The organism is Hymenobacter sp. BT18 (assembly GCF_012273015.1).
GTDB lineage: Bacteria > Bacteroidota > Bacteroidia > Cytophagales > Hymenobacteraceae > Hymenobacter > Hymenobacter lutimineralis.
In genome coordinates, this window is record NZ_CP050954.1 from 2,380,853 (window position 1) to 2,437,262 (window position 56,410).

56 protein-coding genes and 1 tRNA gene (2 of these 57 cut by a window edge) are annotated in these 56,410 nt (G+C 58.2%); 20 read left to right on the top strand and 37 right to left on the bottom strand.

All coding sequences use genetic code 11. The features are described 5' to 3' along the window. From HER32_RS10000 to HER32_RS10020, 5 genes are all read right to left on the bottom strand, one after another. Nucleotides 1-387 carry the start of a DUF4476 domain-containing protein gene (locus tag HER32_RS10000; protein WP_168681770.1) on the bottom strand. The gene continues 804 nt to the left of window position 1, outside the view, so only the first 387 of its 1,191 coding nucleotides appear in the window; the start codon lies at nt 385-387; its stop codon lies beyond the left edge, outside the window. A 173-nt stretch (nt 388-560) separates the two neighbouring features. Further along, complete coding sequence (locus HER32_RS10005; protein ID WP_232066222.1) at nt 561-2,504, bottom strand: OmpA family protein; 1,944 nt, start codon at nt 2,502-2,504, stop codon at nt 561-563. 100 nt (nt 2,505-2,604) lie between these two features. Beyond that, nucleotides 2,605-3,111, bottom strand: a complete 507-nt coding sequence (locus tag HER32_RS10010; protein ID WP_149070345.1) for a hypothetical protein — start codon at nt 3,109-3,111, stop codon at nt 2,605-2,607. 196 nt (nt 3,112-3,307) lie between these two features. Further along, the gene (locus HER32_RS10015; RefSeq protein ID WP_149070374.1) at nt 3,308-4,162 is read right to left on the bottom strand and encodes a (Fe-S)-binding protein; all 855 of its coding nucleotides are present in this window, start codon (nt 4,160-4,162) and stop codon (nt 3,308-3,310) included. Between the two features lie 115 nt (nt 4,163-4,277). Beyond that, nucleotides 4,278-5,666, bottom strand: a complete 1,389-nt coding sequence (locus tag HER32_RS10020; protein ID WP_168681771.1) for a (Fe-S)-binding protein — start codon at nt 5,664-5,666, stop codon at nt 4,278-4,280. A gap of 166 nt (nt 5,667-5,832) precedes the next feature. Between HER32_RS10020 and HER32_RS10025 the strand changes: the two genes are divergently transcribed. From HER32_RS10025 to HER32_RS10035, 3 genes are all read left to right on the top strand, one after another. Then, a tRNA-Phe gene (locus HER32_RS10025) sits at nt 5,833-5,905 on the top strand. Nucleotides 5,906-6,147: 242 nt separating this feature from the next. Further along, nucleotides 6,148-7,263 carry a fatty acid desaturase family protein gene (locus tag HER32_RS10030; protein WP_168681772.1) on the top strand — a complete coding sequence of 372 codons (1,116 nt, stop codon included), beginning with the start codon at nt 6,148-6,150 and terminating at the stop codon, nt 7,261-7,263. A gap of 86 nt (nt 7,264-7,349) precedes the next feature. Then, entirely contained in the window at nt 7,350-8,909 is a 1,560-nt protein-coding gene (locus HER32_RS10035; protein ID WP_168681773.1) for an FAD-dependent oxidoreductase, read from the top strand. A gap of 20 nt (nt 8,910-8,929) precedes the next feature. On the opposite strand, the gene HER32_RS10040 is transcribed toward HER32_RS10035, so the two are convergent. After that, nucleotides 8,930-10,078, bottom strand: coding sequence for a J domain-containing protein (locus HER32_RS10040; RefSeq protein WP_168681774.1), 1,149 nt, complete (start codon nt 10,076-10,078; stop codon nt 8,930-8,932). Nucleotides 10,079-10,235: 157 nt separating this feature from the next. Here HER32_RS10040 and HER32_RS10045 point away from each other — a divergent pair, with 157 nt between their 5' ends. The 3 genes from HER32_RS10045 to HER32_RS10055 are packed head-to-tail and all read left to right on the top strand — an operon-like array spanning nt 10,236 to nt 12,111. Then, nucleotides 10,236-10,613, top strand: coding sequence for a phage holin family protein (locus HER32_RS10045; RefSeq protein ID WP_149070340.1), 378 nt, complete (start codon nt 10,236-10,238; stop codon nt 10,611-10,613). 9 nt (nt 10,614-10,622) lie between these two features. Continuing rightward, on the top strand, nt 10,623-11,372 hold the full coding sequence (locus HER32_RS10050) for a hypothetical protein (protein ID WP_149070339.1): 750 nt from the start codon (nt 10,623-10,625) through the stop codon (nt 11,370-11,372). After that, nucleotides 11,350-12,111, top strand: a complete 762-nt coding sequence (locus HER32_RS10055; protein WP_168681775.1) for a geranylgeranylglyceryl/heptaprenylglyceryl phosphate synthase — start codon at nt 11,350-11,352, stop codon at nt 12,109-12,111. Before HER32_RS10050 ends, HER32_RS10055 begins: the two co-directional genes overlap by 23 nt. Nucleotides 12,112-12,409: 298 nt before the next feature. On the opposite strand, the gene HER32_RS10060 is transcribed toward HER32_RS10055, so the two are convergent. The 7 genes from HER32_RS10060 to panC all read right to left on the bottom strand — a co-directional run bounded on the left by HER32_RS10060 (nt 12,410) and on the right by panC (nt 18,622). Next, nucleotides 12,410-13,336 (bottom strand): helix-turn-helix domain-containing protein, encoded by a 927-nt coding sequence (locus HER32_RS10060; protein WP_149070337.1) that lies wholly within the window; start codon nt 13,334-13,336, stop codon nt 12,410-12,412. Nucleotides 13,337-13,493: 157 nt separating this feature from the next. Further along, entirely contained in the window at nt 13,494-14,633 is a 1,140-nt protein-coding gene (locus HER32_RS10065) for an acyl-CoA dehydrogenase (protein ID WP_168681776.1), read from the bottom strand. Between the two features lie 264 nt (nt 14,634-14,897). Next, complete coding sequence (locus HER32_RS10070) at nt 14,898-15,593, bottom strand: zinc metallopeptidase (RefSeq protein ID WP_168681777.1); 696 nt, start codon at nt 15,591-15,593, stop codon at nt 14,898-14,900. Nucleotides 15,594-15,667: 74 nt separating this feature from the next. Continuing rightward, the gene (gene rfaE2, locus HER32_RS10075; RefSeq protein ID WP_232066479.1) at nt 15,668-16,150 is read right to left on the bottom strand and encodes a D-glycero-beta-D-manno-heptose 1-phosphate adenylyltransferase; all 483 of its coding nucleotides are present in this window, start codon (nt 16,148-16,150) and stop codon (nt 15,668-15,670) included. A gap of 83 nt (nt 16,151-16,233) precedes the next feature. Then, a complete protein-coding gene (locus HER32_RS10080; protein WP_168681779.1) occupies nt 16,234-17,256 on the bottom strand; it encodes a lysylphosphatidylglycerol synthase transmembrane domain-containing protein in 1,023 nt (340 codons plus the stop codon). A gap of 82 nt (nt 17,257-17,338) precedes the next feature. Further along, on the bottom strand, nt 17,339-17,686 hold the full coding sequence (gene panD, locus HER32_RS10085) for an aspartate 1-decarboxylase (protein WP_168681780.1): 348 nt from the start codon (nt 17,684-17,686) through the stop codon (nt 17,339-17,341). Between the two features lie 84 nt (nt 17,687-17,770). Continuing rightward, nucleotides 17,771-18,622 carry a pantoate--beta-alanine ligase gene (gene panC, locus HER32_RS10090; RefSeq protein ID WP_168681781.1) on the bottom strand — a complete coding sequence of 284 codons (852 nt, stop codon included), beginning with the start codon at nt 18,620-18,622 and terminating at the stop codon, nt 17,771-17,773. 128 nt (nt 18,623-18,750) lie between these two features. Here panC and HER32_RS10095 point away from each other — a divergent pair, with 128 nt between their 5' ends. The 3 genes from HER32_RS10095 to glmS all read left to right on the top strand — a co-directional run bounded on the left by HER32_RS10095 (nt 18,751) and on the right by glmS (nt 23,009). Continuing rightward, nucleotides 18,751-19,563, top strand: coding sequence for a glycogen/starch synthase (locus HER32_RS10095; protein ID WP_168681782.1), 813 nt, complete (start codon nt 18,751-18,753; stop codon nt 19,561-19,563). Between the two features lie 40 nt (nt 19,564-19,603). Next, on the top strand, nt 19,604-21,070 hold the full coding sequence (locus HER32_RS10100) for a DUF4270 family protein (RefSeq protein ID WP_168681783.1): 1,467 nt from the start codon (nt 19,604-19,606) through the stop codon (nt 21,068-21,070). Between the two features lie 103 nt (nt 21,071-21,173). Then, entirely contained in the window at nt 21,174-23,009 is a 1,836-nt protein-coding gene (glmS, locus tag HER32_RS10105) for a glutamine--fructose-6-phosphate transaminase (isomerizing) (protein WP_149070328.1), read from the top strand. 73 nt (nt 23,010-23,082) lie between these two features. On the opposite strand, the gene HER32_RS10110 is transcribed toward glmS, so the two are convergent. Continuing rightward, a complete protein-coding gene (locus tag HER32_RS10110; protein WP_168681784.1) occupies nt 23,083-23,751 on the bottom strand; it encodes a 3-hydroxyacyl-CoA dehydrogenase family protein in 669 nt (222 codons plus the stop codon). 63 nt (nt 23,752-23,814) lie between these two features. On the opposite strand from HER32_RS10110, the gene HER32_RS10115 reads away from it, so the two are divergent. The 6 genes from HER32_RS10115 to HER32_RS10140 all read left to right on the top strand — a co-directional run bounded on the left by HER32_RS10115 (nt 23,815) and on the right by HER32_RS10140 (nt 28,286). Next, nucleotides 23,815-24,204, top strand: a complete 390-nt coding sequence (locus HER32_RS10115) for a Rid family detoxifying hydrolase (protein ID WP_168681785.1) — start codon at nt 23,815-23,817, stop codon at nt 24,202-24,204. A gap of 118 nt (nt 24,205-24,322) precedes the next feature. Beyond that, nucleotides 24,323-24,508 (top strand): hypothetical protein, encoded by a 186-nt coding sequence (locus HER32_RS10120; RefSeq protein ID WP_149070325.1) that lies wholly within the window; start codon nt 24,323-24,325, stop codon nt 24,506-24,508. Beyond that, on the top strand, nt 24,508-25,122 hold the full coding sequence (locus HER32_RS10125) for a pentapeptide repeat-containing protein (RefSeq protein ID WP_168681786.1): 615 nt from the start codon (nt 24,508-24,510) through the stop codon (nt 25,120-25,122). Before HER32_RS10120 ends, HER32_RS10125 begins: the two co-directional genes overlap by 1 nt. Nucleotides 25,123-25,224: 102 nt before the next feature. Further along, on the top strand, nt 25,225-26,766 hold the full coding sequence (gene gltX / locus HER32_RS10130; RefSeq protein WP_149070323.1) for a glutamate--tRNA ligase: 1,542 nt from the start codon (nt 25,225-25,227) through the stop codon (nt 26,764-26,766). A 179-nt stretch (nt 26,767-26,945) separates the two neighbouring features. Continuing rightward, the gene (locus HER32_RS20165) at nt 26,946-27,311 is read left to right on the top strand and encodes a hypothetical protein (RefSeq protein ID WP_197748831.1); all 366 of its coding nucleotides are present in this window, start codon (nt 26,946-26,948) and stop codon (nt 27,309-27,311) included. 192 nt (nt 27,312-27,503) lie between these two features. After that, nucleotides 27,504-28,286 carry a TIGR00266 family protein gene (locus HER32_RS10140; RefSeq protein ID WP_197748903.1) on the top strand — a complete coding sequence of 261 codons (783 nt, stop codon included), beginning with the start codon at nt 27,504-27,506 and terminating at the stop codon, nt 28,284-28,286. Nucleotides 28,287-28,685: 399 nt separating this feature from the next. Here the strand turns inward: HER32_RS10140 and HER32_RS10145 are convergent, their stop codons facing one another. The 4 genes from HER32_RS10145 to HER32_RS10160 all read right to left on the bottom strand — a co-directional run bounded on the left by HER32_RS10145 (nt 28,686) and on the right by HER32_RS10160 (nt 33,518). Next, a complete protein-coding gene (locus tag HER32_RS10145; protein ID WP_168681788.1) occupies nt 28,686-29,195 on the bottom strand; it encodes a toxin-antitoxin system YwqK family antitoxin in 510 nt (169 codons plus the stop codon). Between the two features lie 27 nt (nt 29,196-29,222). Then, on the bottom strand, nt 29,223-30,752 hold the full coding sequence (locus tag HER32_RS10150) for a GH3 auxin-responsive promoter family protein (RefSeq protein WP_168681789.1): 1,530 nt from the start codon (nt 30,750-30,752) through the stop codon (nt 29,223-29,225). 118 nt (nt 30,753-30,870) lie between these two features. Next, nucleotides 30,871-31,602, bottom strand: a complete 732-nt coding sequence (gene lptB, locus HER32_RS10155; protein WP_149070319.1) for an LPS export ABC transporter ATP-binding protein — start codon at nt 31,600-31,602, stop codon at nt 30,871-30,873. A gap of 77 nt (nt 31,603-31,679) precedes the next feature. Beyond that, a complete protein-coding gene (locus HER32_RS10160) occupies nt 31,680-33,518 on the bottom strand; it encodes a peptidase M61 (RefSeq protein ID WP_168681790.1) in 1,839 nt (612 codons plus the stop codon). Between the two features lie 142 nt (nt 33,519-33,660). On the opposite strand from HER32_RS10160, the gene HER32_RS10165 reads away from it, so the two are divergent. Then, a complete protein-coding gene (locus tag HER32_RS10165) occupies nt 33,661-34,026 on the top strand; it encodes a DoxX family membrane protein (protein WP_168681791.1) in 366 nt (121 codons plus the stop codon). Nucleotides 34,027-34,041: 15 nt separating this feature from the next. Here the strand turns inward: HER32_RS10165 and recJ are convergent, their stop codons facing one another. The 12 genes from recJ to pdhA form a co-directional block, all read right to left on the bottom strand. Continuing rightward, nucleotides 34,042-35,763, bottom strand: coding sequence for a single-stranded-DNA-specific exonuclease RecJ (recJ, locus tag HER32_RS10170; protein WP_168681792.1), 1,722 nt, complete (start codon nt 35,761-35,763; stop codon nt 34,042-34,044). Between the two features lie 240 nt (nt 35,764-36,003). Next, the gene (locus HER32_RS10175) at nt 36,004-37,845 is read right to left on the bottom strand and encodes a tetratricopeptide repeat protein (RefSeq protein WP_232066223.1); all 1,842 of its coding nucleotides are present in this window, start codon (nt 37,843-37,845) and stop codon (nt 36,004-36,006) included. A 174-nt stretch (nt 37,846-38,019) separates the two neighbouring features. Continuing rightward, on the bottom strand, nt 38,020-40,146 hold the full coding sequence (locus tag HER32_RS10180) for a peptidylprolyl isomerase (protein ID WP_168681793.1): 2,127 nt from the start codon (nt 40,144-40,146) through the stop codon (nt 38,020-38,022). 132 nt (nt 40,147-40,278) lie between these two features. Next, nucleotides 40,279-40,548, bottom strand: a complete 270-nt coding sequence (locus HER32_RS10185) for a hypothetical protein (RefSeq protein ID WP_149070314.1) — start codon at nt 40,546-40,548, stop codon at nt 40,279-40,281. A 3-nt stretch (nt 40,549-40,551) separates the two neighbouring features. Continuing rightward, entirely contained in the window at nt 40,552-41,079 is a 528-nt protein-coding gene (gene lptC / locus HER32_RS10190) for an LPS export ABC transporter periplasmic protein LptC (RefSeq protein WP_168681794.1), read from the bottom strand. A gap of 47 nt (nt 41,080-41,126) precedes the next feature. After that, nucleotides 41,127-42,455 (bottom strand): hypothetical protein, encoded by a 1,329-nt coding sequence (locus HER32_RS10195; RefSeq protein WP_168681795.1) that lies wholly within the window; start codon nt 42,453-42,455, stop codon nt 41,127-41,129. Then, nucleotides 42,445-43,206, bottom strand: coding sequence for a type III pantothenate kinase (locus tag HER32_RS10200; RefSeq protein WP_168681796.1), 762 nt, complete (start codon nt 43,204-43,206; stop codon nt 42,445-42,447). Before HER32_RS10200 ends, HER32_RS10195 begins: the two co-directional genes overlap by 11 nt. A gap of 31 nt (nt 43,207-43,237) precedes the next feature. Then, nucleotides 43,238-45,001, bottom strand: coding sequence for a pseudouridine synthase (locus tag HER32_RS10205; protein ID WP_168681797.1), 1,764 nt, complete (start codon nt 44,999-45,001; stop codon nt 43,238-43,240). 162 nt (nt 45,002-45,163) lie between these two features. Beyond that, nucleotides 45,164-45,547, bottom strand: a complete 384-nt coding sequence (locus HER32_RS10210) for a TraR/DksA family transcriptional regulator (protein ID WP_149070309.1) — start codon at nt 45,545-45,547, stop codon at nt 45,164-45,166. Between the two features lie 212 nt (nt 45,548-45,759). Beyond that, a complete protein-coding gene (ribH, locus tag HER32_RS10215) occupies nt 45,760-46,236 on the bottom strand; it encodes a 6,7-dimethyl-8-ribityllumazine synthase (RefSeq protein ID WP_149070308.1) in 477 nt (158 codons plus the stop codon). Between the two features lie 143 nt (nt 46,237-46,379). After that, nucleotides 46,380-47,156: a tetratricopeptide repeat protein gene (locus HER32_RS10220; protein WP_149070307.1), complete on the bottom strand. Its 777-nt coding sequence runs from the start codon at nt 47,154-47,156 to the stop codon at nt 46,380-46,382. A 48-nt stretch (nt 47,157-47,204) separates the two neighbouring features. After that, complete coding sequence (gene pdhA / locus HER32_RS10225) at nt 47,205-48,377, bottom strand: pyruvate dehydrogenase (acetyl-transferring) E1 component subunit alpha (protein ID WP_149070306.1); 1,173 nt, start codon at nt 48,375-48,377, stop codon at nt 47,205-47,207. A gap of 150 nt (nt 48,378-48,527) precedes the next feature. Between pdhA and recF the strand changes: the two genes are divergently transcribed. Beyond that, nucleotides 48,528-49,553, top strand: a complete 1,026-nt coding sequence (recF, locus tag HER32_RS10230) for a DNA replication/repair protein RecF (protein ID WP_232066224.1) — start codon at nt 48,528-48,530, stop codon at nt 49,551-49,553. A gap of 64 nt (nt 49,554-49,617) precedes the next feature. Further along, on the top strand, nt 49,618-49,941 hold the full coding sequence (locus HER32_RS10235; RefSeq protein WP_149070304.1) for a DUF721 domain-containing protein: 324 nt from the start codon (nt 49,618-49,620) through the stop codon (nt 49,939-49,941). 251 nt (nt 49,942-50,192) lie between these two features. Here HER32_RS10235 and HER32_RS10240 read toward each other — a convergent pair whose 3' ends face one another. The 3 genes from HER32_RS10240 to HER32_RS10250 form a co-directional block, all read right to left on the bottom strand. Further along, nucleotides 50,193-50,774 (bottom strand): acyl-CoA thioesterase, encoded by a 582-nt coding sequence (locus HER32_RS10240; RefSeq protein WP_168681798.1) that lies wholly within the window; start codon nt 50,772-50,774, stop codon nt 50,193-50,195. Between the two features lie 172 nt (nt 50,775-50,946). Next, complete coding sequence (locus HER32_RS10245) at nt 50,947-51,345, bottom strand: helix-turn-helix domain-containing protein (protein WP_149070303.1); 399 nt, start codon at nt 51,343-51,345, stop codon at nt 50,947-50,949. Nucleotides 51,346-51,626: 281 nt separating this feature from the next. Beyond that, nucleotides 51,627-52,463 (bottom strand): glycerophosphodiester phosphodiesterase family protein, encoded by an 837-nt coding sequence (locus HER32_RS10250; protein WP_168681799.1) that lies wholly within the window; start codon nt 52,461-52,463, stop codon nt 51,627-51,629. 107 nt (nt 52,464-52,570) lie between these two features. On the opposite strand from HER32_RS10250, the gene HER32_RS10255 reads away from it, so the two are divergent. Continuing rightward, nucleotides 52,571-53,182, top strand: a complete 612-nt coding sequence (locus HER32_RS10255; protein ID WP_149070301.1) for a DUF2939 domain-containing protein — start codon at nt 52,571-52,573, stop codon at nt 53,180-53,182. Between the two features lie 78 nt (nt 53,183-53,260). Here HER32_RS10255 and HER32_RS20425 read toward each other — a convergent pair whose 3' ends face one another. From HER32_RS20425 to HER32_RS10270, 3 genes are all read right to left on the bottom strand, one after another. Next, a complete protein-coding gene (locus HER32_RS20425) occupies nt 53,261-53,536 on the bottom strand; it encodes a PLD nuclease N-terminal domain-containing protein (protein ID WP_149070300.1) in 276 nt (91 codons plus the stop codon). Nucleotides 53,537-53,629: 93 nt separating this feature from the next. Beyond that, nucleotides 53,630-54,283, bottom strand: a complete 654-nt coding sequence (locus HER32_RS10265) for a rhomboid family intramembrane serine protease (protein ID WP_149070299.1) — start codon at nt 54,281-54,283, stop codon at nt 53,630-53,632. 44 nt (nt 54,284-54,327) lie between these two features. Continuing rightward, the gene (locus tag HER32_RS10270) at nt 54,328-55,299 is read right to left on the bottom strand and encodes a polyprenyl synthetase family protein (protein ID WP_168681800.1); all 972 of its coding nucleotides are present in this window, start codon (nt 55,297-55,299) and stop codon (nt 54,328-54,330) included. Between the two features lie 139 nt (nt 55,300-55,438). Between HER32_RS10270 and HER32_RS10275 the strand changes: the two genes are divergently transcribed. Then, a complete protein-coding gene (locus tag HER32_RS10275; RefSeq protein WP_168681801.1) occupies nt 55,439-55,936 on the top strand; it encodes an energy transducer TonB in 498 nt (165 codons plus the stop codon). Nucleotides 55,937-56,058: 122 nt separating this feature from the next. On the opposite strand, the gene rnr is transcribed toward HER32_RS10275, so the two are convergent. After that, nucleotides 56,059-56,410, bottom strand: partial view of a ribonuclease R gene (gene rnr / locus HER32_RS10280; protein ID WP_168681802.1) — the final stretch only. The gene runs 2,156 nt beyond the window's last position; the window shows 352 of its 2,508 coding nt (coding positions 2,157-2,508); its start codon lies off the right edge, out of view — the gene reads right to left on this strand; its stop codon occupies nt 56,059-56,061.

A 56,410-nucleotide genomic window follows, 5' to 3' on the forward strand; every position in this document is an offset into this window, starting at 1 on the left:
GCCGTAGGGGCCGGGGTAGTCGTCGTAACGGGGGTTGCGGCGCCACTCCCCCCGCATCGGCACCGCAGAGGCTTTGCGCAGCACCGGGGCGTAACCCTGCCGGGTTACCAGCACGTAGTTCGTCTCGTAGCCGGCATCCAGGAATACTTTGGTGCGGTAGTTTACGTAGCCCCGGCCGGCCGGAATCCGAAACTCTGCCCAGTGGGTGCCGGGCCGCACCCGGTCGAGGTACACCTCGCGGGCTACGCGGCGGGTCAGCATGCGGCCGTCGAAAATCAGCTTGAACGGGATGCCTCGCTCGGAAATAAAGTTAACGTTGGCCGGAGCAGCCAAGAGTTGCGCAGCCCATAGCAGGAAGCTGCAGCAAAGAAGTAGTGCCTTTTTCATGGCAGAGCGCGTAAACCGGGCCGTGTAGCTGACCCTTGACAGGACATTTTCAAGGATTGTGCCAATCCGGAACTTTATCCGGACAAGGGCTGTTGCGGCCTCCTTTTCAGCCAGTATACTTCACAAAAAAAGCCTGTACAATGCGTACAGGCCTTTTTTAGTCATAAACAAACTTATTGAGCAATGCGCGTGACCTTAAACTCGGTGCGGCGGTTGCGCTGGTGCTCATCCTCGGTGCGGGCATTCTTCAGCACCGGCCGGGTTTCACCGTAGCCTTTGGCCGTAATCCGGTTTTTGGCAATGCCCTTGGAAATGATGTAGTCGACAGCCGATTGTGCCCGTTTCTGCGAAAGGCTCAGGTTATAGGCGTCTTTACCGCGGGAGTCGGTGTGGGAGCTTAGCTCAATGGTGATTTTCGGATTATCCACCAAAGTTTGCACCAGCTTGTCCAGCTCCAGGGCAGCATCCGGCCGGATGTTCCACTTATCGTAGTCGTAGAAGATATTCTCGACCACAATGGCCTTGTTTACCACAATTTTGCCCAAGGTGAGTGTCACGGGCAGCTTAATGTCGTTCTGCTCAGCGGGCAGCTGGTCCTGGGCGGGCACTTTGCCCACCGTCGTCAGGCTCTGCCGGGCGGTGAAGTAGCCGGATCGGTCGGCGACGAGCGAGTAGGCGCTGGCCGTATCGAGCTTGAAGCTGAATTTCCCGTCGGGACCCGACTTGGTTTCTTGAAGGCGCTGGCCGTTAGAACTGAGCAGCACCACGTCTTCGCCGGCTACCGGCTTGGTTTCGCCGGTTTTCGCGTCACTCTCCAGCAAGGTGCCATCGGCGTAGAGCGTAACCAGCTTCAGCGGCTTTTTGCGGAACAGGTACAAATCGTCGGAGCCCTTGCCTCCACTCCGGTTGGAGGAAAATACGCCGGCATCCTTGCCGGTGAAAAATGGGGCAAAGTCGTCGCCGGAGCTATTGATGGGGGCGCCTACGTTCTTCACTTGCCCTTTTTCTACCCGGAATATGTCGAGCTTTCCTAAGCCAGGATACCCATCAGAGGAGAAATACAGCGTGCCATCGGGCGCCACGGCGGGAAAGTTCTCGTTGCCGGGCGTGTTGATTTTCTCCCCCAGGTTCTCGGGCGCAGAGAAACGGTTGCCCTCTTCCAGGGTGGCTTTGTAGAGGTCGTTGCCGCCGCTGCCGCCGGTCCGGCTGGAGGCAAAGTAGAGGGTCCGGCCATCGGGCGAAAACGCCGGTGAGAAGTCATCCGCGGTTTTGCTGTTCAGGCCGCGCACCAGTTCGGGCGCCGTCCACTCATTGCCCCGGAAGTAGGACACAAACAGGTCTACGCTCTGGTAGCCTTCCTTGGCCTGCTTCTTAGTCCCGTTGTTGGAGCGCGCAAACACCATCATCTTGCCATCCGACGAGTAGGTGGCGCTGGCCTCGTGCTTGTCCTCGGAGTTGAACACCGGCTCCAACCGGCGGATGCTCCGCCCCCCCGTGAGCTTAGGCTCCGCGGCCAGGGTTACGGCGTAGAGGTCATTGAACCCTTCCCCGTTGCCCAGGTACTTCTTGCCGCCCCGCCCGGAGGCAAATACCAGTTCTTTGGTGGTGGGTAGCATGGTCGCCCCAAAGTCGGCCGAGGGGGAGTTGACGGAGTCCAGGGCCTGCACTTCGTTGTTGGTGCGCATGGCCAGCAATTCCGGCACCAGCTTGGTGTTTTTGGCTTCCAGCTCGGCCCGGCCCGTCAGCTTGGCATTGGCCCCATTCTGGGCATAGGCCTCAAACTGCGTGGTGGCTTCCTCGTACTTGCCGTTGGCTTTCAGGGCCTCGGCGTAATAAAACTTGGCATCGTTGGATTTCACGCCGCCGCCAATGGCCGCGTTGTAGTATTCCTCGGCCTGCTCAATGCGGTTGGATAGGCGGTACGACTCGGCAATGCGGTAGTTGGAAAACGCGGTGCGCTTTCCCTTTTTCACGTCGTCTTTGTAGAGGGGAATGGCGGCCTCATACTCACCCCGCATAAAGCGGCGGTCCGCTTTGGTGAGCTGGTCTGAGGCACTGCAGCCGCCAAGCAACCCCGAGGTGCCGGCCGCCGCGCATATCATTAGAAATTTCCGCATAGGAATAGGGAGGGAAGGGTCAGGCTAAGGCGTACGAGGTGAAGTAAACGCTGGCTGCCGCGAAACAAGTATAAGCAGTTTGGCTAGGATTGTACCGCCCTCAGGCCAGCGGAGTTGCCGCCGCCGCGAAATACCGGGCCAGCCAGGTCGTGTGCGCCGGTGCAGGCCACTTCTGCTGCAGTTCTCCCACCGTGGAAATGGTGTTGTCGAAGTAGGGCGTTGTGGGTTGCACCTGGCCCTCCGCTACGGCCTTGCGCACACTCAAGCGGTCCAATAGCTGCACTTGGTCACCCAGCAAAAAAGCCAGTTGGGCCTTATCCAGCAGCTGAATATCCAGCCCTTCCTCCAGCCCACGCACGAAGCGCACGGAGGCGTCGATGGAGCAGCCACTGGCGTCGGCTACGGCCTCGTCCAGCCCAATTACCAGAAACTGCCCGTGCAGAATTTCCGCCGAAGCGGCCAGGGTGCGGCCGTGGCTGGTCCACTCCTGGGCAAACTGCTGTAAGGCCGGCTGCACCGCCGCTATTTCGGCCGCCGTAAAAGGCCGGTTGGCCTGGTAAATCCACACACGGGCCGAAGCGGGCAATTGGTTGAAGGGAACGTACACGGACCTCAGATTTTACGAATGAGAAACGGATGTGACGGATAAGCGGCCTGAAAGCCACCTGCCAAATCATCTATCTTACTACAAATAAACAGCCCCGCCCGGAAGTTCCGGCGCGGGGCTGTTATTCGGTTGCCCGTTTCCAGTTGCTTGTTGCCAGAGCTCTATCAATTGGCAGCTCGCAACTGGAAACAGGTAACTAGGCGTTAAGGCCTTCAGCGGAGGCAATGAGCTCGGCCAGGTCGAATACCTGCACGTCCGATTCCCGCTCTTTGTTTTTCACGCCGTCGGCCATCATGGTCATGCAGAACGGGCAGGCTACAGCAATTACGCTACCGCCGCGGTTGGAGCCGGCGGGCAGCACCGGGGCGGTGCTTTCCACGCCCTGCAGGTTCAGCAGCACGTCGGCGTCGCCGTCGAGGGTGGCCAGGGCTTCCTCGGCCCGCTCGATGTTAACATCCTTTTTGCCGGGCTCGGGCTCCTTCCACATCTGGGCCCCGCCGGCCCCGCAGCAGAGGCCGTTGGTTTTGCAGCGCTTCATTTCCAGCAGGTCGGCGTCCAGCACTTCCAGCACGGCGCGGGGCGCCTCGTAGATGTTGTTGGCGCGGCCCAGGTAGCAGGAGTCGTGGAAGGTGATGCGGCGGCCCTTGAACGACTCGCCGCCCTCGGCCTTCACCTTACCTTCGTTGATGAGCTGCTGCAGGAAGGTGCTGTGGTGAATCACCTCGTACTCGCCGCCCAGGGCCGGGTACTCGTTTTTGATGGTGTTGAAGCAGTGCGGACAGGCCGTTACTACCTTCTTGATGCCGTAGCCATTGAGGGTGGTAATGTTCTGCATGGCCTGCATCTGAAACAGGAACTCGTTGCCGGCACGCTTGGCCGGGTCGCCGGTGCAGCTTTCTTCCATGCCCAGCACCGCGTAGTTCACGCCTACGTGCTCCAGAATGCGCACAAAGGCGCGCGTCACGCGCTTGTACCGGTCGTCGAAGGCCCCGGCGCAACCTACCCAAAACAGAATTTCCGGCGTTTCGCCCCGCGCAGCCAGATCAGCCATCATCGGAACACTTACTTGGCGCTTGGCAGTTAACTCAGCCATTATTGTTGGTTGACGCTAGTCAGTTTGATGTTGAGGAAGGCGTCATGCGCACGTGCATGCAGCCGCTAAGTTGCTAGGCCACCGGGGCCGTTTTCTCGTTCAGAAACAGGTCGTCGGCCCAGTTAAAGCGGTCCGAGGGCGAAAAGGCCCAGGGTGCCCCATTGTTCTCGATATTGGAGAACATGACGTTAAGAGAGTTAGGCGCGGCCGATTCTTCCAGTACCAGGAAGCGGCGCATTTCCACTATGCTTTCCAGGGGGTTGATGTTTACCGGGCAGGCTTCCACGCAGGCGTTGCAAGTAGTGCAGGCCCACAGCTCCTCGGGGGTCACGTAGCCGCGCAGCAGGGTGTGGTTTTCGCGGTCCAGCTGTTCTTGTGGGTCGTGCTTGGCTTCCTTGCCGTAGAGGTTGGGGTTGAAGATCAGCGGGGCGTTGTACTTCTCTTCCATCCGGTCGCGCGTGTCCATGATGATCTTGCGCGGGGAAAGCAGCTTGCCCGTCAGGTTGGCGGGGCACACCGAGGTGCAGCGGCCGCACTCGGTGCAGGAGTAGGCATTCAACAGATTGGTCCAGGCCAGGTCGTTCACGTCCTTGGCCCCAAAGGGCGTGGGCGCAGCGGCCGAGCCATCGGGCTCGGTAGCCGGCGCGGGCACTTGGTAAGTGGGGTCCATCATGGCCTTCACCTCGTGGGTGATGCTGTCCACGTTCGAGAACTGCCCCTGCGGTACCAGCCGGGAGTAGTACACGTTCGGGAAAGCCATGATGATGTGAAAGTGCTTGGAAGAAGGCAGGTAATTCAGAAACAGCAGAATACCCACAATGTGCGCCCACCAGCCCACGCGCTCCAGCACATGCAGGGCCGTGGGGCTATCCGGCAGCAGGCCCGTGAGGAACTGGCTGATGGGGAAAGCGCCGGGGAGGTCGGCCCCGTGCAGCTTCAGGTCGGCGGCATTCATGGTGAACAACGCCATCATCAGCACCACTTCGATGTAGAGAATGACGTTGGCATCAAGCCGGGGCCAAGCCCGCATTTCCGGGCCGGTAAACCGGCGTACGCCTTTTACATTGCGGCGCCACCATAGCGCCACCACAGCCAGCACCACCAGCGCGCCCAAGATTTCGTTGGTACCCGTGAGCAGCGAGTACAGCGGCCCCAGAAACTGTAGCACCCGGTGCGTGCCGAAGATGCCGTCAATCAAAATCTCGATGACTTCAATGTTAATGACAATGAAGCCTACGTAAACGATGAGGTGCAGAAAGGCGGGTGTTAGGCGCTTAAACATTTTCTGCTGCCCAAAGGCTACTAGCAGCGTTTTCCACAGCCGTTCGCTCACATGGCCGCTCATGTCCCGGTCGCGTCCAACGAGAATGTTGGCCCGGATCTTCCGCGTTTGCCAGGCAAACAGGCCAAAGCCTGCCACTGCTACCAGCAGAAAGAGGATGTTTTGGATAGAAAAGTGCACGGAGAAATGGGTAGGTTTGGGGTTTAGGCCGAAATATACTCGTTATGCATAACAAATCCGTTTTTTTCCGGCCGGGAAGTTTTTTTTGCTCTACGCCTTGTAGGTTACGTTTGGTTTACTACTTTTGTGCTCCCCAACGGCCATAAGGGCTTATTTACGGGACGATGGTAATGTAGCTCAGTTGGTAGAGCACAGCACTGAAAATGCTGGTGTCGTTGGTTCGATTCCAACCATTACCACTAGAAGCCCTCTTTGCAGACTGCGAAGAGGGCTTTTTTGTTTTCCGGGGCGCTGGGCTGAATCGTCTTTTTAGGCTGCCTAAAACCTTGGGGCGGCGGGCTGACTTTACAAGAAAAGCCCAGCACTGGTACTTTTTCCACCAAGTTTCGGTTTAGGAAGTCTAAGTTGCTGCTTAGATAAAAGTAATTCCTTGATTTGTGGAAGAGTAGCCCTTGCTGCTGTACTGCACCTAACTCTTCCCATGTCGAAACCCGTCCGTTTTACCAACACTACCCAGTCTGCCTTTTTCGCCACGGTACGCCAGCGCGTCGATGCTTACTTTCAGCAGCAAGGTGTTTCCAAGTATGCCAATGGGGCCATGTGGGGCAAAACAGTCTTTTATCTCACCGGATTCGTGGTGGCGTATGCGCTGTTAATCTCCAACCAGTTTGGCCTGGGTGTGATGGCGCTGCTGGCCGGCACCCTCGGGGCCCTTTGTGCTTTTATCGGCTTTAATGTTTGCCACGACGCTATTCATAGCTCTTTTTCGGCCAACAAGCGCGTCAACAAGGTATTTAGCCTGCTGTTTAACCTGATTGGGGCTAATCCTTACATGTGGAGCATTACGCACAACGTGGTGCACCACACGTACACCAACATTCCGGGCCACGACGAAGACATTGAAGTAGCCCCAGGCTTGGTGCGCTTATCAGCAGAAGAGCCGGTAAAAAAGGTGCAGCGCTACCAGCACTTTTATGCCTTCCCGCTGTACGGACTGGCCTCATTGTCTTGGGTGCTGCGCAAAGACTACATCAAGTTCTTCAAGGACAAGATCGGGCAGCACGATAACCGCAAGCACCCGCGCAAGGAGTACTTCAACCTGTTTTTTTACAAGGCCCTCTACTACGTTCTGTTCATCGTGCTGCCGCTGGTGTTGCTCGATATCACTTGGTGGCAGTTTGTGCTGGGCTTCCTGCTGATGCACTTCGTGGAAGGCTTGGTGCTGGGTTTGGTGTTTCAATTGGCCCACGTAGTAGAAGGCACGGCGTTTCCCCTGCCCGACGAAACCGGCGACATGCGCGAAGCCTGGGCAGCCCACCAGATGCGGACTACCGCCAACTTCTCTACCAACAGCAAGCTGGCGCATTTCTTATGTGGTGGTCTCAACCAACAGATTGAGCACCACCTCTTTCCGAAGATCTGCCATATTCACTACCCGGCCATTGCCGGCATCGTGAAGCAGACGGCCCACGAATTCTCTCTACCCTACCTGGAGAACCGCACATTTTTCTCGGCCCTCCGGTCTCACTACCGCGTTTTACGCAAAATGGGTAAGGAAGCCTACACTGCACAAGTGCTTGTTCCAGCCGCAGCTTAGGCGCCCGAAATTCCCTGGCCGAGCTGAACAGTAGAAACCAACCCCGGGGCGGGGCGTACGCACAGGAAACCATTTTCCTGCTTGCTATGTCCACTCCCGTTTCCACTGCGCGCACTTCCGGCGCTACGCAATCCGTCTGGTTTCCTACGGCCGATGCCGTGTCTTCCTTCAAGGCTCTTGGGCAAAATATCACGGCCGATGTGGTGGTGGTGGGGGCTGGCATAGCCGGGCTTACCACGGCCTACTTGCTGGGGAAGGAAGGTAAGAAAGTAGTCATCCTGGAAGATGGGGAAATTGCCAGCGGGGAAAGCGGCCGAACTACCGCGCACTTATCCAACGCCCTCGACGACCGATATTCCACCCTGGAGCAGCTTTTTGGACAGGAAGGCGCCCGGCTGGCGGCCGAAAGCCACGGGGCCGCCATTGATGAAATCGAGAAAATCGTGCTGGCCGAGCAGATAGCCTGTGATTTTACCCGGCTCAATGGGTACTTATTTCTACCGGCCAATGGCAAGGAGCAGGAGCTCACCGATGAGTTGGAAGCGGCCCACCGGGCTGGCTTGAAAAGCGTGAAGAAGCTGGCCGACTCCGGTACCCAGGGCTTTCATACGGGCCCCTGCCTGCGCTTTCCCGACCAGGGCCAGTTCCATATTCTGAAGTATCTGAACGGGCTGGTTGCGGCTATTACGCGGCAGGGCGGCCGCATCTTCACGCACACGCACGTGGCCACGGTAGAAGGCGGCCACGCCGCCCGCGTGGTAACGGACAGCGGACACGAAGTGAAGGCGGACGCGCTGGTTATTGCCACGAACACGCCTTTCAACGACCGGGTAGTGATGCACACAAAACAGGCTCCCTACCGCACGTACGTCGTAACGGCCCGCGTTCCGAAAGGGTCCGTTACCCAGGCGCTGTACTGGGATACTGCTGACCCCTACCACTACATCCGGTTGCAGGAAGCTCCTGGTGAGGAATACGACTACCTGATTGTAGGCGGCGAAGACCACAAAACCGGCCAGGAGGCCAACCCGGAGGAACGCCTGCGCTGCCTGGAAGAATGGACCCGGAAGCATTTCCGCCAAATCACCAGCATTGATTTTCGCTGGTCGGGCCAAGTGATGGAGCCCACCGACGGGCTGGCCTACGCGGGCCGCAACCCCTTAGACAACGACAATGTGTACCTGATTACCGGCGACTCGGGCCACGGCATGACGCACGCCACGTTGGGCGCCATAATCATTCGGGACTTGATTTTGGAGCGCCCCAATGCCTGGGCCAAGCTGTATGACCCGGGCCGCATTACGCTCAAGCCGGAGTCTATCAAGGAATTTGTGCGCGAGAACGTGAACGTAGCCGCCGAATATACCGAGCTCCTTACCGGCGGCGACGTTTCCACCCCCGAGGAAATTGCCGCTGGGTCGGGCGCAGTATTGCGGCGGGGCCTCACCAAGGTGGCGGTGTACAAAGACAAAGCTGGCAAGACGCACGAGTGTTCGGCCATTTGCCCTCACCTGGGCTGCGTAGTGCATTGGAATGGGCTGGAAAGCAGCTGGGACTGCCCCTGCCACGGCTCCCGCTTCGATGCCTACGGTAAACTGCTGATGGGCCCGGCCAATAGCAACCTGGCATCTGCTGAAACGGAGTAAACTATAACCTTCCTCAGCGGCTACGGACAGCGGGCTTTCAACCGGGCGTCCTCGGCGTAGATGTAACCAAGGCGGGCCGAGCGCAAAAAGAACTCGCAGGCAGCCGGACGGTTCTGTTGTGCTTCCGCCAGCCGGCCCAGCAGAAAGTAAATCTGCCCACTACGCGGAGAGTTGATGAGCACCTGCTGGTAATCGGCGCGGGCAGCTTCGTACTCGCCCAGCTTAAACCAGGCCAGCCCGCGGTACGTGAGGTAGCGTCCAGAGGGGCTTTTGCCCTGGGCCACGCGCTGTCGTAAGCCCGTAGTCAGGTCCTGAATGGCGGGCCGGAAACGGCGTTGTTCGAAAAGGCGCAGCTCGCCGCGCTCCAGCCAGGCGCCGCTTTGGGTTGAGTCCAGGGCCAGGGCGCGGTCGAAGCTCTGCAGGGCCTGCTGCGTTTGGCCAATGGCGGCATGACACTGGCCCATGCGCCACCAGAGCCGCGCACTCTGCGCCGGCGGGTCGTTGGCGTGCTGCAGAGCCACCGCATAATCTTCCAGGGCCGCCTCGTAGTCGTGGTAAGCCAGCTGCTCAATTTCGCCCCGGCGCCGGTGGGCCTCGGGGTAGTTGGGCTTGAAGTGAATGGCCGCCGACAAGTAGCCGTGCGCGGTGCTCCACTGCTGAGCAGCGTAGGCCTGCAGCCCATCTTCGTAGTTGCTACGCGCCGTTACGTGGTCCATGGTGAGCTTCACGGAAAGCATAAAGGCCGCCAGCAGCAGGATGAACAGGAACGTCAGCAGGTAGTCGCGCCGGGTGAACTGCGTTTTCTGCCGCGGGATAGGCCGGTAGTGCCGCTCCGAGGAAGAGGCCGGGCGGCGGGTACGCAGCGGCCCCGCCATGGGCGGCGGTGCCCCATAAATGTGCTGGTGCTGGTTGCGGAACTGCTGCTGGCGGCGCGCCTGCTCTAGCTGCTGAGCCTCACGCCAGAGTTGCTGGTCGTAAGCGGCTCGGCGGGCGGGGTCTGACAGCACCCCGTGGGCAATGCTCACCTGCTTAAACAACTCCTCGTACCGGGTATCCCCCTGATGCCGGTCAGGGTGATACCGCAAGGCAAGCTGCTTGTAGGCTTGCTTGATTTCCAGCCGGGTTGCGGTTGGCGAAACGCCCAGGATTTGGTAATGATTCTGGCTCAAGGGGCAGGACTTGGGGCAACAAGTACGCCATTTTTTGAGGCGAACCTAGACGTTGAACAGGGTTTTCCGTATGAAGTTCCATTCCAGTTTGGCTACTATAGGTATTGCCGAGCTGGATTTTCTATCATCTGATGTTCTACTAACTCTTCGCTGCCGCATGGCTTACGACGACGACGCTTCCAAAACGCCCCGCAACGACAGCCTGATGGGGAACCTGATGGGCTACCTCGACACACGCATCGACCTGATTCGCCTGGAAACCCAGGAAAAGGTGAAGGTAGCTTTTGTGGGCACCGCCCACGGCGTTACCATGGCCCTGATAGGGCTCCTATTTCTGGTTTTTCTCAGCATCTTCGCGGGCTTGGCGCTCAACGATGCACTTGACAGTTCTTTCTGGGGCTTTGGTATTGTGGCCGGCTTTTACCTCCTGCTGCTCATTATCTTTATCGTAGGCGTCGATAAAAAGCTGTTCCAGGGCCTGGCCGATAAGATGCTGAGCAATACTATCTACAAATCCGACAAACGTCAAGCGTAATTTGCGGCTATGGCTGACCTGCACAACCCCCTGTTCGAAGACGAGAAAGAGTTTCTGGAGCGCCAGAAGCTAGAGTACGAGCGTGCCTTGCTGGGTGACGTGGAGAATATCAAAGAGCAAAGCCAGCGTGTGGGCAAGTATGCCCTGATTGGGGCGGGCCTAGCTGGCAGCATCTGGCTTATCGCCAAAGCGCTGCGCTCTAAGCCGAAATATTCCGATGAGGATGACGAGGAGGCCGAGTATGCCAAGCACCTGCACCAAAATAGCCGCCCCCACCGGCCGGCACCCGTCCCCCGCTCGGCGGTAGACGAAGCCGTAGCCGACGACCTGGGCTTTGGCGTAGGTCACCACCAGTACGACCGGGGCACGCAGGCCGGTACCCACGCAGCCCACCACGACCGTGCTGATTTGGCTCCCGATGTGTACCACACCGATGCTGACCCTTTTCAGCCGACGACAAGCTACGCTCCCGCCAAGGCACCCGCCCGGCGCCGCGTTGCCGCCGAAGCACCAACCACGGATGCTTCGTCCATTGTAGCGGATGCCTTCCATGTTTTTCTGCAATCAGATACCGGGAAGATGCTCATAGCCCAGATTTCGGCCGTTTTGATGGCATACGTGGCGAAAAAAATCGGGGAATATCTGCCTTCGGACAAAAATCCCGACCTTGCAACTTCTCCCGCTCATGAAGCGGCGACGCAGGATATCGACTTCACGTATCACCACGACGACGCGAATGCGCCACAACAGCCTGTATGACACGCTTAGCACCCGCCGCGCGCACGGCCATAAGTCGCTAGCCGTCCTGCTCGACCCGGATAACCTAGACGAAGCCGGCTGCCAGCATCTACTGGAGCTTTGCGCGCAGCATCCTGTTGAATACTTTTTTGTGGGGGGTAGCCTGGTGATGAACTCACGCCAGGCTACCCTTATTCAATTGCTTAAGAGCCGGTCTTCCGTGCCCGTGGTGCTGTTTCCCAGCCACAGCCTGCACTTGGAAGGCCCCGCCGACGGCATACTGCTGCTTTCCCTGATTTCGGGCCGCAACCCGGAGTTTCTAATTGGCCAGCACGTAATAGCGGCCCCGCTGTTGCGGGCCAGCAACCTGCAGATTCTGCCTACGGGTTATATGCTTGTTGATACCGGGCGCCAGACCACGGCCAGCTACATCAGCGGCACGACTCCCCTGCCCTACGACAAGCCCGGCATAGCCGCTTGCACCGCTATGGCGGGTGAGCAGTTGGGCCTGCGGCTGATGTACCTGGACGGGGGTAGTGGGGCCATGTACCCTGTTTCGGCTGCTATGATTGAGGCCGTGCGGCAGGCAGTAGATGTTCCCCTGGTTGTAGGCGGCGGCATTAACACCGTTGAGAAGGCGCAGGCCGCGCTGAACGCCGGAGCCGATGTAATCGTCGTTGGCAATCAAATCGAAAAGGACCCTTCCTTCCTGGGCGAAGTATCAAGAGCCGTGCACGCCTACAACCAGGTAGCCGTCTGAACCACGGATTCGCGCGGATTTTTCGGATTGAACGGATTTTGTAGTCGGCGCGGATGTTAGGCTCGCATAGTTGATTTGTCCTGCTCATCATCTGTCATCCGGAGCAAAGCGAAGGACCTTCTCCCGTTGCAGCAAGTCGTGCGGGCGCGAGAAGGTCCTTCGCTTTGCTCCGGATGACAGTGCTATAAACCAAAAAGCCTCGCAGTGTGCGAGGCTTTTTGGTTTGTTGATCGGCCGATTGCGCCGTCCACAAAATCCGGGCAATCCGAAAAATCCGCGCGAATCCGTGGTTTTGGTGCTAGATGTTCATGGCCGACTCGCGGCGGCGCATTTTACCCGCCGGAATACCAAACATCATTTTAAAGCGGCGGCAGAAATAGGCGGTGTCTTTGTAGCCCACTTCTTTGCCGATGTCGCGGATGCTTTTCTTGGTGGTGCGCAGCAGGAATACGGCGCGCTCCATGCGCTGGTACTCGATGTAGTCCTGGGGGTTGATACCCGTGAGCATCTTGAAGTACTGTCCTACATAGTCTTCCGACACGTTGGCTACGCCAGAAAGCACTTTGTTCGACAGGTCGCCGCCCAGGTTCTCCTTGATGTAGTTAAACAGATCGATGAGGCGCGGGTCCTTGAAGTAGGTGCTGTTGGTAGCTAGCTGCTCCACAAACATCTTGTTTTTCAAGATGTAGCGCACAATTTCCACCACAATGTTCTCGGTGTAAATCGTGATGAGCCGCTCCCGGCCGGGCAGCTCCTGCAGGCTTTCTTCCACTACCTTGATGACCAGATTCGCCAGCTTGGAGTTGCCGGTAATCAGGAAAGCCGGCACGTCCAGGGAGGCAAAGAAGTTGACCGAGTCAAACACTTTGGCCTCAAAGCTTACGAAAGAGTGGCTTTCCTCGGCGTCGCCAATCAGGTCCAGGTCGGAGTTGGAATGGAAAAACTTATCCTTGTTGCTGATCAGGTCGTCGTTGGTAATCACCTTACCAGCGGCGTCCCCATACGTCACTTTCGTAGCCCGGCCACCGGGGATAAAGAGCATTTCGCCTTCTTCCACCAGTTGCTGCTCATCGTCGCCAAAGGAGATGCGGCCTTTGTGCAGCAGAATCAGGTTGTTACCGACATCGTAAGAATTGCGCACGGTGAAAGGCTGCTGGAGTACCAGGTTTTTTGCCTTGATATAGCGGACACCGAGCGACTCAATCACTTTATTGTAATCTTCCATAAACCTCTAAAGGGTTGGGTGGCTTGTAGGGAAACGGGCAATAGGGGCCCGGATGTATACAATACAAAACAAGATATAAAAATTCACAAAAACTAAACCCAGCCAAAAAAATGACTGGGTTTAGTGCAATGAATCTGACTTTTAGGCAATTCGAGCCTTATTTCAGGATTTCCCGCGAGATTACAATTTTTTGAATCTCCGAAGTACCCTCGTAAATCTGGGTGATTTTTGCGTCGCGCATCATGCGTTCTACGTGGTACTCCTTCACAAAACCGTAACCACCGTGGACCTGAACGGCCTCAACAGCAGTGTCCATGGCAACTTTGGAAGCAAACAGCTTGGCCATGGCGCCCGATTTGGCGTAGTCCTGGTGCGCGTCCTTGTCGTGGGCGGCTTGCAGGCAGAGCAAACGGGCAGCATCAATGTTGGTAGCCATATCGGCCAGCTTAAACTGAATGGCCTGGTGCTGGGCAATGGGCACGCCGAACGCCTTGCGCTCCTTCGAGTACTTCACCGACAGCTCGTAGGCCCCAGAGGCAATGCCCAGCGCCTGCGCCGCAATACCAATGCGGCCACCGGCCAGCACCTGCATGGCGAACTTGAAGCCGAAGCCGTCTTCGCCAATGCGGTTTTCCTTGGGCACTTTCACGTCGTTGAACATGAGCGAGCAGGTGTCGGAGCCCCGGATGCCCAGCTTGTTTTCCTTAGGCCCCGTCTGGAAGCCTTCCATGCCCTTTTCTACGATAAGCACGTTGATGCCGCGGTGCTTCAGCTCGGGGTTGGTTTGGGCAATAACCAAGTAAACCGAGGCCGTGGTGCCGTTAGTAATCCAGTTCTTGGTGCCGTTCAGCAAGTAGTAGTCGCCTTTATCTTCGGCGGTGGTGCGCTGGCTGGTAGCGTCGGAGCCGGCCTCGGGCTCCGACAGGGCAAAGGCCCCAATTATTTCACCGGTGGTCAGCTTGGTCAGGTATTTCTGCTTTTGCTCTTCGGTGCCATACTGTTCCAGGCCCCAGCACACCAGCGAGTTATTCACCGACATGATAACCGAGCAGGAAGCATCAACCTTGGAAATTTCTTCCATGGCCAGCACGTAGCTTACCGTGTCCATGCCGCCGCCGCCGTATTCGGGGCTCACCATCATGCCCATGAAACCTAGCTCGCCCATTTTCTTTACCTGCTCGGCAGGAAACTTCTGGTGCTCGTCGCGTTCGATAACGCCGGCCCACAGTTCGTTCTGGGCAAATTCGCGGGCTGCGGCCTGTACGGCCAATTGTTCTTCGGTGAGCTGAAAATTCATTCTGATGGGTACTTGGGTGGGAATTGGAAAAAGCAAAAGGGTGGTTTGAAAGCTCAACTGGAAAGCCGCGCTATCTGCAATCAAAATTACGCCAAAGTTGCAGATTGCGCAGGCACCGTCGAATTTTTAGGTTACAGGCGCGCTTGGCCGGCCCGTGCACTTCTAGCGCGTGAAAAGCTGCCCTGGCCGACAGCATAAACACAAAAACGGCCGCCCCGTTGTTTTGGGACGGCCGTTTTCTCTGTCTTATTTTTCTAGTACCATCTAGCGCCGGTCGCGGCTACCCATGAAGATGCTCACGTAGTAGAGCAGTGTGGCCAGGGAGCTGAGCGCCGCCACCACGTACGTCATGGCCGCCCACCAGAGGGCATCCTTAGCCATGGCGTGCTCCTGCGTGGTAACGATGCCCCGCTTGTCGATCCAGGCCAGGGCGCGCTTGGAGGCGTCAAACTCCACGGGCAAGGTAACGAAGGCGAACAGCGTAGTGAGCGAGAACAGCACAATGCCCACGCCTAGCGGTATGGGTGTGGTGCGCAGCAGCAGGACGCCCGCCAGCAGTACCAGGGGCATAAACTTGGATACGGCGCTGAGGGTGGGCACCATAGCCGAGCGGAACTGCAGGGCGCTGTAGGCCGTGGCGTGCTGCACGGCGTGGCCACACTCGTGAGCCGCTACGGCGGCGGCGGCGGCACTACGCGCCGCGTACACTTCCTCGCTCAGGTTTACGGTTTTATCGGCGGGGTTATAGTGGTCGGTCAGGCGACCCTCCGTGCTGATAACCCGCACGTCGGTGATGCCATGATCGGCCAGCATCAGCTCGGCAATCTGCTTGCCCGAGAGGCCCGACTGCAGGCCGATCTGCGAGTACTGGCTGAACTTGCTGCGCAAGCGCCACTGAATGATCATGCCGGCGACGGCAGCCAGGATGAGGATAAGGTAGATGGGACCGGTGGAGTACATGGTTCAGAAAAGAAGAAAGTGAACGGGCCTGAACCAAAGTTGCCTCGTGCCGGTGTGCAAGGCAGATCTTCAGCTCAGCTACCCAGCTGACGGATTCGCTCGACGATACGCGTAGTGCTGTAGCCCGCTACGAGCGGCACGGTGAGTACCTGCCCGCCATTCGCTAACACCACCTCGTGGCCCACAATTCCACTGATAGCGTAGTCGTCGCCTTTTACCAGGATATCGGGCAAAACGGTTTCAATCAGGGACAGCGGGGTTTGCTCGTCAAACAACACCACGGCATCCACAAACAAAAGCGACGCCAGAATGCGCGCCCGTGACATTTCGTCCTGCAAAGGGCGCCCCGGTTTCAGGCAGCTCACGGAGGCATCCGTATTCAGCCCCACCACCAGCCGGTCGCCTAGGTGGCGGGCCTTTTCCAGGTAATCGACGTGGCCCAGGTGGAGCAGGTCGAAACAGCCGTTGGTGAACACGACTTGCTGCCCCTGGGCTTTCCAGTCGGCTACTACGGCCGGCAGTGCTGCGCGGCTCAAAATCTTATCTTGGCTCCACATCATAGCTGGCATTGGTAGCTGACCGTCCCGGGCGGCTGACGGAATGTCGGTAAAAATGATGGCAATTGTACTGGCACTCGTCTTTACGCATTGGCTACGGCCTGACCCGTGCGGCCCGATTTGACCATGCTGGCAACAAAGCTGATGCCGCCCATCAGCACCACCAGCAGCGTTTGGGAGCCGTGCACTACCAGCGCGTAGGCAATGCCGGCTTCTTTGCTGATGCCATACACCAACAGGGTACTCTGCACCATCAGGTGAAATGCCCCGATGCCGCCCTGCACTGGCATAGCCATGCCAATAGCCCCAAACGTGAGAACCGCCAAGCCAGCCGCTACGCCCAGCTGGGAAGTACCGGGGAAGGCAAAGAAAGCCAGGTAATCCATCAGGTAGTACACCAGCCAGGTGAACAACGTATGAGCCAAAAACAGCCATTTGTTTTCCAGCTTCCGGATACTGAAGATACCTTCCAGCAGCCCGCGCACGAAACGCTCCAGCTTGTTGAATAAAGCCAGCTTGCGCAGGCGTTCCAAGTTGCGGTAAAGCAGGTAAAGCGTAATGAGCCCGATGAGCAGCAGCAGCCCGCCAGCTACCAGCAGCGTTTGTTGACTGCGGGCCATAGAATCGTACTTATCCGAGTAGAGACTAAGCACAAAGGACCAGAACCGGTTGAAGTCTACCAGCACCGTGGCCCCAATCAGCCCCAGCAGAACCACTACATCTATCACGCGCTCCGTGATGACGGAGCCCAGGGCCACCTGCACGGGTACGCCGCTGGTGCGCCGCAGCACCGAGCACCGAATAACCTCGCCCATACGCGGCAAGACCATATTGGCCAGGTAGCCTACCATCATGGCGTGGTATACGTCCCAGTAGCTGGCAGTTTGCCTAGTGTTGGTGGCGTCGAGCTGCATTTTCCAGCGGTAGGCCCGGCTAAAATAGCCCAGCGCCGACAGTACCATGGTCACGCTCAGCCAGAAGTAGTTGGCCTCGCGCATGTATTGCCCCACCAGGCTCAGATCCTGGCCTCGCACGGCGTAGCGCATCAGCACGGCCGAAAAGGCCAGCAGCAGCACATACTTAAGAATATTCAGGAGTCTTTTCACCCGATGAACTAATGGCTGTTAGCCGGCTTATGCTGATTTTAGGGCTGCCATTGGGGGCAGGCCCGCTCATTTCAGTGGCTGCTTAAATAAGCCGGTTGTGCTGGTCGGGGAAGATGATGGTGGGCTGGTGCTGCCGGGCGACGGCAAAGTCGATGAGGGCGTAGGAAATGATGATGATGATGTCGCCCACGGCTACGCGCCGGGCGGCGGGCCCATTCAGGCAGATCATGCCTGAGCCCCGCTCACCCTTAATGGTGTAGGTTTCAAACCGTTCCCCATTGTTCACATTCACGATGGTTACTTTCTCATTCTCCACCATGTTGGCGGCATCCAGTAAGTCTTCGTCAATGGTGATGCTGCCGACGTAGTGTAGCTCGGCCTGGGTAACTTTTACGCGGTGGATTTTAGACTTAAGAACCTCGATGTGCATGGAAGCCAGGGGAAATGATAGTAGGGCCACAAAGATACAAACTTGTCCCGGCGTGACGGGCGGAGCAGCCTTCCTACCCCACTCCTAACGCTCCACCACCACGTTGTCGATAAGGCGTACGCCCCCCAGCCACGCGGCCAGGCACAGCGCCACGGGGCCGTTGGCAGGCTGCTCCGGCGCCAGCGGCTGCAGCGTGCGGGCGTCGCTGATGTCGAAGTATTCCAGTTCAATAGCCGGCTGCTGCCGCAGAAAATCCAGGGTTTGCCGCTGCACTTCGGCTACCGTCTGCTCTTCGTCCACTAGGCGGCGTGCCAGCGTCAGGGCCTGGTATAGATGGGGCGCCACAGCCCTTGCCTCGAGCGAAAGGCGTCGGTTGCGTGACGACATAGCCAAGCCGTCGGTTTCGCGTACCGTTGGAAAAACCACCAGTTCGAGCGGGAAGCTCAGGTCCTGCACCAGCTGCCGCACCACGGCCACTTGTTGCAAGTCCTTCTGGCCAAAATAGGCTCGGTGCGGGCGGCTCAGGTGAAACAGCTTGCTTACCACGGTAGCCACACCGTTGAAGTGCCCGGGCCGGTGTGCGCCCTCCATCACCCGCTCCAGGGTACCGAAATCAAAGCGTAGCAGCGTTGGTTGCGGATACATTTCCTCCACGGTAGGGGCAAACAAGGCTGTGCAGCCGGTGCCGGCTAATAAAGCCCCGTCCGTTTCGGGCAGGCGCGGGTACAGGCGGAAATCCTCGGGGTTGTTGAACTGGGTGGGGTTGACGAATATGGTCACCACCACTACGTCATTTTCCTGGGCGGCGGCGCGCACCAGTTGCAGGTGCCCTTCGTGCAGGGCACCCATGGTGGGCACCAGTCCAATACGTAGCCCGGCGCGCCGCCACGATTCCGTGCGGTCTTGCAACCCGGCTGCGGTTTGCAGAATCTCCATAGACAAACAGGGCCGCTTCGTCGTCGCAACGGCAACGCTCGGGCGGGTTACATTGAATTTTCGCCTAAAATTGTTTAATTTTGTGCATCCAAAAGTGTGTCCTCCCATTAAAAACCCCAGGAAGCTGTATGTCTAAGCTGAGAATACTCTATGCTGCCACGGAGATTAATCCGTTTTTGCAGACGACCAAGGTAGCGGAGTTTCTGCGGATGCTGCCCCAGGGGATGCAGGAAATGGGCATGGAAATTCGGATTTTCGTACCGCGCTTTGGCATTATCAACGAACGTAAGAACCGTTTGCACGAAGTCGTGCGCCTCTCGGGCATCAACATTGCCGTAGGCGAGGAGGAGAAACCCCTGATTATCAAGGTAGCTTCTATTCCCAACGCCAAGCTGCAGGTATATTTCATCGACAACGAGGACTACTTCCACCGCAAATCGGTGCTGGTCGATAAAAACAACCAGTTTCACGCCGACAACGATGAGCGCGCTATCTTTTTCTGCAAAGGCGTACTCGAAACCGTGAAAAAACTCGGCTGGGCCCCCGACATCGTACACTGCAACGACTGGATGACGGGTCTGATTCCGATGTATCTGAAAACTACGTACAAGAAGGACCCGATTTTCAAAGACGCCAAGTCCATCTTCACGATCTACAACAACGAGTTTGCGCACAAATTCGAGGGGGACATCATCGAGAAGGCCAAGATGCTGGACATTGATGATGAGATGCTGGAGCAGCTGAAATCGGCTGATTTTGGCGGCTTCATCAAAATTGGCATGCAGTATGCCGACTCCGTCGTGAAATCAGATGAGGATTTCAGCGAAAATTTGAACGCCCTGTTCAATGAGTACTCCCAGAACCGGTGCATCAGCCAGGTTGCGGCCGATGATACCCTGCTTACTTCTTACTACGCGCTTTATAATGAATTGGCCAACTAGGTCCTTCCAGCGGGCAGCAGCCATTTTCTTTTCCGCTTCTGTGCTGCTTACCGCCTGCGAAGACCCGAATGCAGTAGGACTGGAACTTCCGGGCTCCACCCCGCTTACCACGGAGTTCAAAGATCTGGCCGTTTCGGCCTCTACCATCCAACAAGACTCGCTGCCCACTACGGGCCGCAACCATTTTCTGGCCGGCCGGCTGCAAGACGGTGCCTTGGGCACCGTTACGGCGCGCACCTTTCTGGAAACGAAAATAAGCGGGGACTCTATTCCGGCTCTGTTCACCGGTGCGCAACTGGACTCGGTGGTGCTTTTCTTTGGGTTCGACTATACCTATGGGCCCACTACCCCCTCTCCCCGCCTTGATGTGTACAAGCTGGCGGCCCCGTTCGATGAGCGCACCACGTACAACTCTTCCAGTTCCATTCCTACCTCCACGGCGCTGCTGACGGATGCTCCGGCTCAGCTCAACCGGAAACAGTTTGTGCGGCAGCGGGTGAACCCCACCTCCACCACAGATACCACCACCAAGCGGGTAGCCGTGAGCGTGAACGTGGTTCGCTTGCCGCTGGTGAAAAGCGGCCAGAGCACGGCTTTCACCACGGCCCTTTTCACGGCCCTGAATACCCCCGGGTTTTCCCAGGCCACCCTTGATAACCTGTTACCGGGTTTGGCCTTGGCACCCTCGGCTAATTACAAGGGTGGCATTGTCCGCTTTAACCGAACCTCTGCCACCAGGGCAGTAGTATATTACCGGGCCGGCAAAACCAAGCAGCCGGAGGTGCTCATCAACCGGACCTACACCATTCGCTACGGCAGTGCCGCGCCGGCCAGCTCTACGGGCCAGCCCGACCCTAACGCGCCCCGTTACTTCACGCAGGTAACAACCGAACTGGGCGGGCCCCTGGCCTTTCTGCAGTCCGAAGCCGACTCGGTGGCTTCCTCCCGCACCAATGGGTTGACTTATTTACAGGAAGGAACTGGCATAGCTACCAAGCTCTACATCAGTGGCTTGAAGGAACTATCCCAGCAGTCCAATATAGTTATCAACCGTGCGGAACTAATCATCCCAGTAAAACCGTATGCCAACGTGCAGTTTGCCTATCCCAGCCAGGCTTTTCTGTACGAGGTAAACAAGCGAAACCAAGTGTTGGTACGTGACATCAACAACCAGTCGGTTGACCGCGTGGTGCAGGAAAGCGGATTTTCGCCCGTTTCATCGGGCAACGCGGCTATTGTGCGGTTGAATGATCTTAGCGCTACAAACAAGTATTACAGCGTTCTGCTTACGAGTTACCTTCAGGCTTATATCACGAATACGCTAGGACCAAAGCCCGAAGGGTTTGTGCTTACTCCGTCGCCACGGCTGCTTTCTACGTTGGTTACCGTGCGCGCCAATGGTGATGCAGCGGCCGTAGCCTTGGGAGCGGCGAACAACCTAACCTTAAACCGCGCCGTACTGGACGCCGACAATATTAAGTTGCGCGTATATTACTCGCGGCTCTAACCCGAACTTTTAGTGCATTTTTGTCGGCTGGTTTGCTGGTAAGGTTTTTGCCTGGCCGGGACCGGCCGCTTTTTTCAGCTTTCATCCTTCATTTCGAACTCCTATGTGCGGAATTGTAGCATACATTGGGCATCGTGAAGCCTGCCCCATTATCATCAAAGGGTTGCGTCGTCTCGAATATCGGGGATATGACTCGGCCGGCGTGGCCCTGCTCAACGGCCAGTTGAGCGTATATAAGAAAAAAGGCAAAGTGGCCGACCTGGAGGCATTTATTGCTGAGAAGGATACCCACGCCAACATTGGCATGGGCCACACGCGCTGGGCCACCCACGGTGAGCCAAACGACGTGAATGCGCACCCGCACTATTCCACCTCCGAGCGTATTGCCATTATCCACAATGGCATCATCGAGAACTATGCCGCCCTGAAGCAGCACTTGCAGCAGCAGGGTCACGTGTTCCACTCCGACACGGACACGGAAGTTTTCGTCAACCTGATTGAGGAAATCCAGAAGCAAAACAGCTGCTCCCTGGAAGAAGCCGTGCGCCTGGCTTTGCACGAAGTTATCGGGGCCTACGCCATTGTAGTACTCAGCCGCGAAGACCCCAACCAGCTGATTGCCGCTCGCAAAGGCTCCCCCTTGGTTATCGGGGTTGGCAAGGACGAGTTCTTCCTGGCTTCCGATGCTACGCCCATCATTGAGTACACCAATGAAGTGGTGTATGTGAACGACTATGAGCTGGTAGTTATCAAAGACGGCCAGCTGGAAATCCGTACCAAGGAAGACGTAAAGCAGACGCCCTACATCCAGACGCTGGAGCTGGAGCTGGACCGCATTGAAAAAGGCGGCTACGAGCACTTCATGCTGAAGGAGATTTTCGAGCAGCCCCGCTCGATTCTCGATTCCATGCGCGGCCGCCTAGAGCTGGAAGCTGCCCACCTTAACATGGGCGGCGTGCGCGCCTACGAGCGGAAGTTCGTGAATGCCGACCGCATCATTATTGTGGCCTGCGGTACTTCCTGGCACGCTGGCTTGGTTGCCGAGTACTTGCTCGAAGACCTGGCGCGCATCCCGGTAGAGGTAGAGTACGCCTCCGAGTTCCGGTACCGCAACCCCGTGATTACGGAGCGCGATATTGTTATTGCCATTTCTCAGTCGGGAGAAACGGCCGATACGCTGGCGGCTATTGAGCTGGCGAAAAGCCGTGGGGCCACCATCTTTGGTATCTGCAACGTGGTAGGCAGTAGCATTGCCCGCGCCACCGACGCAGGGGCCTATACCCACGCCGGCCCCGAAATCGGGGTAGCGTCCACCAAGGCCTTCACGGCTCAGGTAACGGTACTCACGCTGCTGGCCATGATTGTCGGCCACAAGCGCGGCACCCTCACCGACTCCAAACTGCGTGAGCTAATGGTGGAGCTGAGCAACATTCCGGCTAAAGTTGAGAAAGCACTGCTGCTGAACGACCAGATCGAGCGGATTTCGGAGACGTTCAAGGACGTGCCGAACTTCCTGTACCTGGGCCGCGGCTACAACTTCCCGGTAGCCCTGGAAGGCGCCCTGAAGCTGAAAGAAATCAGCTACATCCACGCCGAAGGCTACCCCGCCGCCGAGATGAAGCACGGCCCCATTGCCCTGATTGACGAGAATATGCCGGTAGTCGTTATTGCGACCAAGGACAGCTCGTACGAGAAGGTGGTTAGCAACATTCAGGAAGTGAAGGCCCGCAAAGGCCGCATCATTGCCGTAGTGACGGAGGGCGACACCACGATTCCGGACATGGCGGAGTTTACCATTGAGGTACCGGCGACGAGCGAAGTGCTGATGCCGCTCGTATCGGTGGTACCGCTGCAGCTGCTCTCCTACCACATTGCCGTTATGCGTGGCTGCAACGTCGACCAGCCCCGCAACCTGGCTAAGTCGGTGACGGTAGAATAGCCCGTAGTAGCTCTACAACAGAAAGGCCGCGCTGAGTTTCAGCGCGGCCTTTCTCTGTTTTTGTTGTTGATGGCTAGCTTAAATCGAATGTTTCGCCCCGGAGGTGCATGGTTTTGAGCAGGGGGCATACTTTGTAGCGTTCCTCGTGCGTGTCGAGGTAGAGGGATTCCAGTACCTCGTACACCCGACTGATGCCTATGGCATTGGCCCAGGCGAAAGGCCCCTGTGGATAGTTCGTGCCCAGCTTCATGCCCAGGTCGATGTCCTTTACCGAGGCAGTGCCTTCCTGCAGGGTAAAGCATGCTTCGTTGATGATCATGCAGATGACGCGCGGCGTCACGAGCCCCACCCGGTCCTGCACTACTCGGTAGTCGGAGCCCAGAGCCGCACAAACCTCGGCCAGCATTTCCGCGTCGTCCGGGCGCAGGAGGGCTACTTCCAGCAGGCGGCGGTCAATCAGCGTGGGCAGGCCGCAGAACCCAAACACCGGGCCTAGGGGCGGGGCCTCGCCCTGGAAAAGCTGGGTGAGGCTGTGCGCCACGGTGTTGTAGAACAACGGCTGCCGCGGCTGCTCGTAGTGCAGCTCCGGCCAGTCGCGCAGGTCGAAGGCAACGTCGGCCGCGCCAAGGCGGGTGAGCAGGTCGGGCGCGGCGGCCGGGCAGAAATCGTAGGTATGGGCCGGACCGAACTTGCGGCGCAGCTCTTCTTCCACGTGCCCGCCCTCAACAATGAACAGATGCATGAATTTTCAGCTTACTTTGGCCCAAAGATAGGCTTTCCCCTTCCACGAACTTTCCTTCCTCCCATGGCTCATACCATTGTCTTCTCCGCCGAAGCACCCGCTCCCATTGGCCCCTACAGTCAGGCCATTCAGGCCGGTAATACGGTGTATGTTTCGGGCCAGATTGCCTTGGATGCTACCACTGGCCAGCTGATCGGCAATGGGGATGTAGCGCAGGAAACGCACCAGGTAATGCGCAACCTCCAGGCGGTGCTGGCAGCAGCGGGCTTCACCCTGCGGCAGGTAGTGAAGTGCAGCATCTTCGTGAAAGACCTGGGCAACTTTGGCCTGATCAATGAGATTTACGGCAGCTACTTCGAGGCCGACTATGCCCCCGCCCGCGAAACCGTAGAGGTAAGCCGCCTACCTAAAGACGTGCAGGTAGAAATTTCCTGCATCGCCGTGGCGGAATAGAGTTTATCGGTAGCCGGAAAACTTGGGGCCGGAAAGTACTAAGCACGAGAGCCAGCCGTTCTCCGTTAGTTCGGGCCACTACTGGCCGTTCGTCACTTCTCCTTCCCTCGGCTGCTGTATGAAAGAACTTGGACTCGGCTTACTGATTATCGGGCTGGTATCGATGCTTCTCCCCTTCCTGGGCATGAAATTTATGTTTCTCACTTGGATTGACCAGTGGGGACCAACTACTGCCTGGGTCATCCGGGGTGGAGCTACCCTGCTCGGCCTAGTCCTCTGGCTGAGCTTCAAAAACCGTGACTGATGCGCCGGCCAACCCCTCGTAAAGCCGTTAAAGCCCTCTGCAAGCCCGACTACTTTCCGCCGGAAAACGTGCTAACGCGCGTGCTTCCGCCCGCTTTGGTTGGCCAGCGCGATTTTGAGCAGTTTCATTTCATCGGCTTCGACTTAAGCCAAGCCGATTTGTCGGGGCGGCGGTTTAGTGAGTGTTTGTTCGACAATTGCAACCTGGCCGGGGCTAGCCTGTCCAATACGGCGCTGCAGAACGTGGCCTTTGACGGCTGCAAACTGCTGGGGCTGCAGTTTATGGCCTGCCGCGACATGCTCTTCGATGTGCATTTTGATAAGTGCCAGCTGGATTATGCCTCCTTTTGGGGCAAAGTGATGCCCAATACGCGCTTTGTGGGTTGCTCCTTGCAGGAAGCCGACTTCACCCGCACGGACCTCACCAACGCCGTGTTTCAGGATTGTCAGCTGCAGCGGGCCGTGTTCAGCCAGACCAACCTACAGGGCGCCGACTTTGCTACGGCCCAAGGCATCAGCCTGGACCCGGCGCAGAACCAGGTGAAGCAGGCGCGCTTCGCCCTGCACAGCCTGCCCGGTCTGCTCGCGCAGTACGAACTGGTAATTGCCGAATAAGGCCCGCGTCTTCTCTGCCTGTTACCTGTTAGCTCCCCGGCTAATTGCCTACCTTTGCGGCGCGTTTTGGCATCAGTGCCGGGCGCGTATCAGCTGTATTGTATGGAAAGAGAAGTACGGGTGCGCTTTGCGCCCAGCCCCACGGGGCCGCTGCACATCGGCGGCGTGCGCACGGCGCTGTATAATTACCTGTTAGCCCGCAAGCTGGGTGGCAAGATGCTGCTCCGCATTGAGGATACCGACCAGAACCGCTTTGTGCCCGGGGCCGAGGACTACATCCGCCAGAGCCTGGAGTGGTGCGGCATTCAGCTCGACGAAAGCCCCTGGGTAGGTGGCCCCCACGCGCCCTACCGCCAGAGTGAGCGGAAGCCCATGTACCGCCAGTACGCCCAGCAGCTCATCGACAACGGCTACGCGTACTATGCCTTCGACACGCCCGAGGAGCTGGACGCCATGCGGGCCCGCCTCACGGCCGCCAAAGTGCCCAACCCGCAGTACAACAGCATCACACGCGCTCAGATGCGCAACTCCCTCACGCTGCCGGCCGAAGAGGTAGCGCAGCTGCTGGAAGCCGGAGAGCCGTACGTAATTCGGCTGAAAGTGCCCCGCAAGGAGGAAGTGCGCTTCAACGACCTGATTCGTGGTTGGGTGGTGGTGCACTCCTCCAGCATCGACGACAAGGTGCTGATGAAGTCGGATGGCATGCCTACGTATCACCTGGCCAACATCGTGGATGACCACCTGATGGAAATCACCCACGTCATCCGGGGCGAAGAGTGGCTGCCCTCGGCTCCGCTACACGTGCTGCTGTACCGCTACCTGGGCTGGGAAAGCACCATGCCCCAGTTCGCCCACCTGCCTTTGCTGCTGAAGCCCGACGGCACCGGCAAGCTCAGCAAGCGTGATGGCGACCGGCTGGGTTTCCCCGTGTTCCCCCTGGAATGGCACGGCAAAGACGCCGAAACCGGCGAGCCAACGGTAAGCAGCGGCTACCGGGAGAGTGGCTACCTGCCCGAGGCGTTCATCAACTTCCTGGCTTTCCTGGGCTGGAACCCCGGCTCTACTCAGGAGCTGTTCACGATGGATGAGCTGGTGGAAGCCTTCACCATTGAGCGGGTAAGCAAGTCGCCGGCCCGCTTCGACCAGAATAAGGTGCGCTGGTACAACGAGCAGTACCTGCGGGCCAAGCCCGACGCTGAGCTGGCGCAGTACCTGGTGGAGTCCCTACAGGCACAAGGCCAGGAGCTGGACGCCGCCAAAGCCGAGCAGATAGCCGCCCTGGTAAAAGAGCGGGCCACCTTCCCTACCGACCTGGCCCGGGAAGCCCAGCTGTTCTTCCAGCGCCCCAGCAGCTACGACGAGCAGGTCATCAGCAAAAAGTGGAACGCCCAGGTAGCCGGCGCACTGGCCGAATTTGCCCGAGAGCTGCCCACCGCCGCCGACACCTCCCCTGAGGCCATCAAAGCACTGCTCACGCAGGTGCTGGAGCGCCAGGGCATCAAAATTGGGCAGGTACTGCAAGCCTTGCGCGTGGCCGTAACCGGCGCCGCCGCCGGCCCCGACCTGATGCACATCATGAGTATTCTGGGTCCGCAGGAAACCGCGGCCCGGCTGGAGCAGGCCATCAGTCAGCTGCCCGCGTAACGTTTCTCCTTTGCATCATCCACTCCCGTGTTCAGCCGCTTTCTGCTGGCTGCGGGGGTGGATGTTTGTTTTGGGCCCGGAACGGGGCTAACCGACGGCGCGGCGCCTTCGTAGTAGTAGCTTCTAGGCCGGTCGTTTACTGGCTGTCGTTCACTGCTTAGACTTTAGCTGCTCGTAGTATGGCCAAGAAACCCGTAAATCCGAAAAAGAAGAAAGCTGACCCCGAGAAAAAAGCCCGGGTACATAAAGAACTGGAAGGCTTCGAAATCAAGGTAAACCCCCTGGGCGAAATCACCTCCAACTATTCCATCGAAGACATCAACCACTTTCTCAACCGCCACGTGCGCGACAAGAAGCTGGTGAACCGTGATGGGCAGTTTGGCGAGAAGAACGAAGACGACGCCTTCCCAGTAGAAGACGGCACGCGCGAACCCGAAGAGTCGGATGAGGACTTTATGCGCCGCACCAGTAAGGAGGCCCGCAAGAAAGGCTCCACCGTCGAAGATGAAGCCGTAGGCCCTACAGCCGCGGAGGAAACCGACTAGCACCAAAGCCTGTATTCTGGCTCTCAGACCATTCAGGTCACGCAGCGCCCCACTCTACTGCCCTCACGGGCCGTAAGGTGGGGCGCTGTTTTTAGCCGATGAAAAGCCCAAGTCAGCGGGTTCTACGCCGCATTTGCTATACTTAGGCTTTCAACGCTTACAGCTGCGCTTACTCCTTCTTTTTAAGCTATGATAAACTCTCACGACGTCGATTACAAGATTCTCGGCAACGACATTCAGGTGCTCGAAGTAGAGCTGGACCCCAACGAAACCGTCATTGCCGAAGCCGGCGCCATGGTGTACATGAGCGAGGCCATTGCCTTCGAAACCAAGATGGGCGACGGCTCGGAGCCCGACCAGGGCTTTATGGGCAAGCTCTTTTCGGCCGGCACACGCCTGATTACCGGCGAGTCGTTGTTTATGACGCACTTCACGCACCGCGGCGGCTACGGCAAAGCGCACGTGGCCTTTTCTGCGCCCTATCCCGGCACCATCATCCCGCTGGACCTGCGCATGCTCCCCCAAGGCCTCATTGTGCAGAAAGACGGATTCCTGGCTGCTGCCCGGGGCACTAAAATCAGCATCCACTTTAATCAGAAGCTAGGCGCCGGCTTTTTTGGGGGCGAAGGCTTCATCCTGCAAAAGCTCACCGGTGATGGCAGAGCCTTTATCCACGCCGGGGGCACCGTTATTGAAAAGCACCTGAACAACGAGTTATTACGCGTAGACACTGGCTGCGTAGTAGCCTTTGAGCCGGGTATCGACTTCAGCGTAGCCCGCGCCGGCGGACTCAAATCCATGATTTTTGGGGGCGAAGGGCTGCTGCTGGCCACCCTGCGCGGCACGGGTAGGGTGTGGCTACAATCGATGCCTGTGAAAAAGCTTATTCAGGCCCTGGCGCCCGGGGGCGGCAATGCCCAGAAAGAAAGCGGCAGCATCCTGGGCCGATTAGCGGGCGGGCTGCTGGACGAGTAAGCGCAACCGGGGCTTTGCAGACGTTGATGTTCGTTTGCAAAGCCCCGGCTGTGTTAGATTTCCGGCGGCGTGGCGTCGGGCCTTTGCTTGATTCCCTTGATAGGTACCGGGGAGGTTGCCTCTGAGTTTAGGGCTACCACAATCAGACTGCCTACTAGTATCAGCAACAATACCCCAAGCAATCCGAACAGCACCTTATTCGCCGTTTTGGATTTTTTTTTGCGGGGCAGCCGATACCGTTTCTTGTAGCGGCGCGGGCGGTGAGGGACAAGTTCTGACACAGTGCGGGCGGGGGTTGCGAGTAGGGTGACTAATATAGGATTTTCAGCTGATTTGCTCAAAATCAGCGGCTACCTGTCTACTCTCCTACCGCTTGCGCAGGCAAACCACCATCTCACCCTATTTTGCAGGTAGTGGCTCCCGGTGCTGTAATTGCCCCATTTTGTACCACGCCCGGGAGACAGGGGCACCGGTTTCGGCATATTCCTGCCAGGGACCAAACCAATAAAAATGGACGACGTCGCCCTCGCGCACAATTTGCGCCTGCCCTTTCTTGGCAATCTTTCCGTTGGGGTAGAATTCCTTTACAAGCAATCGGCCAGTTTTCCACCACCGATACCGCTCCTGCCGGGCTAAGCTGTTTTTTGGACTATAGTAACGCCAGCGGCCCACGGGCTTGCCGTGGCGGTAGCGCCCATCGGTGGCTAGTTGGGTGCTGGAGTCGTCGTAGAAGACGCGCCACCGCCCGTGCCGCTCCTTCTGCGCATCAAGCTGGTTGCGGGAAGCCCTGCCTCCTTTCATGGCTACCTGGGCCGTGTGGCAACTGCTAAGCAAGCCCGGCACAACGCTCAGCGCAATGCCTACAAGAGCAGCAGTATCGACCCAGCGAGGTAGTGCAAACTTGTTCATCGTGCTTCGGAATACAGAAGACTGAATTTACGCTGAATTGCTTAGCTGACGGAGAATATCCTCTACTACTTCCCGCGAATTACTCAGCCGGGGCACCTTGTGCTGTCCGCCTAACTTGCCTTTGCTGCCCAGCCACCGCTCGAAGGAGCCACTTGGTATGGTTTGCACGAGGGGCGGCGCCAGCGCTATATCCCGGTGGCGCTTGGCATCATAATCGGAGTTTACCTGCCGCAGGGTGGCGTCGAGGATCTGGGCAAACTGCAGTTCATCCTGCGGGGGCTTGATGAACTCGACCAGCCACTGGTGGCCCCCACGCGAAGCGCCATCGGCGGAGCTGAAGTACACCGGGGCGGCGGTGAAGTCCTGCACCAGGGCGCCCGTGGCAGCGCAGGCTGCTGCTAAGGCCGCGTCAGCGTTTTCGATGACTACTTCTTCTCCAAATGCATTGAGGAAGTGCTTGGTGCGCCCCGAAATGCGAATACGGTAAGGTGCCAGGCAAGTGAAGCGCACCGTATCCCCAATCTTGTAGCGCCACAGCCCGGCGTTGGTGCTGATGACCAAGGCGTAGTTGCGGCCCAGTTCTACGTCTTCCAGCAGTACTGTGCTTGGGTGTTCGGCCTCAAACTGGTCGGCGGGGATGAACTCGTAGTACACCCCGTGGTTGAGCAGCAGCAACAGGTCTTCGGAGTCGGGCTGATCCTGGAAGGCGAAGTAGCCTTCGGAGGCATTATAGATTTCGAGGTAGCGCATCTGCTCACTCGGAATCAGCTGGCGAAACAGCTCCCGGTAGGGTCCGAAGGCCACAGCTCCGTGCAGGAACAAGCGCAGATTAGGCCACACCTCCGTGATGTTGGTCGCGCCCGTCAGCTCTACCACCCGGCGTAGCAGCACAATCATCCAGGTAGGTACGCCCGCTAGCGTCGTGACATCAATATGCTGCACATGCTGGGCTATGCGCTCTATCTTTTCTTCCCACTCGTCCAGCAAGGCCAGCTCCAGCGGAGGCGTGCGCAGAAACTCGGCCCAGGCCGGCAGGTTCTGCATAATCACCGCCGACACGTCGCCTACGCGGGAGTCGGTGTGGGGGCGAAACGGGTTGCTGGTGTGGGTGCCGCCCAACGACAGCGTCTTGCCTGCCATAATATCAGCCTCCGGATACAGGCTGGTGGCCAGGGCGGCCATGTCGCGGCCGGCGCGGTAGTGGCACTCGTGCAGGCTCTGGCGCGACACGGGAATGTACTTGCTGCGGGCGTTGGTAGTGCCACTGCTCTTGGCAAACCACGTGGTGGCCCCGGGCCAGAGCACGTCGGTTTCGCCCTGCAGCATGCGCTCTAGGTACGGGTATAGCTGCTCGTAGGTGCTCACGGGTACGCGCCGGGCAAACTCCTGCCGGCTGGGCGCTTCGCCGTAGCCATACTCGCGCCCCCAGGTCGTGTCGCGGGCGGTGTAAAGCAGGCTCTCGAATACCTGCTGCTGGACCGGCAGGGGGTGCTGGCGAAAGTGGTCGATGCTGGCCAGGCGCCGTTGCACGGCCCACGTCAGGATGTTGCTAATCATCTACTCCCGCTGTTCAGGTGATAAGGTGGCAGCCCTCGTACGCAGCCCAAGGTAGCGGGTTGGCCTGCCAGCGCCCCGAATTCGGCCCAGGATACGCAAACGCCAGCTGGGCCGGGCACTAAATTTTGCGTTTGAACTCGAAGTGCTTGCCCAGGTACACACGGCGCACGGTTTCGTCGGCGGCCAGCTCTTCGGCCGTACCCGCTTTGAGCAGCTTGCCTTCGAAGAGCAGATAGGCCCGGTCCACGATGCTGAGCGTCTCATTGACGTTGTGGTCGGTTATCAGAATGCCAATGTTTTTGTGCTTGAGCTTGGCCACGATGCCCTGGATTTCTTCCACGGCAATGGGGTCTACGCCAGCAAAAGGTTCGTCGAGCAGCACAAACTTGGGGTTAACAGCCAGAGCCCGGGCTATTTCGGTGCGCCGCCGCTCGCCGCCGCTGAGTACCCGCCCCAGGTTTTTGCGCACGTGGGTAAGGCTAAACTCGTGCAGGAGCTCCTCTACTTTCGCCAGCTGCTCCTGCCGGGGCAGGTTGGTCATTTCCAGCACCGACAGGATGTTTTCCTCTACGCTCAGGTCGCGGAACACGGAAGCCTCCTGCGCCAGGTAGCCTACGCCCCGGCGGGCGCGCTGGAACATGGGCATGGTGGTAATATCTTCCTCATCCAGGAAGATGTGGCCCTCGTTGGGCTTCACCATGCCGACTATCATGTAAAAGCAGGTGGTTTTGCCGGCGCCGTTCGGGCCCAGCAGCCCCACAATCTCGCCTTGCTGCACCGTCACGCTCATGTCGTTGACGACGGTACGGGCCTTGTATTTCTTAATCAGATGCTCCGCTCTCAGAATCATAGGCTGCAAAGGTAGAAAGCCCACGCTTCTGCGCGGCTGCAGGCACTAACGCAGCAAGTAGGCTAGTGTTGGCCGCGCTACGCACCCGGCCGAAGAATCTGGTCGTGCAGGGCCCTTTGGGCTTCAGTAAGGGAAGGTAGTGGCTCAAGCAGGTGCTGTACTTCGGCATCCATTTCCCGGGGCAGCGCCTCGGTCTGCTGCTGGGTTTTGCCGCGGCGGTACACAATGCGCACCTTTTCATCGGCGGCCGGCTCGATGAGGGGACGTAGCAGCTGCTCGGCGTTTTCCAGGGTAACGGGGGTACTATTCACCTGCATAATCACGTCGTCGTTCTGCAGACCGAAGGCGTTGTACTCGGCGCGGGTCTGGGCCAGCACAAACTCCTGCTTGTCCTGGTCGTAGCGGAAGCCCAGCTCGCCGAAGGCTTTTACCGTCACCTGGGCCTTGGGAGCATAGCGCCAGCCGATCTTGGCGAAGTACTCGGTGAGCGGCAGCGGCTGGCTGCCTTGCACGTAATCGGTAAAAAATTGCTGAAGCTGGGGATGAGTTAGCTGCACGATTTCGGGAATAAGCTGCTCATCCTCAAACGGGCGGTCGGGGCCGTATTTCTGGCCCAGCTGCAGCAGCACGTCGCGCAAGTTCAGACGCCCCTGGGTAAGCTCCCGAATGCGGATATCGAGCAGAAAACCGATAAGGGCGCCCTTTTTGTACACGTTCTCATACATGTCCTTGTAGGGGTCGACGAGGATGTTGCGGCTCATGTCAGTGAAGGACACGGTGCGGTATTTCTGCATGTCCTCAATCTTGTGCTTCATCTCCTTGCGGAACACGTCTTCCTGCGTGAGGCCGCCCTGCAGCTGCACCAGGTGGGCAAAGTACTCCGTCACGCCCTCGTAGAGCCACAGGTGCTGCGACATTTTGGGGTTGCGAAAGTCGAACTCCCCTATCTCGCGGCTGTGGATGTTGAGCGGGGTGAGAATGTGCAGAAACTCGTGCGAGGCTACCTCCCGCACCAAGGAGCGGATGCGGGTAGCGTCGGCTATTTCGGGCAGGAAGTACACCGAGGAGTAGGAATGCTCCATGGCCCCAAATCCGCCGGCGGAGTTGACTACCGGTGAGCTGAAGGCCGGGAAATACATGATGAAGTGGTAGCGCGGCACCGGCATCCGGCCAAAAAACCGCGCCAGTGCATCGGCCATGGGCCGGATGGCCTCACTTACCTGCCCGGATTTCACCACTCCGTTCTCCGAAAACACCGACACGCTGATGCGGGCTCCGCCGGTGGTGAAGCTGGTGGTATCGGGGCGGCTGTACATGATGGGTGCATCGGCCAGCTGCACGTAGCTGCTAGCCTTAAATACATCCTGGTCGGGTGCCGGACTTTGTTTGCCCAGGGAAGTAGCCGCGTAAAGCTCGGCTGGCTTGCGGATGCTCACCTCGTAGGGCTGCATCTTGTAGCCTTCGAGGTAGCCGTAGAGGCCGTAGTGGTTGAGCACGAAGTTGCGGCCCGCATCAATGTTGGTGCCGCCGGGCTGGAACACAAAGTTCTTGTCCTTGGAGTCCCAAGTATCATCTACCAGGTACTCCAGCCGGTCGAGCTTGCGGGCCTTGTCAATCAGGAAAAGGTTGTTGCCCTGCCGGGTTGTCTTCAGCTTTTTTCCCTGGTCGTCGAAGGCCTGGAACTCGGTGATAAAGCGGCCGTAGTCTTTTTTGGAGTAAGAACCCGGCACCACGCTGGGCAGTACGTAGGTAGCCTGGTTTTCGCGCACGGCGGGCAGGCGCACCACCACGCGCACCCGGTCGTTCTGCACTTGCTGTAAATCAACGGAAATGCGGTACGTATCGGGGGCAGAGGTCTGAGCGAGGGTAGCAGTGGCCCAGGGCAGCAGACCCAGGAGCAGATAAACTGATTTCATAGGGCAATGGGCCACACTGAAACGCAGCCAGTAAACAAGGTAAGCATTGCACGCGAAACCCTAAGCACCCTGCACAAGCCGGCCTATAAGCGGGCCGCGGGCGCCAGCTATTCGTAGCTGGGTATCTGCTACCTTCAAGCCCATGGTCACTTTCAAAACCGTTAGCCGGTATGTGCTGGCTGTACTCTTCATCGGGGCAGGCGTCCTGCATTTTATAGCGCCGACTATGTTTGTCCGCATTGTGCCGCCTTACCTGCCGGCGCCCTACTTGCTGGTGTACCTGAGCGGAGCCGCTGAGTTGGCCGGGGGTCTGGGGCTGTTGCTTCCCGCCACCCGGCGCCTGGCGGCTTGGGGCTTAGTGGCGCTATTGGTAGCCGTGTTTCCGGCCAACGTGTACATGCTGCAAAGCCACGGCGCGGGCATGCCGGATCCGCTGTGGGCCCTGTGGCTGCGGCTGCCCCTGCAGGCGGTGCTCATTGCCTGGGCGTGGTGGCATACGCGGCCCTAAAGGCCACGCCGAGCACTACTCCCAGCAGATATCCTTCAGGCGCAGCTGCAACGACTTCACGCCCCGGTATTCGTTTAGCTCAATGGTATAGCACACGTTAAAAGGCCGGCCCTCCAGAATCTGCGGCAGGTAGTCGCCCAAGCCAAAGCCGATGGCATCTACCGTGTGGTGGCCATCCTGGGTGAGGGTAATCTTCAGGTGAGAATTGCCCACAATGCGCGCTGAGTCGGGCAGGGCGTATACTCCCCGCGACTCGAATACCGGGTTGGAGTTGCCCGGCCCGAAAGGCTCCATCTGGCATAGGAGCTTGTAAAAACCCGAGGTAATATCCGTCAGCTCCAGCTGCCCATCAATTTCCACCGGCGGAATCATCTGCTCGTCGGTGATGCGGGAGGAAACAACTTCTTCGAAGCGGCGCTGAAAGGCCGGTACGTTTTCGACGGGCAGGGTGAGGCCAGCGGCGTACATGTGGCCTCCGAACTGCTCCAACAAGTCGGAGCACTCCAGAATGGCCTGGTGCACATCGAACCCGACCACGGAGCGGGCCGAGCCCGTGGCCTTGCCGTTGCTTTGGGTGAGGATGATGGTGGGCCGGTAGTACTTATCGAGGCAACGCGAGGCCACAATGCCGATGACACCCTTGTGCCAGGTTTCGTTGTAGAGCACCGTGGAGCGGGCGTTGCGCAGACCGGCGTCGGCCTCAATCATCTCCAGGGCCTCCTTGGTGATGCGCGTATCGAAGCCGCGGCGCTCCTGGTTGGTTTTGTCGACCACGCCAGCTTTCTCAATGGCTTCTTCCTTGGTGCCCGCCAGCAGCATGGCTACGGCCCGCTTGGCGTCGCCCATGCGCCCAGCGGCGTTGATGCGGGGCGAAAATCCAAACACCAGGCTGCTGATGTTAAGCTGCGCCCCCGTCAGGCCAGCCAACTCTCGCAGGGCATCCAGCCCGGGCCGCTGGGGCCGCTGCACATCGTTGAGCAGGCGCAGGCCATGATATGCCAGCATGCGGTTTTCCCCGGTGATGGGCACGATATCAGCCGCAATGCTGACGACCAGCAAATCCAACAGGTCGTAGAGCGAGGCTTCGTCGTGGCCTAAATGGTGGCAAAAGGCCTGCATGAGCTTAAACCCTACCCCGCAGCCCGAAAGCTCCTTGAAGGGATATGGACAGTCAGCGCGCTTGGGGTCCAGCACGGCAACGGCCGCCGGCAGCTCATCCCCCGGCAAGTGGTGGTCGCAGATGATAAAGTCGATGCCCAACCGAGTAGCGTACGTTACCATCTCCACGGACTTCACGCCGCAGTCGAGGGCAATAATGAGCGAGAAGCCATGCTCGGCGGCGTACTCAATGCCGGTCTCGGAAACGCCGTAGCCTTCCTTGTAGCGGTCGGGGATATAGTACTCGACTTTCTCCGCTTCGAAGAACCCGCCCAGATACGAATACACCACCGCCACCGACGTGGTACCGTCCACGTCGTAGTCGCCCAGCACCAACACCTTTTCGCCGGTGTGGAGGGCCTGGAGCAGACGTTCTACGGCCCGGTCCATGTCGCGCATGAGCAGTGGGTCCGGCAGGTCGTCGAGGGAGGGTCGGAAATACGACCGGGCTTCCTCAAACGTGCATATCTCCCGCTGGCACAGCAATGCAATGATGGCCTCATTGACGCGCAAGGCGTCGGCCAGGTGCCGGACTTTCTCAGGGTCGGGCGCAGGCTTTCGGATCCAACGTTTCTGCATAGGGGCGGGAGACTGGGCCGGATGGCGGCTCTATCTTCAAAAGTAAGAAGAAAAGCGCAGGCTTCCTTGGCCCTTGCGGTACTGGTTGCAGCGGAAACGGTAGTTTTGTGCTGGCCCCCAGCCGCTTCCCGGTATGCAGAAACTCCGTGCCTTTTACGCGAAATACCGCCAGTACATCCTTTCCGATGGGCTTATGTACCTGGCCTTTTTTGTGGCGCTGGGCCTGATGTTTCTCTTCTTTTAGTTGACGGCATCACCGCGCAGCTTGCGGAAGCGTTTGCGCGCTTCGGCCACGTAAATGCTGCCCGGATACTTGATTATCACCTGGTTGTAGAGCTCCTGGGCTTTCTCCCGGTCATTGAGGTTTTCCTCCTGAATGCTGGCGGCCAAAAACAGGGCGTCGTCGCTCAGCACGTCGTACTTGGGGTTTTCAGTGATGCGTGCCAGGGTTTGCACAGCGCTGGCGTAGTCGGCTGTGCGGCGCTGGAGCTGAGCCTTTAGGTACCAGGCTTCATCCTGCAGGGCGTGGCCGGGGTACTTCTGCCCCAGCGCGTCGAGGCTGCGGATAGCTTCGGGTATCTTATTCTGAAACACCAGCAGCTCCGTGGCGGCGTAGTCGCGCAGGGCTATGCCGGCAGTGTCCATGGCCGTGTTATCGGTGATGAGCAAACTCAGCTGCATGGCGTCGTTGGCTATTTCGCGGCTGGTGGCTTCCTTCAGAATATCGAGGTGGCTCTGCGCCAGCTTGAAGTCGCCGGCGAAGTAGCTGAGGCGGGCGTTGCGAAGCTTAGCATCATACCCCAACGGTGAGTCCTTGTGGGTTTTCTCCACTTGGGAGTACAGCAAGGTTGCCTCCCAAGGCTCACCGCGCAGCAGGTACAAGTCGGCCAGGGTGAGCTTGGCGCGGTCCACGGTTTCAGCATTGGCGCGGGGCAGGCTGATGGCTTCCTGCAGCAGGGCCATGGCTTTGTCTTTTTCTCCCAGCTGAAAAGCGTGCAGCTCGGCCATGTTGCGCAGCACTTCGGCGCGGAAGGGCGAGGCAGCCCCAAACTCGGTGAGCAGCTGCTGGTATTCGGTGAGCAGCATGCGGATTTTAGCGGCGTCTACCGGGAAGGTATTGCGCACCTGCTCCTCGCGGGCGTGCAGCAGCAGCTGCCGGGCCATGGAGTAGTACTGCCCGCCCCGGTACTCCCGGCTCACGTACTCGTAGCCGGCAATGGCGCTTTCGTAGTCTTTGTTGCGCAGGGCAATGGCAGCAAGATCGAGAATGCGGCTGCCCTCGCTGCGGGTGCGCCGGTCGAGGGCACGAGCCTGCACCATGGCCCCGGCAAAATCCTTGCGCTGCACGTACAGCCATAAAAGCAACTCACTGTAGGCGCTTTGCTCGGGGTGCTGCTGCACGCTCGTGAGCAGCAGCTTTTCCAAGGCGTCAAAGTCTTTTTCTTCGCGCAGGCTATTCTGCAGCATGTTGCGCACAAACGGAAGCTGCCGCTCGTCCTGCTGCACCAGGCACAGGGTTTCGGCCATTAGCCGCTCAGTATTGGGCTGCCGCGTGTAGAGCTGAATCAGCTGCGGGGCGTATTCGGTATTGTTGCGGGCCAGCTCCCGGCCCCGCAGGTACACCTTTTCGGCCCACTCCAGCTGCTGATTTTCCTGAAAGTCGTTGGCTACAGCCAGCACCTGATCAGGCTTTACACCCGCTACTACCCGCTCGTACTGTTTGGCGGCCCCAGCTTTGTCGCCGCTAGTTTCGAGCACCCGGCCCAGCAGCACGCCCACCAGGGGGTCTTCGGGGCGGCGGCGCTGGGCTTTGCGGGCCAGCTTTTCAGCTTCTTTGAAATGGCGTAGCTCCTGCATGGTGCGCAGGTATTCAGGCAGCACGGTTCCATTCTGCTGCACGGCATCAGGCAGCTGGCCAAACAGCACTTCAGCCTTGGCATAGTCGCCTTTGCGGGCGTACTCGCGGGCCAGGGCTAGGTCTTCCGCATCAGCCCCGGATTGGGCCATTGCGGGCAGGCCACCAAGGGCCAGGGCTACGGCCACGCTGCTTACCAGCCGGCGCAGCCGGCAACGAAATATCATATTCATTTCTATCAAACGAAAAGCTCGGCACAGGGCTGCCACAGCCTACAACTTACACCCCTCTGAATTCATTTCACAGAACCCTAAAATCTACCCGGGCAGTGGTGGTTTCTAGGCAAACAAAAAGGGCCGCACCCCAAGGTACGGCCCTTTTATCTGGTTTTCTGGCAACGCTTAGAAGAAGCGCGGGCGGTTGTCCTCCACCTTGGCGTCCTTCTTCACGGCCTCGTAGATGGCGCCATCCAAGCGGGAAGAACGCTGCTGCACGAGCTGACGCTTGATAGCGGCTACGTCGATGGAGGCTTGCTCCTTGTTGATGTTTTCGAGCTGCACCACCAGTACGCCCTGCTCACCCTGGATGGGGGCCGACTTCTGGCCGGGCTTCAGGCCGAAGATTTTGCCCACGGCCAGGGGCTCGTTGCCAATGCCGGGAATCATGCCCGCGCCCATAGCAATGTTCTGGGCTTGGTTTACCTGGGCGCCGTTGCCGTAAGCGGCCTGCAGCTGCTCCAGCGTGCCGGTCTTGCCCTGCAGCTTGGCCATGATTTGCTTAGCCTTTTCCTCGTTGCGCACCAGTGCCGTGAGCTCGGGCTTGATGCTGGCCACATCGGCGGTGCCTTTCTCCCGAATGCCGGTTACCACAGCCAGCACATACTGGTCGCCGATTTCAAACACGTCGGATACGTCGCCTACCTCGGTCTTCTTGCCGTTGTTGTAGTACGACCAGCGTACCAGCTCGCGGGCACCCTGCAGGGTGTTTACGGCCAGGGCGCCTTTGTCGAGCCCTTTGGCTTCCTGCTTCTGCAGTGTCTTGTCGGCGGCTACGGCGGCCCGGAACGACTCCAGGTCGGTGGCCTTGCCTTTCAACTCCTGGGCTTTGGCGTAGGCCGTTTCGCGGGTGTTGTCGGAAGGAGCAATGCTTTTCTGTACGGCCGCTACTTGGTAGGTCTGGGTGGTCTTGGGCGCCGTTACTTTCAGGATGTGGTAGCCGAAGGAGGTTTCCACCAGGTTGGGCAGCAAGCCAGCCGAGGTAGCGCCGAATACTGCCTTCTCGAACTCGGGCACCATGCGGCCTTGGGTAAACCAGCCCAGGTCGCCGCCAGTAGCGGTAGTGCCATCGGAGCCGAACTGACGGGCCATAGCGGCGAAGTCAGCCCCGCCTTTGATTTTGTTCAGGATGTCCTGCGCTTTGGCTTTGGCGGCTGCCTTGGCTTCGGGCGTTTCGGCCGTAGGCTTGATGAGGATGTGGCTGGCGCGGGCAGCAGGCTGCGTGCCGGCTTTCTGCCCGGTTACTTTAAACAGGCTGTACGTGCCATTTTCAGCATAAGGGCCATATACTTTCCCGATGGTGAGGGGCAGGTTCTGGCGCAGCTTCTCGGGCAGGTCGGTGGGCGAGAGGTAACCGCCGTTGTAAGGAAACTCCGGGTCGGAGTTCAGCTTCACGAACAAGGAGTCGTTGGGGGCCGAGGCAAACTGCTGGGCCAGCTGGTTCACAGTGGTTTGCACCGCCGTGCTGTCTTCTACCGAGGCCGAAACGGGAATCGTCACGTACTCGATGTTGCGGCCTTCCTCTACTTTGTACTGATCCTTGTGCTTGTCGAGGTAAGCCTGCAACTGCTCGTTGCTCACCTTCACGGCCGAGTCCGAGATGGAGAAGTACGGCACCAGCAGGTAGCGGATGTTGGCGCGGGTGTTGATGTCCTCGGCGAAGCGCTTGGCCTCGGCCGTCGTCACGTAAGTGGAGAGCTTGATGAGGTTGTTGTACTTGGTGCCGAGGCGGTCGGGGCCCAGGTTGGCTTCAAACGCATACCAGGCTTCCTGCGCCTGGGGGGGCAGCTTATCGAGGTTCTTGAGGTACTCAATCACGCGGTTGCGGTCGAACTGGCCCGTCTTAGGATCAGTGAAGGCCTGGCGGATGCTGGGGTGGATATTTTTGCCCTGCACCATGTCCGTCAGCTCGTCGTCCGAAACTTTCAGACCCAGCTTGTCGAACTCCTTCTGGAAGGCGATGCGGTAGAGGATTTTGTTCCAGGCCTGGTCGCGCAGGTAGCCCATCGTGTTTTCGTCGGGCTGGCGCTGGTTCTGGGAGATGAAGGCCTGCTTGGTTTCCTCCAGCACGCGCTGGTACTCGTCGTACTCCACTTTTTCGCCGGCTACTTCGCCAACTACCGTGTCAGGACCGCCGAAGAGGCGGTTTTTGCCCCCTATAAGGTCGCCACCAACGATAAAGAGCAGCATCCCGATGGCAACCGTGCCGACTGCCCAGCCCGATTTTTCTCGGATTGTGTTAATTAATGCCATTTACTTGAAAAAAAGCGCGGTATGAAAAGTGGAAAGAGGCGCAAAATAACCAGAATCCGCCGGACATTCAAAGGGCTGGGCTCCGCACCCTTAGGATGCAGCGCCCAGCCCCGGCAAAACGGTGAGCGGTACTTACTTGCGTTTGGCAGACTTGGGACCGGCATTGCCTCGACTAGCCTTCTTCGCTGATGCGGGCTTAGCCGACGGCTCCGGGGCTTGCTCCCGGCCCAGGTAGCGGTAAAGCATCACGCAGCTGAAGGAAAGCATAAACAGCCAATAATTGTCGCGCAGCGCGTTTTTGTCGTTCTGCAGTACGGTTTGGTACGTGCCGATAACAAACGTTACCACCGCAAAAGAAAACAAGACGGTACGGCCCAACGACCGGTCGAAACGGAATGGCATGGCTTATTTCTGGTCGGGTTGCTGCACGGTAAAAATGCCTGTGGGCTTGAGAATTTTATACCGCGAAAATTCCTGATTGGCTTCCAGGCCAAACCCCGTCAGTACTTCCGTATCGGTTTCTACCCGCACGGCGGTTTCCTTGGCCGTGAAGATGGTACCCTTCTGCCGGTTGAAGAACAGCTCCTCGGTATTCAGCTGCTGGTGCTTTTCCTCGTTGCGCACCTTCACCTTACCGCGCACCGTGAAGAGGTTCTGGTTCTTGTCGTACTTGCCGTAGTTGCCTTCGAGGGTATTGATGACGCGGGCGCCGTTGTCGCCGTAGAAGGTAATCTTCAGGGTTTTGGGAAACACCATGTCCCCGCTCTCAAACTGCTGCTGCAGGGGCGCCGTGAGCTTGGCCTGCAGCTTGGCCGAGTCGCTGAAGATCATGAGCACATTGTTGCTCTCCACCAGGGGCCCAGTGTACACGGTTTTCTGCGTCAGATCTTCCTGCTTGGCTTCACACCCGGCCAGTAGCCCGGTGAGCACCATGCCTAATCCTGCAACCCACCCTGTGTACCCTATTTTCATTGCTGTTGCTATTCCAGGCGGCGCTTGATAAACCAGCGGTTGTTGAGCGAGAAGCCTAGTTGAGCCCGCACGTACCGTTCCTGAATCACGCCGCCCTGAGGCAGTTCGCTGTTGGCGTCTTTGTTACCGCGTATGCCCACTGTAAATCCCAGGTTCACGCCCGCCGATTCCAAGGGCGAGGAGGTTGGTACGGGCAGCGTGAAGCCCCAGCTTAGGGCCCGGTCGTAGAGCACCTGGCCGGCCGGGCGGTAAGGCATCTGCTCCACGCTCACGCCCAGACGGTACGTGATGCGCTTAAAGTAGCTGTCCACGGAGGCGGGGTCGGGGGTGATTTCGCCGCCCGAGGCTACCCGGAATGTATTGTGCAAAGGCGTGGCGTTGAAGGTGCTGAAGTTGGTAAACTCGCTCCACTTCGAGTGGCCCGCATCCAGTGAAACTGACCAGGTTTTGTTGTTGTCCAAAGACAACCCAAACTGGGCCGTAGCGGGCAGGGTAGCGTAGCCCTTCTGGCCCGACAGCACCGCGTTGCTTTCAATGGCCCGGCCTTCGATATCCTCGCGCAGCAGCGTTTGGTCGTGGGTGCCGTCCAGCTTGGAGGAGAAGGCGTAGGTGCCGCCGGCGTTCAGATTGAGTTTTTCGTTTAGCGGAACGCGGTAGTGGGCCCCCAGCCGAAAGGTGAAGTCGGAATAATACAGATGGTCGTTTATCACGGTGGTGGTAGCATTTTCCACGCCCCCCTCCTCGGTATAGAGCGTCGACTTGGCTTCGTGGTCGATGCTGCCGAAGGTGTACGCCGAGGTCAGCCCCAGCGTCAGGCCCTTGGCTACCTGCACCCCCTGCGCCAGGTACACCTGGGTGAGGCCGCCTTTGCCTTCGTACTGCTTAATAGAGCGGAGCTCATCTTCTCCTGGCACCGCTTCCGTCAGCTGGTTGGAGTAGTCGACGGAGCTGTAGGGCCGCAGGCCCAATGACAGGGCCCACCGCTTGGAGATGGGCAAGGCCATGCTGATGTAACCCAGGTTCACGCTACCGTCTTTCTGCGAGGCCAGCCGGTTGCTGATTTCCTTGTACTGCCCGGTTACCCCAATCTCAAACGTGGTGCGTGAGGTGTAGTATACCAGCGCCGGGTTCAGGTCGTTGATGTGCTGCCCGTTTGGCGCCGCTAGCCCCACGCCACCCATGCTCTGCTGCCGGATGCCACCCGAGGTAGCCGGCGTATCGCCCAGTCCGAGCCGCGAGTAGGGAGAGTTGCCGAGGCCTTGGCCGAAGCTACGTGGTACAGTGAAAGCGCCCAAAAGCGCCAGGCCCAGCAAGCCGGCAAATGATTTAGTTGACATTATGCACCAGAATTCGGTGAAGCCCGAGCAAAACCAGTTCGGGAAGTACAAAGATGCGGCCTTTCAGCCGGGGTTCAAAAAAAGGGGCGTCGCCCCCCGTCAGTACGACTGCCAGCCCGGAGTATCGGGCCCGGTACTCCGCCATGAGGCCATTCACCTCCGCCGCCGCGCCATTGAGCACCCCACTTTCGATGGCGCTACGGGTGTCGGTACCTGTGAGGGGTACCGGCGCCGTTACCTCGCTGGGCACTGCCAGTAACGGCAGACGGCCCGTAAACGTGTGCAAGGCCCGGAAGCGCAACTGTAGGCCCGGCGCAATACTGCCGCCCTGGAAGGAAGACCCATCGGTCACCAGGTCGCACTTAATGGCCGTGCCCGCATCCACAATCAGGACATGCTGCCCCGGGAAACGGGTAGCGGCGCCCACTGCGGCGGCCAAACGGTCGGCCCCCAGTGTGGCGGGCGTGGCGTAAGCATTGTGCAGCGGCACCGGCGTGGTGGCCGGGTCGAAGCCAATTACCTTTCCCTGCGTGAGGGGCTGTAGCTGGCTTTGCCAATCGGCCACGGGTTGCGCCGCCACGGTAGCCACGATGATGTGCCGGGGCCGGAGCCGCTTGGCCGCCGCTACCACTTGCTCCGGAGAAAGGCCTGCGGCATGTTCTACCAACTCGCCATTCACAAAGCACCCCAGCTTGCTGGAAGTATTGCCAATGTCGAGAGTGAGGTAGCACATGCCGCAGGAGTTACTCATAGGAGCCTGCCAAAGCAGGGGGCGTTGCTTGCTACATGAAATATTTCAGGCGAATGACTTCCTTCTCGTTCAGGAAGCGCCACTTGCCCCGGGGCAGGTCTTTCTTGGTTAGGCCGGCGTACTGCACCCGGTCCAGGGTCACCACTTCGTAGCCCAGGTGCTCGAAGATGCGGCGCACAATGCGGTTGCGGCCGATGTGCAGCTCCACGCCCACAAAATGCGCGTTGCCGGCTACTACTGCCACGTCATCCACCTCAGCCTTGCCATCTTCCAGCTCCAGCCCTGCCGTGATTTGACGCAGGTGGTCTTCGGTCAGCGGCTTGTTTAGCTCAACCTGGTAGATCTTCTTGTTCTTGTGCGAAGGGTGCGACAGTTTCTGCGCTACTTCTCCATCGTTGGTGAAGAGCAGTAGCCCGGTGGTGTTCCGGTCGAGGCGGCCTACGGGGAAGATACGCTCCTTCGAGGCATTGGCGACCAGTTCCATCACGGTGCGGCGGCCTTCGGGGTCCTCCGTGGTCGTGATAAAGTCCTTGGGCTTGTTCAGCAGCACGTACACCAGCTTCTCACGGTTCAGGTTGGTCTTGCCGTACTGCACGGTATCAGTGGGCTGCACTTTGTAGCCCATTTCCGTTACTACCTCTCCGTTCACCCGAATTTCACCGGCGGCAATCAGGGAGTCGGCTTCCCGGCGGGAGCAGATTCCGGCGTTGGCAATGTAGCGGTTCAGGCGGGTCAGCTCGGTATCGGGCTCTTCGTCGCGCCGGCGCTTGTTGCCGCGGCTTTTGTCTTCCTCGTAGTAGCGCAGGTTCTTGTAGTCGGGGGCTTCGCCCGCTACTTCGCCCCGCTTGCGCTTACCGGCCTGGTTCGAGTCGATATCCCGACCCGTGTGCTTGTTGACAGTGCGCTCCGGCCGCTCGCCATATGCCCGGCCCTCGCGCTTGTCAGCCCCGAAGGAGCCGGGGCGGCTGGTCCGCTTCTCGCCGAAGCTGCCGCCACCAAAACCCGTTTCGCGGCGGGCGCCAAACCCACCGGGCTTCCGGTCGCGGCTGCCTGCTTCTTCACGCGGGGCGCGGTAGTCGCGTGGCCCCGACTCCGGGCGTTGGACAGGCCGGTCAGCATCGAGGTTTTCGGGCCGACCACGGTAGTCAAACTGACGGGCTGGGCGTACTTCCCGGTCGCCGCTTACCTGCCGCTCCTCGCGTGCAGGTGCCGGAGCCGATGGCCGGAATTCAGTATCTGGTCTTGGTCCGCGGGGATCCTGCTTGACAAACTTACGGTTCCGCTCGCCGGGCATACCCCGGGGCACAGCCGGCCGGCCCTCCTGACGGTAGGGCTGGCCTCCCCAGGTTTCCCTGGGCTCGAAGGCGCGCACGGGACGCTCCTCACGGGGGCGCTCATCGCGGCGGCTGTCGGGCCGGAAGCCGCGCCGGTCATCGTTGCCGCCAAAGCGCGGCTGGCCGTAGTCACCACCACGGGCACTGCCGCCACGGGAAGAAAAGCCGCCGGACTGACCAAATTTCTTTGGGCCACCGTAGCCACCGCTGGCTGGCTGGCGAGGACCATCGAAGCTCTGACCGCCGGGGCGGCCGTAAGCCGGCCGGTCGGTGCCAAAGCTCCGGCGTCCTTCTTCCCCACCGCTGTTGAAGCGCGGAGCCGAGTTGCCGCGCTCATCGCGGCTGCGGCCCGGGCCGTTGAATTTGCGAGGGCCATCGGGGCGGCCACCATCGGCGGGGCGGCCCTGGGGGGCGCGTCCGCGGCGGCCCGGTGTATCGTCGGAGAAATGTTTCTTGCCCATACTGGTAGGCTTGCGTGCCGTATCGCTACGGTACTGGGTTAAAAAGGAAATATAAACGCAGCGTTGGCCTAAACCAAGCGGAGTAGAAAACAGTGCCCGAACCAGCAACCTGCCCCAAGGGAGCCGGCTGAGAGTCCGGGCACTACAAGGTGTGGGCTACGATTAGTCGCGGCGGGCCAGCTTAGCTTCGATGGAATGCTGGGTGTGGGGCACAGCGCGCAGCCGCTCTTTCGGAATCAGCTTACCGGTCCCGATGCAAACGCCGTAGGTGCCATTCTTGATGCGCACCAGCGCGTTTTCCAGCTGCTGGATAAACTTCATCTGGCGAGAGGCCAGCTGGTTCAGGCTTTCCTTCTCCGCCGTGTCGGCACCGTCTTCCAGCACCTTCGACGAAGAAGCCGTGTTGTCGGTACCTGAGTCATTCTTGCGGCTCAGGGTTTCTTTGATGAACGCTACTTCCTTGCGGGCAGCCGTCAGCTTATCCTGGATGATTACCTCAAACTCGGCCAGATCTTCCCTGGAATAGCGTAGGGTTTCTTCACTCATGGGTAACAGGGAATTGAAATATGAAGGGGTTTAGCAAAGCACTATACGGACGCTCATTTGCTGGCTCCGAAACAGTAAGTCGCAAAAATTAGTTTGCCACTTCTTTCGTCTTCAGCCTGGCGGCTCTGGCACGGCACGTCGTTTCCGGCCGCAAAGCTACGGCTTTGTCCGGATTTGCCCTACACCCCGCGCCTGGTGGGAGTTGCTAGCACTCAGAAGCCTAGCATCTGAATGGCCGTTACGGCGGCTTCTACGCCTTTATTGCCGTGCTTGCCCCCGGCCCGGTCCCAGGCTTGCTCTTCAGTATTGGTGGTTACCAACCCAAAAATGACGGGCTTGTTGAATTTCAGGCCTACGTTGGTTAGCCCCTGGGCTACGGCGTGGCAGATATAGTCGTCGTGCTTGGTTTCGCCTTTGATAACGACGCCCAAGCAGATTACGGCATCAATTTCCTCGTGCTGGGCCAGCAGCTGCGCGCCTAGCGTCAGCTCGAAGCTTCCGGGCACAGTATTGCGAAAGACATTCTCTGGCTTGGCGCCGTGCTGCAATAGCGTTTCGTAGGCGCCCTGACTGAGCACGTCGGTAATGGCGCGGTTCCACTCGGCTACGACCAAACCAAACTTCTTTTCGCTGATGTCAATAAACTGCGCAGCGGAGTAGTCGCTGAGATTTTTGAGGGCGGTTGCCATATGAACGTGGTATGAGTGAGAAAGCAGCCGGAGGCTTCATCAGCAAAGGTAAGCGCCGATGGTTTGGTCCTTAGCGGAATATGCCCCAAAACAAAAGGTGGCCTTGGGGGCCACCTTTTGTTTTGCTTGGTTTAGAAGTTTGGCTATTTGCCCGCCAGCCCTTCTGCCCGGCCTTTATACTGCTTGGCATCGTTGGCCTCAGCGGCGGCCGGGTATTCATTCAGAATCCGGTCGTAGGCTTTAATGGCGCCTTCGTAGTCTTTGGCCAGTTCCCGAGCCGTGGCTTCCTTGAGCAGGTAGCTCGGCGTGAAGTACTCATTGCTCTTGTGGTCGGCGGCTTTCTGGTACAGGTCGGCGGCTTCTTTCGTCTTGCCGAGCTCCAGGTTGGCATCACCCAACAAGGCGTAGGCACGGGCCTGCAACAGCAAGTCATCGGAGCTGAAGTCTTCCAGGTAATCGGCGGCTTGCTGGTACTTGCCCGCTTTCAGCGAGGCTACGCCAGCGTAGAAGTTAGCCAGGTTGCCCGCTTTCGTGCCGTTGTAGTCGTTAGCTACAGCTTCCAGCCCACGGTACTGCCCGTCGCCTTTCAGCGCTTTGTTGAGCGAGTCAGCTTCCCAGTAGGTTACTGCCTGGAAGAGCTCCGCCTGCGCTTTCTCATCCTGCTTGCCCCGCCAGATATACCAGCCAAATCCCCCTACCACTGCCAGCACCACTACCGTCAGCAAGCCCAAGAGGATATTCTTGTTGCGACGAAGAAAGTCCTCGGAGTTGGCAAGGCGAGCCGCCAGAGCATCTGGGTCCTCGAGCAGAGGATGCTCGGGCACGAACTCTTGCTGGGCCGGCTGGTTAGGGTCAGCTGGCACCGGGGTTTGCTGCGGGCGATTCAGCGGGCTGTTTCGCGTGTAGGGAATCTTAGACATTAGGTAAGTTCAAAAATAGCGACGAGCTGCGGGTTGAGGCCGGGCAGGTTAGTCGTGAATGTAGGGGTAATCCTGCTGCACGTACACGTCTTTGTACAGCTCATCGGCCGTGGGGAACGGCGAGTTCTCAGCAAACTCTACCGACTCCAGCACCTGCGCCTTGATCTTCTCGTCGATGGCCGCCAGATCTTCTTCCGAGGCCATATTGTGGGTCAGGATAGTATGGCGTACGGCCTCAATGGCGTCGCGGGAGCGGTAGTCTTCCAGCTCCTCTTTGGTGCGGTACTTGGCCGGGTCACTCATGGAGTGGCCTTTGTAACGGTAGGTTTTAAACTCCAGGAACGTGGGGCCTTCCCCGGCCCGGGCGCGTTCGGCGGCGCGGGCCACGGCGTTGTGCACGTCCTCCACGCTCATGGCATTCACGGGCTCGGCGGGCATATCGTAGCTCTCCCCCATCGTGTACAACTCAGTCACGTTCGAGGTCCGCTGTACGGAGGTGCCCATGGCGTAACCATTGTTTTCTACCACGAAGATGACGGGCAGCTTCCACAGCATGGCCATGTTGAAGGCCTCGTGCAGGGCGCCCTGGCGCACGGCGCCGTCGCCCATGTAGCAGATGCAGAGGTTGCCGGTTTTGTTGTACTTCTCAGCAAAGGCAATGCCCGCGCCCATGGGAACCTGGGCTCCCACGATGCCGTGGCCGCCAATGAAGTTCACCTCCTTATCGAACATGTGCATGGAGCCACCTTTGCCTTTCGAGCAGCCCGTGGCCTTGGCATACAGCTCGGCCATGATGGCGTTCGGCGACGTACCTAAGGCCAGCGGGTGCGCGTGGTCTCGGTAAGCGGTTATCCACTTGTCGTCCTTCGTCAGGGCCGATACAGCGCCGGCTACGCAGGCTTCCTGGCCAATATAGAGGTGGCAGAAGCCTTTGATCTTTTGCTGGCCGTAGAGCTGGCCAGCCTTTTCTTCGAACTTGCGCATGAGCTGCATTTGCTCATACCAGCGCAGGTAGGTTTCCTTCGGGAATTCCGGCTGAGCCGGAGTGGTTGCTTTGGGCGCGCCGGTGGCTGCTGCCGCTTCGCCGTTTGCGATGGGCAGTACCGGGTCGGGCTGCTTCACGGTTTCGGTAGCTGTGCCTTTGGCGGCAGCTTTGGGGGCCGACGTTTTTTTCGTCGAATTGGAAGCCTTCTGAGCACCCTTTACTTTCGTCTCCGCCATCTTGCTTTCGGTTGTTCGCGTTTGGGATGCGAAAGTACGTAAAAGGATTTCAATTCCGAACCCAAGCATGATACTACATAGCCTCCACTTACTCTTCTTCAAAAACTACGAAGAAGCCAATCTGAGCTTCTCCCCCACATCAACTGCTTTGTGGGCGACAACGGAAGTGGTAAGACCAACCTACTGGATGCTATTCACTACTTATCACTCACCAAAAGCGCATTTACTTCTGCCGATGCCCAGAGCATTCGGCAGGGAGAAGAGTTCTTCGTGGTGAAGGGCCGTTTCGAGGCTCCTGATCAGAAGCCCGAAACAATCCAATGCAGTTTGCGCCTGGGTCAGAAAAAGGTAGTCACCCACAACAAGCAGGCTTACGAACGGGTGTCCGACCATATCGGCCGCTACCCCGTGGTGCTTATCTCGCCTTACGACACGGACCTTATCCGGCAGGGCAGCGAGGAAAGGCGCAAGTACTTCGACAGCCTCATTTCCCAGCTCGACCACGAGTATCTGGAAAACCTCATTCGCTACTCGCACGCCTTGAAGCAGCGCAATTCCTTGCTCAAGCTGGCAGCTGAGCGGCAAGCCGGCTACGATCGGGAATACCTGCTGGTGTTGGATGATCAGTTGGCCCCCCTGGGCGAGCAGTTGGTAGCGCGTCGACAGGAGTTTCTCACGGAGTTTGAGCCCGTCTTCCAGCGGCACTACGAGCAGCTAGCCGACTCCCGGGAGCAGGTGACGCTAACCTATAAGAGCGAACTGCCCGGTACCGATTTCCTCAAGCTCCTTCGCCTGCAGGAGCGCCGGGACCTCAGCCTGCAGCGCACCACCCTTGGCCCTCACCGCGACGACTTCACTTTCCTGATGGACGAGCGGGCGGTGAAGGCGTACGGCTCCCAGGGCCAGCAGAAGTCTTTTGCCATTGCCCTTAAGCTGGCCCAGTTTGAGGTCTTGGCTCAGCGCAAGCAGCACAAGCCCCTACTCCTGCTCGACGACATCTTCGACCGGCTCGACGAGAAGCGCATTACCCGCCTGATGCAGCTGGTAGCCAACCACACCTTCGGGCAGATTTTTCTAACCGATACCCACCTTGAGCGCACCGACCGGGTACTCGCTTCCCTCTCGGATGATATCCGTCGTTTTCGGGTTGAATCGGGAACGGTGCAACCGCTTTAGCTGCTTTGTCGCCTACCTTTGCCTACTCCCCTGCGCCCCACACTTTCGCGCGTTAATAAAGGCAATGGCATTTAAAAAACCTTACAATTCCGAGAATTCCCGTCAGTCGGATATCGTTCCGCTCAAGGATGGAATTGCTGCTTTGCTGCGGGCTTACCGCCTGCAGGGTAAGCTAGATGAGGTAACGGTGGTTGCTAGCTGGGAGCGGGTAATGGGCAAGGCTGTAGCCATGAAAACCCAGCAGGTATACGTTAGCAACAGTAAACTCTTCGTGCGGCTCTCCTCGGCCCCACTCAAGCATGAGCTTTTCATGGCTAAGACCCAGGTGCTGGCTAACCTGAATGCTGAGGTAGGCTCCGAGGTCATCAAAGAGGTTATCTTCCTTTAGCCCTTCCCCCTTCTTTGTTCTTCCTTCTTCCTGTTGCCTTAACGAGGCAGACCGCCAATGGCTGCGGTGCCTTGGGCACTTAGGTATGCCTGTGTTTGAAGCCAACTCGTCAGGACTGGCTTCAGACACAGGCATAGCCAGGCTCATAGCATTTAACTGCTTGCTGAAGCCAGGACGACTCTTAGCTTGGCTGCTACCGACGACTGTGCTCTGCTAGTTAGGCCTAGCTACCGTCACCATCACCCTGGATTTTACCCTGGGGTTGGCACGTAGCCAAGGCGGCAACGCTCCTTGTCTAACAGATGCAAATTCTGCTCGGCATCCAACCGGGTTCTGGCATTATCAAATTCCAGGCGGTACTGCTCTTTTACTTCCCGGCGTTTAATGGCCTCCATAAACCGGCGCGTGTCTTCCGGCGTTTCGAGCAGGAGGCCGGGCACCGGCGCGGGCTGGCCTTCGTCATTCTTCGCCACCATGGTAAAGTAGCTGGTATTGGTATGCTTTACCAAGCCCGTGCGCACGTCCTCGGCTATGACCTTTATGCCTACCAGTAGGGAAGTACGGCCCACGTAGTTTACCGAGGCCAGCAGGGAGACCAGCTCCCCCACTTCTACCGGCTGCAAGAAGTTTACCCCATCCACACTCACGGTAACACAGTAGGCACCGGCGTGCTTAGATGCTGCAGCGTACGCCACCTTATCCATCAAGGAAAGCAGGATGCCGCCGTGAATTTTTCCACCGAAATTCGCGTACGCCGGTATCATCAGCTCGGTGAGGGTAACGCGGGAATAGGCCACTGGCCGGTAGTCAAGCTGAGGAGTTGAGGCTGTCATTCTAGGGAGGATTTTTGCAGAAAAGTGGCCCCACTTGTCGGTGTCTTGCCAATACTTACAAGCCTGTCTTGTAGTCAGTGTTTAATTGAGGCTGTAACAATTTTCACCTTAACTGAAACCCTGGGCACGCTACTGACGGCGAACAAAAATGTTTCACGTGGAACACTTTTGTTCACTTCGGTCCATACACTTTCAGCAAAAGCTCATTGTACGCTTCGAGCAGGGCAATATACTTCTGCTGCAGGGCCAGAAGCTGTTTAGCAGGATCAGAATCAGCAGATTGTGTAACAGCCTGACGATGTGTTACAGGCTTATCAAGTGTAATATTACTGTTTGTAACATTATGTGTAACTGTAAAAGGCAACGAAGCTTGTTGCACGACTGTAAAATCGTTCGAAAAATCATGAGAAATTATTTCACCGACGCGCTTTACGAAAGCGTAATCAAGTGTTTCATCTTTGAATTTACGATAGATAGTAGGACGTGTAATACCCAATTCGTCCACGATACGGGTAATCGAAATTCCGCTGTTTTTAATGGCTTCCTGCAGTATTTCGCCCTGATGCGGCATAAACAGAGTCGTAAGATTGATACAAAGTGTAAAGATGATGAATGTGTTTCAGCAATACAAGTAATAGTAACAGATGAAATACCATAAGATACATTTTATGATACACATGAAATAGTACACACATTACGTTACAGTGTAAATTATTAATGGTTTTACATTTTACACAGCGTAATACGTAACGCTGAGCGCCGTAAACTCTTTACGACTTGTGATACAAAGGCCCGGAGTAACCCTCCAAAGCGTACATAGGGGTACGAATGGCCTACCGTTAGCAAAACCTACTAATGACTAGCCAAGAGAAAACGGTCCGGATAATCCGTTGTAATGCCCGCCGGATGAAATGCCAATAGGCGGTGGAAGTCGGGGTACTCATTCACCGTCCAGGGAACAAGCTGTATACCGAGCTCATTCAGGTCTGTTACAAGCTCAGAAGACACCAAGGGGAAGTTGGGGCCATACACAGTGGGTACAAAGCCTAGCTCCTGCAGGTGGTCAGCATGCGGCTGCTTGTCTTCAACGAGCAAGCATACAGCCATACCCGGAAGCAGCTGATGCGCCAGCTGCAGAATGCGTTTGTCGAAACACAACAAAGTTGTGCGAGCAAGTACCTGCAGGGCCTGCAGCTCACGCACAACCAAGTCGAGGAACTGCCGGGGCGGGGGTTGGAAATGCCCCTCCCCCGCCGGCTCACTTTTCAGCTCCACGCTAAAGCGCACCAGCGGCCTACCTAACGCCAGCGACAAACGGTCTACATCCTGAATTACTTCCCGCAGCAGGGGCTTGTAGGCCGGCACGCTTTGCTGCGCCGGGAAGGCTGGGTGCCGGGTTGAGCCGCAGTCGTAGCGGCGAATCTCGGGGTAGGATAGCGCATATAGATTGTGTTGCAGCTGCTCGTCCGGGGCAATCGGCTGGCCAGCCGGCGTACGACAGATAGCTGACGACATCCACGGCTCGTGCGAAACCACTACTTGGCTATCGGCGGAAATAACAACATCAAGCTCTAGTACCTCAACGCCGAGCGTAACCGCGTGCCGAAAAGCCGGCAGCGTGTTTTCGGGGTAGAGCCCCCGGCACCCGCGGTGGCCATGGATAACTGGGAAAACCGATGAATTGAGCATATATTTTCGCCCCTTGGTGAGGTCAGAAAGCAAGAGCCGGTTCTTTTACAGAGGCCTTTACGAAGTATACGCACACGCTAACTATTCACTCTACTCGTACTACGCAGATGAAGAAAATCGTAATAGCCCTGGTGTTGGCCGGCGTACTGATCGGCGGCTACCTCTACTACCGCCATGTGGTGGGCAGCCCCGAATACTCCCTGATGCAGGCGGCCAAAGCTGCGCAGAGCCACGATGCCACCACCTTTGCCCGCTACGTGGATGTGGAGAGTGTAACGGGCAGTTTAGTAGACCAGATAACTACCCAAGGCTCGGTACTGGGTGTGCTCAATCCAGGAGGACTGGCTATGAAGGGCGCCCTCGGGCTGATAAAGCCGCAGCTCACGAAAGCCGCCCGGCGCGAAGTGGAGCAGTACATTGCTACCGGCTCGCTGGAAGCAGCAGCCCCTAAGCACGCAGTAAACGTTTCGATCCTGGGGTTGGCCGGCAAAGTAGTCAGCCCCGACAGCAAGTTCAAAGGTCTCAAGTATAGCCGGGAAGAAGGCGAGCAGGCATTCTTGGGGCTGGAATTCACGCAGCCGCGCTACGATACCACGGTAGTTGTGGAGGTGAAGATGCGCAACCAAGGCGACTATTGGCAGGCTACTGAAATCACCAACACTGGGGAAATTCTGAAGCACGTTGCCCGCATGGAGAAGAGCAAGCTGCTTAGCCGTTGAAGGCAGGAAAGAGGGGTAACCAAAAAAAGGCCCAGCACCAAAACGGTACTGGGCCTTTCTTATGCGGTCAGTGGATTCTTATTTTCGACCTGAGAAGAGGAAGTAAATGATAGAACCACCAAAAGGGAAGAACCAAATGATGGCCCCCCAAAGAAGCTTCTTACCCAAAGACCAGTCTTGTTTAAACAGACTGATAACGGCGGCTACGGCTAATAACAGGTAAACCACCCCAAAGATGGTTAGTGAGCCATCTGAACGGCGGCCAGAGCAGCTGCTGAGGACCGTGGATAGAGTAAGGAAAAGAGAGAAGGACAGTAAGGACCAACGTTGGGTCAAGGTTGCTAGTCTGTTCATGGGAGTAGAGAGAAAAGGGTGAATGGCCCTTTCTACGCCGCATTTACCGGAATGGATATAGCGAACAGTCTATAATTTATATAATATTCTGATTTACAGTACATTACTTAAATACTCAAGTACTTTTTGCACAAATTCTGCGGCAGCCGAGGGAGCGAGCAACAAAGAAAAGACTACTCCAAATAGCGCGCCGTAGAAGTGCGCGTCGTGGTTGATGTTGTCGCCCTGCTGACGGCCCATGTAGTAGGAATACGCGAGGTAAAGCAACCCAAACACAAAGGGCTGGATCGGAATGGGCAACGGAAAGATGTAGATACCGCCCCCGGATTCTGCCACGGGTGAAAACAACACGCTGGCAAATACCACCGCCGACACTCCACCCGAAGCGCCCAGGCTGGAGTAGCCGGGGTTGTTGCGGTGGCGCAGGAATGTAGGAATATCCGATACGATAATAGCCCCCAGGTACAGAAGCAAAAAGCACCAGGTTCCGCCCGCCAGCCCATAGCGGCTGGCGTACTCCTGCTGCACCATGGGGCTGAAGGAATAGAAGGCAAAAAGGTTGAAAAAGAGGTGGGCGAAGTTGGCGTGCAGAAAGCCCGAGGTGATAAACCGGTACCACTGCCGTTTGCGCTCCACCAGAAAGGGAGTGAAAATCCAGCTTTCCAGCAAGCTGCGGTTCGACCAGGCATAGACCGAAATACCGGCCGTCAGCGCAATCAGGATAAGCGCCGGATTAAGAAAAGGCATAAGCCAAGAGGTTAGGTAACAAAGCAGGCCGAATCGATACGAACCTAGCTCTCGCGCTCCAGCAGCTGCAAAGCCAACTGGTGCAGCGGTTTTTTGCGCGTTTCGGGGGCCACCACGCGCTCCAGCAGCTGCAAAGCATCCAGGAAATACTCGTTGATGAGCTGCTCCGTCTGCGGGCGTATTTCGAGCTCATCATACACGGCGCGCACGGCCTGCACCTTGGCTTCGGCATCGGGCACGGGCTGGCCGATGTGCTGGGCCAATACAGCGCGCTGGGCGGCGTTGGCCTGGGCCTGGGCGGTAAGCAGCAGGTAGGTCTTCTTATCACTGACGATGTCGCCGCCCACGCGCTTGCCGAAGGTGGCTGCGTCGCCGTACACGTCGAGCAGATCGTCGCGCAGCTGGAATGCTAGGCCGATGCCTACGCCAAACTGGCGCAGGTGGTCGGCATCCTCGCGGGAGGCGCCGCCCAGCAAAGCGCCCAGCTCCAGGGCAAAGCCCAATAGCACGGCCGTCTTCAGCCGAATCATGTCGAGGTACTGCGCAATGCTGACCTCGGTTTCCGTTTCGAAGTTCATATCCCACTGCTGGCCTTCGCACACCTCGGCGGCCGTTTGGGAAAAGCGGCGCAGCACGTGGGCCAGCAGCTCGGGACGGATATCGAACAGCAGCTCGTAGGCCCGCACCAGCATCACGTCACCTGAGAGAATAGCCACATTGGGGTTCCACTTCTCGTGCACGGTAGCCTGGCCGCGGCGCAGGGGCGCCTGGTCCATCAGGTCGTCGTGGAGCAAAGTGAAGTTATGGAAGACCTCCGTAGCCAGCGCGGGCTTCACTATGGCGTCGAGGTCGTCGGTGAAGAGGTGGGCGCCAAGCAGGGTAAGTAGGGGCCGGATGCGCTTCCCGCCCAGGCCCATGATGTAGCGGATGGGCTCGTAGAGGCTGGTAGGCTGGTCGCCGTAGCGCAGTTCGGCGAGGCCGGCAGAAAGTTTATTGGTGAAGTAAGACAGGTCCACGGAAAAAGGTCGAGGTTCGGACAGGCAAGGTACGGCGGCGCAAGCGAAGCAGCGGAAGCCAATCAACAGCAAACACCAAAGCAGGGTTATGCACTACCGCGGGCATAGGCACGTTATCCTCGTCTCATTCTCTACTGCTATGCTTGCCCGCCTATTCTTCAGTATCTGCCTCCTTCTTTTCACGGCTCAGGCCATTTATGCTCAAAACTCCTACAACCAGTGGGAGGCCAGCAAGCCTGCACCAGTAGCTAAGCCCGCTCTGGATAGGGCACCCACCAAAAAAGCACAGCGGGACACCACTTCTAGTCCAAGCTTCACAACCTCTGATGGGAAACTACTGCATGTGCAGTGTCTGCCCAGCTTCGCAGGCGGCCAGGAGGCCCTAGACGAGCTACTGAGAAAGAAAATCAAACGACCCAGCGGCCCGCGCCAGCGGGGTACAGTTCAAGTCAGCTTTGTAGTCCTGACCACCGGAGGGGTAAGCAATGTACATATCAAGCCCGGCAACGGCCTTGCCCCTGCCTATGATGCCGCCCTGATCAGCGCCATCAATAGCCTGCCGGCAGCCTTCCAGCCAGGAGGCTGTAATGGCAATGCCCGGGCTATGGAAATAACTATTCCCTACACGTTTCGGTAAACCAGAATACGCCTAAGAAAAAAGTCCTTGCTGTATGATACAGCAAGGACTTTTTTCTTAGGCAGGTACTTTGTGCATTACTCAGGCCGGATTGATTCCCTAGCCACGAATAACAGCATTTCTTACCGGCGGCGGTTGCCGCCACCGCCCGACTTCCCGCCGGGCCGGCCGCCTTTGCTGCTACGCTCGGGGCGGTAGCCGCGGCGGCTCTGGCGTTCCTCCTGCTCGCGGCGCTTCACCGAATCGGGGCGGTTATCTACCAGCTCGAAGTCGATGGTACGGTCGAGTAGGTTGGCGGCTTTCACCACCACCTGCAGCTCGTCGCCGAACTGGATGATGCGCTTGGTGTGCTGACCTACGAGGCGGTAGTTGTCCTTGTCAAGCTCGTAGAAGTCGCCGGGGATGTCGGCTATGCGCACCATGCCCTCGCACTTGTTTTCCTCGATTTCCACGTACACGCCCCAGTCGGTGAGG

Coding starts and splice junctions, on each gene's coding strand:
- HER32_RS20165 (WP_197748831.1), top strand. CDS start 26,946: ATGGCCAAGAAACCCGTAAATCCGAAAAAGAAGAAAGCTGACCCCGAG.
- HER32_RS10150 (WP_168681789.1), bottom strand. CDS start 30,752: ATGATTAGCAACATCCTGACGTGGGCCGTGCAACGGCGCCTGGCCAGC.
- HER32_RS10210 (WP_149070309.1), bottom strand. CDS start 45,547: ATGAGTGAAGAAACCCTACGCTATTCCAGGGAAGATCTGGCCGAGTTT.
- HER32_RS10200 (WP_168681796.1), bottom strand. CDS start 43,206: ATGAGTAACTCCTGCGGCATGTGCTACCTCACTCTCGACATTGGCAAT.
- HER32_RS10255 (WP_149070301.1), top strand. CDS start 52,571: ATGAAGAAAATCGTAATAGCCCTGGTGTTGGCCGGCGTACTGATCGGC.
- HER32_RS10110 (WP_168681784.1), bottom strand. CDS start 23,751: ATGCATCTGTTCATTGTTGAGGGCGGGCACGTGGAAGAAGAGCTGCGC.
- HER32_RS10050 (WP_149070339.1), top strand. CDS start 10,623: ATGGCTGACCTGCACAACCCCCTGTTCGAAGACGAGAAAGAGTTTCTG.
- HER32_RS10065 (WP_168681776.1), bottom strand. CDS start 14,633: ATGAATTTTCAGCTCACCGAAGAACAATTGGCCGTACAGGCCGCAGCC.
- HER32_RS10195 (WP_168681795.1), bottom strand. CDS start 42,455: ATGTCAACTAAATCATTTGCCGGCTTGCTGGGCCTGGCGCTTTTGGGC.
- HER32_RS10055 (WP_168681775.1), top strand. CDS start 11,350: ATGCGCCACAACAGCCTGTATGACACGCTTAGCACCCGCCGCGCGCAC.
- HER32_RS10205 (WP_168681797.1), bottom strand. CDS start 45,001: ATGGGCAAGAAACATTTCTCCGACGATACACCGGGCCGCCGCGGACGC.
- HER32_RS10235 (WP_149070304.1), top strand. CDS start 49,618: ATGGCATTTAAAAAACCTTACAATTCCGAGAATTCCCGTCAGTCGGAT.
- HER32_RS10220 (WP_149070307.1), bottom strand. CDS start 47,156: ATGTCTAAGATTCCCTACACGCGAAACAGCCCGCTGAATCGCCCGCAG.
- HER32_RS10045 (WP_149070340.1), top strand. CDS start 10,236: ATGGCTTACGACGACGACGCTTCCAAAACGCCCCGCAACGACAGCCTG.
- lptB (WP_149070319.1), bottom strand. CDS start 31,602: ATGATTCTGAGAGCGGAGCATCTGATTAAGAAATACAAGGCCCGTACC.
- HER32_RS10175 (WP_232066223.1), bottom strand. CDS start 37,845: ATGATATTTCGTTGCCGGCTGCGCCGGCTGGTAAGCAGCGTGGCCGTA.
- lptC (WP_168681794.1), bottom strand. CDS start 41,079: ATGGTGCTCACCGGGCTACTGGCCGGGTGTGAAGCCAAGCAGGAAGAT.
- panD (WP_168681780.1), bottom strand. CDS start 17,686: ATGCACATCGAGGTTCTTAAGTCTAAAATCCACCGCGTAAAAGTTACC.
- gltX (WP_149070323.1), top strand. CDS start 25,225: ATGGAAAGAGAAGTACGGGTGCGCTTTGCGCCCAGCCCCACGGGGCCG.
- HER32_RS10240 (WP_168681798.1), bottom strand. CDS start 50,774: ATGACAGCCTCAACTCCTCAGCTTGACTACCGGCCAGTGGCCTATTCC.
- HER32_RS20425 (WP_149070300.1), bottom strand. CDS start 53,536: ATGAACAGACTAGCAACCTTGACCCAACGTTGGTCCTTACTGTCCTTC.
- pdhA (WP_149070306.1), bottom strand. CDS start 48,377: ATGGCGGAGACGAAAGTAAAGGGTGCTCAGAAGGCTTCCAATTCGACG.
- HER32_RS10015 (WP_149070374.1), bottom strand. CDS start 4,162: ATGGCTGATCTGGCTGCGCGGGGCGAAACGCCGGAAATTCTGTTTTGG.
- HER32_RS10160 (WP_168681790.1), bottom strand. CDS start 33,518: ATGAAATCAGTTTATCTGCTCCTGGGTCTGCTGCCCTGGGCCACTGCT.
- rfaE2 (WP_232066479.1), bottom strand. CDS start 16,150: ATGTGGAGCCAAGATAAGATTTTGAGCCGCGCAGCACTGCCGGCCGTA.
- HER32_RS10115 (WP_168681785.1), top strand. CDS start 23,815: ATGGCTCATACCATTGTCTTCTCCGCCGAAGCACCCGCTCCCATTGGC.
- HER32_RS10070 (WP_168681777.1), bottom strand. CDS start 15,593: ATGTACTCCACCGGTCCCATCTACCTTATCCTCATCCTGGCTGCCGTC.
- panC (WP_168681781.1), bottom strand. CDS start 18,622: ATGGAGATTCTGCAAACCGCAGCCGGGTTGCAAGACCGCACGGAATCG.
- HER32_RS10005 (WP_232066222.1), bottom strand. CDS start 2,504: ATGCGGAAATTTCTAATGATATGCGCGGCGGCCGGCACCTCGGGGTTG.
- HER32_RS10095 (WP_168681782.1), top strand. CDS start 18,751: ATGTCTAAGCTGAGAATACTCTATGCTGCCACGGAGATTAATCCGTTT.
- glmS (WP_149070328.1), top strand. CDS start 21,174: ATGTGCGGAATTGTAGCATACATTGGGCATCGTGAAGCCTGCCCCATT.
- HER32_RS10275 (WP_168681801.1), top strand. CDS start 55,439: ATGCTTGCCCGCCTATTCTTCAGTATCTGCCTCCTTCTTTTCACGGCT.
- HER32_RS10120 (WP_149070325.1), top strand. CDS start 24,323: ATGAAAGAACTTGGACTCGGCTTACTGATTATCGGGCTGGTATCGATG.
- HER32_RS10180 (WP_168681793.1), bottom strand. CDS start 40,146: ATGGCATTAATTAACACAATCCGAGAAAAATCGGGCTGGGCAGTCGGC.
- ribH (WP_149070308.1), bottom strand. CDS start 46,236: ATGGCAACCGCCCTCAAAAATCTCAGCGACTACTCCGCTGCGCAGTTT.
- HER32_RS10030 (WP_168681772.1), top strand. CDS start 6,148: ATGTCGAAACCCGTCCGTTTTACCAACACTACCCAGTCTGCCTTTTTC.
- HER32_RS10145 (WP_168681788.1), bottom strand. CDS start 29,195: ATGAACAAGTTTGCACTACCTCGCTGGGTCGATACTGCTGCTCTTGTA.
- HER32_RS10185 (WP_149070314.1), bottom strand. CDS start 40,548: ATGCCATTCCGTTTCGACCGGTCGTTGGGCCGTACCGTCTTGTTTTCT.
- HER32_RS10265 (WP_149070299.1), bottom strand. CDS start 54,283: ATGCCTTTTCTTAATCCGGCGCTTATCCTGATTGCGCTGACGGCCGGT.
- HER32_RS10125 (WP_168681786.1), top strand. CDS start 24,508: ATGCGCCGGCCAACCCCTCGTAAAGCCGTTAAAGCCCTCTGCAAGCCC.
- HER32_RS10250 (WP_168681799.1), bottom strand. CDS start 52,463: ATGCTCAATTCATCGGTTTTCCCAGTTATCCATGGCCACCGCGGGTGC.
- recJ (WP_168681792.1), bottom strand. CDS start 35,763: ATGCAGAAACGTTGGATCCGAAAGCCTGCGCCCGACCCTGAGAAAGTC.
- HER32_RS10245 (WP_149070303.1), bottom strand. CDS start 51,345: ATGCCGCATCAGGGCGAAATACTGCAGGAAGCCATTAAAAACAGCGGA.
- HER32_RS10165 (WP_168681791.1), top strand. CDS start 33,661: ATGGTCACTTTCAAAACCGTTAGCCGGTATGTGCTGGCTGTACTCTTC.
- HER32_RS10060 (WP_149070337.1), bottom strand. CDS start 13,336: ATGGAAGATTACAATAAAGTGATTGAGTCGCTCGGTGTCCGCTATATC.
- HER32_RS10035 (WP_168681773.1), top strand. CDS start 7,350: ATGTCCACTCCCGTTTCCACTGCGCGCACTTCCGGCGCTACGCAATCC.